We start from the raw sequence: 43,705 nt of genomic DNA on the forward strand, positions 1-43,705 counted from the left end.
TGGCAGCTTCATCGCCCAAAGGTGGGATGCGGCGGCGATAATAATGGCCCATACGGCAAGCGAGAACGTCACCGCCGCTAACTTGATCCCGACTGGCTGCATCATTTCCTCCGTCCCAGCATCCGTGTCCTCCTCGGACATTCTCATGCTAGCAAACACGCAGGTCTGTCCGCTATCGCAAGAAATTGGTACTAGGCAGGCGGCTACAGTGTGAGGATGCCCGCTCGCGCGGGTGACGCTCGTGATTGTTCTTCACCATGGCGAACAGCTTCGGCCTCTCTGCCATCTGGAACATCACCTCGTTCACGATGCGGGAAGGCCGACTGCTTGTTCATCCGAGACGCCCCTCAAACGATGAAATGAAAGTTGTCGTATTGTGCGCCATAATAATCCGGGCCGCTCGTTTCGGTGATGACGGGCTCGGTGTCGAGCACGAGATAGTCGATCTGGCCATAGGCGCTGAGATCGATCACTTGCGGGTTATGAATGCTGTCGGCGGTCACGTTGACCGTGACCAGGAACACGGTATCGCCGTTCAGCCTGCCTTCGATCGTTAAAACGTTGTCATAGTCGGATGTGCCATTTGCCACGCTGAATTGCTCGATCTGGAAGGTGCCGCCATCGGCGGCTTGGATGGGTGTCCAGAATACGCCGCCTGCGAGATAATGGTTGCCGTCGGCTTCCTTATGTACCGTTGCATCGTCACCATCGTGCCAAGCGCCCCAATCGAAGCCTTTGTAACCCGTGGGGAAGTCGTACTTGCCGACATCCTCGAAATTGACGAAGACGTCGCCGCGTTCCGGCAAGTCGACCGCGATATTGAGCAAGCCGAAGTCGGTGGCGCCTTTGCCATCCGATATCTTGAAATTGAATTGGTCGACGAGTTGATCGCCCGGGCCGAGCGCTGCGACCACCGGGTTGGTGTGATCGAGTTCATAGGTATAGTTGCCGTTGGAATAGACGGTCAGCGTGCCGTATTTTCCCTCGATTGTCGTCGTCGTGGCGGGTCCGTCCGGATCGGCCGGCTGCGGAATTCGCTGGCCGTTCACGAAGTTGAGGCGCACCCGATCTCCGTCGGCATCCGTGGAACTGGTGCTGTCCAATATGTTGCCGTCGATCGGGTTGTCGATGTTGAAAATAGGCTGGTATACGTCACCTGCGACCGGCTTATGATTTGCCATTTCTACCTCCCATGTGATGTTGAATTCGACTATGCAACCCTGTCGGGTGCCTGGCAACCCAAATTGCTGGGAACGTCAGAGCAGTTCCTGTCAATCCAATGAATTTTCGGCCGGATTTAGCTTAAACGCCCAAGTAAAGAAGGTTCAGGAGCCAGGGTTTTACGTCTTGTCCTGCACTGTTGCGGCACGGTCGACCATCATGTTTCTCGCCTCTTCAGGCGATCCATCAATTCGGCCGGCATGAAGCTTTCGGTCAGGATAATAATGGCAGGTCATCGATGACGTCGTCATGACGATATACTGCATGAATGGCTCGGCGTGCCAAGGGCAATTTGGAAGGCGGAGCGGGATCACCGACGGCCCGACTTCTGCCGGCCATCAATCAATGCAGGCCGCCGACGCCCAGCAGACTCTCGACGGCTTCATGATCCCTTGTGAGGTTCTCCGGCGTTCCCGACCAGGCCAGCCTGCCTCGTTCGAGAATGACGACCTGATCGGCAAAATCGAGTGCGCTCTGGAGGCGCTGTTCCACAAGCAGAATGGTCATGTCGCCTGACTTGGCGAGTTCGGTAAAGGCCGCCATCAGCTCCTCGCAAATGACCGGTGCCAGCCCCTCCAGCGGTTCGTCGAGCAACAGGACGGACGGGCGGCCGAGAATGGTGCGGGCCGTCGAAAGCATCTGCTGCTCGCCGCCCGAGAGCTGGCTGCCGAGGTTGCGGCGGCGCTCTTTTAGGCGCGGGAACATGGCATAGGCTTCCTCCAGCGCCGTCTTCGGCCGCGCCTTCAGGCCGACGAACAGGTTCTCCTCGACCGTCAGCGTCGGGAAGACGCAGCGTGTCTGCGGCACATAGCCGAGACCCTTATGCGCGCGCGTCGCGCTCGGTGCGGCGGTGATGTCGGCATCGCCAAGGCGGATGTGGCCCTCATATCGCCTGGTCTGTCCGGCAAGCGTCGCCAGAAGCGTTGTCTTGCCCATGCCGTTGCGGCCGAGCAAGGCGAGCCGGGCGCCTGCCGGTATGGAGAAGGAAATGTCTTCGAGCACGCGTGTCGGACCATAGCCGGCCGACAGGTTTTTGACCTCAAGCGACAGGGCCGGCATTGGCATAACTCCCGAGATAGGCCTCGCGCACACGCGCATCCCTAGTGACGTCTTCAGGCAGGCCGTCGAAGATGATGGCGCCTGATGCAAGTACGATGACACGTTTGGCGAAACGGAAGACCAGATCCATGTCGTGTTCGATCATCAGCACGGCGAGATCGGAAGGCAGATCGGCCAGCGCCTGCTCGATGCGGCCGGTATCGCTCTGCGGCACGCCAGCCGCCGGCTCGTCGAGCAGCAGCACCTTCGGCTTCAGCGCCAGCGCCACGGCGATCTCCAGAAGCCGCTGCTGGCCATAGGCGATCTCGCTGACCTTGCGATGCATCAGCGACGACAGCCCGAGCTTTCCCAGGAGATCGTCGACCTCCGCCATGACATCGGACATCCGCAAGAAGTTTCCGAAGACGCGCCCGGTCTTTCCGTCCCGTTGCAGAATGGCAAGTCCCACATGTTCGGCCGGCGTCATGTCGTGGAAAAGCCGCGTGACCTGGAAGGATCGCACCAGACCGCGTCTGACCCGGCCGATCGCATCGACCTTCGTCACCCTCTCGCCGCCGAGGCGGACCTCGCCGGAATCGGGGGCGAGGTTGCCGGTGACGAGATTGACGAAGGTGGTCTTGCCGGCGCCGTTCGGGCCGATCAGCGCGATGCGGTCGCCTGGCGACATCGCCAGCGAGACATCGTTGGTGACGGCAAGACCGCCAAAGGCTTTCCTGAGATTGGCGACTTCGAAGACCGGGCTCATGCGCGCTGCCCCCTGCGGCGGTCCATGAAGGCCGCGGCTGTGCCATAGAGACCTTTCGGCGCGAACAGCACGACGGCAATCAGCAACGCGCCGACCATGGTCAGCCAGTGGAAGGGATTGGCGGCGGAGACATAGTCCTCGAAGAGCATGAAGATGAGAGTGCCGGAGAGCGCGCCGAAGAGAGAGCCGGTGCCGCCGAGCACCAGCATGACCAGCGCTTCTGCCGATTGCGTGAAAGACAGGCTGTCCAGCCCGACGACCTGGGTCGAGATCGCATTCAAGGCGCCGCCGACACCGGCAACCGCGCCTGAGATAACGTACATCCTGATGAGCGCCGCCTTCGGCGAAGCGCCGATGGCGCGGATGCGCAGCGGATCCTGTTTGATGCCGCGGCAGAGCATGCCGAAGGGCGAGCGGACCAGCAATCTGAGCAGCACGAAGACGACAAGCAGCAGCGCCATGCCGAAGAAGAAGGCGGTGTGACCGTAGAGATCGAATTCGAAGAGACCGAAGACCGGGTCCGGCGCGATGCCGGAAAGGCCATCGCTGCCGCCTGTCCAGGACGAAGCCTTATTGGCGAATTCATGGAAGAGATTGATAAGGGCAATCGACAGTACGAGCTGCGGCAGCCCATGCGCCCGCAGGATGATCGCGCCGCTGAGCAGCCCGGCAAGCGCGCCGCCGGCAATGCCGGCCAGCATCATCAGCAGCGGATCATTGATGCCGTAATGCGCCGACAGAATGCCGGCGGCATAGGCGCCGGACCCGAACAAGGCGGCATGGCCGAGCGTGGCGACGCCGCAATAACCGGTCACGAGATCGAGCGACAGAACGAGCAGCGCGATCGTGATCATCCGGGTCAGAAGCGCCAGATTATCGGGAAACGTGAAATAGCCGATTGCGGCGATGGCCGTCATAATCGCTATTGCGGCGAGATCGCGGCCGAGAAATCCGCGCCGGTGCTGGAGACGTTCGTTTTCGTCGTTGAGTGCAAGCGCCATGCTATTTCGCCCTTCCGGCAAGGCCGCGCGGGAAGACGCAGATGATCGCAATCACGGCGAGATAAAAGAAGAATTCCCCGAATTCGGGCATCAGATAGCGTCCTGTCGTATCGATCGCTCCGAGCAGCAGGCAGGCGATCAGCGCGCCCGCAATGGAACCTGCACCGCCGACGGAGACGACGACCAGGAAGGTGACCATGTAACGCAGCGCGTAATAGGGTTCGACCGGCAGCAGTTCGGCGCCGACCACACCGCCGAAAGCGGCAAGTCCGACGGCGACGGCAAAGCTCACGGCATAGATGATCTCGGTGCGCACGCCGAGTGCGGCGGCCATGGCCGCATCGTCGACGGAGGCGCGCAGCTTGACGCCGAAGCTGGTCCTTTCGATCGCAAACCAAAGCGCCAGCGCAACAGCCAGGCCGCAAAGGATGGCGAAAAGCCGGTGAACGGGAATGGTGCGGAAGCCGAGATCGGCCGATCCCTGCAGCGTCGCGGGAAGCGGTATGGTTTTCAGCGTCGGCCCCATCGCGTAATTCGCAATGCCGATGACGCAGAAGGTGATGCCGATCGTCATCAGCACCTGGGTCAGTTCGGGCGCACCGTAGATCCGGCGGTAGAGAAAACGCTCGAGCGGGATTGCGACGAGGATCGTGACGACGATGGCGGCGATGACCGCTGCGGCATAACCGAGGCCGAGATCGCGGGCGGCATAGGAGGCGATGTAGCCGCCGATCATGGCGAAGGCGCCGTGCGCCAGATTGACGACACGCATCAGCCCCATGGTTACGGAAAGGCCGATCGATATGACGAAGAGCACCATGCCATAGGCAAAGGCGTCGACCGCTATGCTGAAGACTGTCTGCATGGAAATACCTTGCTTCGTGCGACGGGCTCGGCCTCGCGCGCCCGTCGCTTGCCGGGATGCCGGATCTTACTTCACCGCCGCCAGGCCGGGATCGCCCTGCTTCTCGAAGGTCTGGATCTCCTTGTTGATGTAGGTCCCGTCATCGGCCTTGGCGACCTCGCGCAGATAGATGTTCTGTGTGATGTGGCGGCTTTCCGGGTCGATCGAAACCGGGCCGCGCGGGCTTACCCAGGCAAGGCCCTTGACCGCATCGACAGCCTTCTCGGCATCCTGCTTGCCGCCCGTCGCCTCGATCATCTTGTAGATGACATACATGCCGTCATAGGCGCTGACTGAGGGGAAGGAGATTTCGGCCTTGTTGCCGATCGCCTTGGAAGCCGCCTCGACGAAAGCCTTGTTCTCGGGAGAGTCGTGCGAGACGGCATAGTGGAAGGTCGTCTGGATGCCGAGTGCGGCGTCACCCAGCGCCGGCAGGTCGGATTCCTGCGTCAGATCTCCAGGCGCAAAGAACTTGATGCCGGCAGTCTTCAGGCCATTCTCGTTATAGGCCTTGACGAAGCCCAGCGTCGTCGGGCCCGACGGCAGGAAGGCGAAGACGCCCTCGGCGCCGGAATCCTTGATGCGCTGCATGATCGGGCTGAAGTCGTTGGTGGCGAGCGGCATGCGGATCGCCTCGACCACCTGGCCTCCGGCCTTTTCGAACCCGGTCTTGAAGGCGTTTTCGGCGTCGATGCCGGGGCCATAGTCGCTGACGACCGAAATCACCTTCTTGACGCCGGCGTCGAAGGCGACCTTGGCGATCGGCGTCGAGGTCTGCCAGGTGGTAAACGAGGTGCGCACGACCAGCGGGCTCTTGGTGACGATCGCCGAGGTAGCGGCATTCATAACGACCATCGGCACATTGCCCTGCTTGAGGATCGGCGTCACCGCCATGGCATCGGGGGTGAAATAGAAGCCGGCGAGATACTGGACTTTTTCCTTGACGATCAGTTCCTGCGCGAGCGCCTTGGATTGGGCCGGATCGGCCTGCGGCACGTCGCGATAGACGATCTCGACCGTGTCGTTGCCGATCTTGCTGCCGTTGACCGCCATATAGGCGTCGATGCCGGCCTTGAAGTTCTTGCCCTGGAGCGCGAACGGACCGGAGAATGGGCCGATGACTCCGACCTTGATGGTGTCGGCATAGGCGCTCGTGCCGATGGCGATTGCCGCAACGGCGGCCAGAAGCAGTTTCTTCATGTCTCTCTCCCTTGTTGGCGCACTCCAGCGCCGCATTTGCTAGCCGCAAAAATTGCGCGTTAGCTTGTCATGCGAAATGGTGATGTAAAATGAAATAAAAGCCGCAATCCATCACCATGCGATTATGATTATGTGCCGGAATATTGATGACCGGCTCTGCCGTCGCCTGGGTCGCACCAGCCTCGGATCTTCATGTCAGAATGGCAATCCCACATAGTTTTCCGCGAGCGCCGTGGAGGCAGCACGGGAATGGGTGAGATAATCGAGCTCAGCCTCCTGGATCTTCTGGTCGAAATCGCCGGTATCGGGAAAACGGTGCATCATCGTCGTCATCCACCAGGAAAACCGCACGGCCTTCCACACGCGGGCCAGCGCGGTCTGCGAATAGGCGTCGATGCCGTGATCCGAACCGTCGCGGTAATGCTGGACGAGCCCGGAGAAGAGGTAATGGACGTCGCTTGCCGCAAGGTTCAGCCCCTTGGCGCCGGTCGGCGGCACGATATGGGCGGCGTCGCCGACAAGGAAGAGCCGGCCGAAGCGCATCGGCTCGGCGACGAAGGAGCGTAAAGGAGCGATCGATTTCTCGAAAGATGGCGCGGTTTTCAGTGCTTCGGCGTGATGCACCGGCAGGCGCCGTCTCAACTCGTCCCAGAAGCGGTCGTCGCTCCAGTCCTCGACCTTCTCGTCGAGCCCGCATTGGATGTAATAGCGGCTGCGCGTGGCCGAGCGCATCGAGCAGAGCGCGAAGCCCCTCGGGTGGTTGGCGTAGATCAGTTCGTGGCTGACGGGCGCCACATCGGCAAGCAGGCCCAGCCAGCCGAAGGGATAGACCTTCTCGAAACGCCTGATCGCCCGTTCGGGAACGGCCTTGCGGCTTGCCCCGTGAAAGCCGTCGCAGCCGGCGACGAAATCGCAATCAATGCGCCTGGCAGCGCCGTCTTTCATATAGGTGACGAAGGGAGAGCGGCCGTCGAAATCATGCGGCGTTACATCGGCGGCATCGTAGATCGACAGGGCGCCGCTTGCTTCGCGCCGCTCCATCAGATCGCGCGTCACCTCGGTCTGCCCGTAGACGGTGACGCGCCGGCCGCCGGTCAATTCATGCAGGTCGATGCGATGGTCGCGTCCGTCGAAGGCGAGCGAGAAGCCGTCGTGCGGCAGGCCTTCGGCATGCAGCCTCGCTCCAGCCCTGGCCGCATCCAGCAGTCCGACCGTGCCCTCTTCGAGAACGCCGGCGCGAACCCGGTCGAGGATGTAATCCTTGCTGACGCGATCAAGAATGACATTGTCGATGCCGGCTTCGGTCAGAAGCTGGCCGAGAAGCAAGCCGGATGGTCCCGAACCGATGATGGCGACCTGGGTTCGCAAAGGCTTCCTCCCTGACATTTTTGCGTTTTGTCAGATTCTGCCGCGCCGGCCGGATCGCCACAATGGACATTCCAGCCTAAAAATTGCACTAATCGAACATTGGCGCGGGAGGGAGCCGATGAGCAGGCACATACCGACCTACGAGCTCTACGGCGAAAACATCGGGCGATCGCCGGAATTCTGGTTGCATTGCGAAACAATTCGCTCCCGCAGCAGCCTGCATCAATGGGAAATCCGCCTCCACCGTCACGAGAGCTTCTTTCAGATATTGTACATCGAAGCCGGTTCGGGCGATGCAATCTTCGGCGAGAAGAGCTATGCCATCCGGCCGCCGGCGGTCATTACGGTTCCGCCCGGGCTCAATCACGGCTTTCGTTTCTCACGCGATATCGACGGTCTCGTCATCACCATATTGCGGTCCCATCTCAGCCATCCGCCCGGCGAGCGGAGCCATCTCGGCGAATGGCTGGCGACGCCGCATCTGACGCCGCTCGATCCCGATCATGCCGAGGCTGCCCATGTGATGCAGACGCTGCGGCGGCTGGGCGACGAATTCGAAAACCGCCGCAGTGGCCGCAACGAGGTCTTGGCAGCCTACGTCGCCCTGGCGCTGCGGCTGACGGCGCGGATTTCCCATGCGGGGAATGCGCGGGAGCTTTCGTCAAACGAAAACGAGCGACGGATGGAGATGCTGGGCGAACTCATTCAGCAGCATTTTCGATCCCATAAGCCCGCATCCTTCTATGCCAGGGAGCTCGGGCTTTCGCCGACGCATCTCACCCGGATCGTCCGGTCGATGACCGGCAGCACGCCGCATGAACTGATCGCCGGCAAGCTTGTCGAGGAGGCGAAGCGTCAGCTGGTCTTTACGCTCGGCAGCGTTCAGGAAATCGGCTTTCGGCTCGGCTTTGCCGATCCCGCCTACTTCTCGCGCTTCTTCCTCAAATATACGGGAGAAACACCGCGGGTCTGGCGCATGAAGGAGAAGAGCCGGCTCAAGGGTGTGTAGCAAGTCTCCAATCCATCACGCCGCCGGCCACCTCCAGTCGCGCACCTCCGGCATGTCCTCGCCGTGTTCCCTGACATAGTCGTGATGCTCGGCAAGCTTGCCGCGGAGGGCGGCGAGGGCTTCACCTGCCTTTTCCTTCAGGCCCGGGACGCGCTCGATGGCTTCGATGGCGAGATGGAAGCGGTCGAGTTCGTTGAGGACGGTCATGTCGAAGGGCGTCGTCGTCGTTCCCTCCTCGATGAAGCCGCGGACATGGATGTTTTCGTGGTTGGTGCGCTTATAGGTCAGGCGGTGGATGAGATAGGGATAGCCGTGATAGGCGAAAATGACCGGCTTATCCGATGTGAAGATCGCGTCGAAGGCCTCGTCGGAAAGGCCGTGCGGATGCTGGTCGCTGGATTGCAGCGCCAGCAGGTCGACGACGTTGACGGTGCGGATCTTCAGCTCGGGGATGGCCTTGCGTAAGAAATCGACGGCGGCGAGCGTCTCCATGGTCGGCACGTCGCCGGCGCAGGCCATGACGAGATCGGGTGAGATCGTGTCTTCCTCGTTGCTCGCCCAGTGCCAGATGCCGATCCCGGCTTCGCAGTGTTTTACCGCCTCGTCCATCGACAGCCATTGCGGCTCCGGCTGCTTGCCGGCGACGATGACGTTGATGCGGTCATAGGTGCGCAGGCAATGATCGCCGACCCAGAGCAGGGTATTGGCATCCGGCGGCAGGTAGATGCGGACGATATCGGCCTTCTTGTTGGCGACGAGATCGACAAAACCGGGGTCCTGATGGCTGAAGCCGTTATGGTCCTGGCGCCAGACATGCGAGGTCAGCAGATAGTTCAGCGATGAGATCGGCTTTCGCCATTCGAGCTCGCGCGTCACCTTCAGCCATTTGGCGTGCTGGTTGAACATGGAATCGATGATGTGGATGAAGGCCTCATAGCAGGAGAAGAGACCGTGGCGGCCGGTCAGGAGGTAGCCTTCCAGCCAGCCCTGGCAGAGATGTTCGGAGAGCACTTCCATGACGCGTCCGTCGCGCGAGAGGTGGATATCATAGGGCTCGATATCCTCCATCCAGACACGGTCGGTGACCTCGAAGACGCTGCCGAGACGGTTCGATTCCGTCTCGTCGGGGCCGAAGATCCGGAAGTTGGCGGTCTCCGCGTTGCGCTTCATCGTGTCGCGCAGGTAGCGGCCGAGGATTTCCGTCGACTGGACCATGGCGCTGCCGCGCTTGCCGATATTAACGGCGTAGTCCCGGATATCGGGAACGACCAATTCCTTGCGCAGCAAGCCGCCATTGGCGTGCGGATTGGCGCCCATGCGGCGTTTGCCGGCGGGTGCCAGCGCCCGGAGCTCCGGTTTCAACCGGCCATCGGCGCCGAACAGATCTTCCGGATCATAGCTGCGCATCCAGTCTTCGAGGATCTTGCGATGGCCCTCATTCTCGCGGCAGTTGGAAACCGGCACCTGGTGGGCGCGCCAGAAGCCTTCCACCTTCTTGCCGTCGACCTCCTTCGGGCCGGTCCAGCCCTTGGGGCTGCGCAGCACGATCATCGGCCAGCGTGGGCAGCCGTCCAGAGCGTTGCCGTTACGAGCCTGCCTCTGAATCTCGCGAATGCGGTCGAAGACCTGCTCCAGCGTCGCGGCCATCTGCTGATGCATGTCGCCCGGTTCATGGCCCTCGACGAAGAAGGGCTGGTAGCCGTAGCCTTCGAAGAGACGGCGGAGATCATCGCCATCGGTCCGGCCGAGAATGGTCGGGTTGGCGATCTTGTAGCCGTTCAGATGCAGGATCGGCAGCACGGCGCCGTCACGAGCGGGATTGAGGAATTTGTTGGAATGCCAACTCGCGGCCAGCGGCCCGGTCTCGGCCTCGCCGTCGCCGACGACGCAGGCGACGATCAGATCGGGATTGTCGAAAGCGGCGCCATAGGCATGAACGAGGGCGTAGCCGAGTTCACCGCCCTCGTGGATGGAACCGGGTGTTTCGGGCGCTGCATGGCTCGGGATGCCGCCGGGGAAGGAGAATTGCCGGAAGAGCTTGCGCATGCCTTCGGCATCCTCGGAAATGTCGGGATAGATCTCGCTGTAGCTGCCTTCAAGATAGGTATTGGCGACCATGCCCGGGCCGCCGTGGCCGGGGCCGCATATATAGATGACGTCGAGGTTGCGGGCGCGGATCATGCGGTTCAGATGTGCATAGATGAAGTTGAGGCCTGGTGTCGTGCCCCAGTGGCCGAGCAGGCGGGGCTTGATGTGTTCCGGTTTCAGCGGCTCGCGCAGCAGCGGATTGGCGAGCAGGTAGATCTGCCCGACCGAGAGATAGTTGGCGGCCCGCCAGTAGCGGTCGGTCAGGGTGAGTTCGGCGTCGGTCAAAGCGGTGGTCGAGACATGCTTTTCCATGGATTTCTTCCGTTCGAAAACCTGTTCAACGTCAATTCTACCGGCCGGCGCCGGGCCTGCCGTTGATCTGGATCAGCCAGTGCCGAGTATGGACAGCGCCTCATCGGCGATGACCTGCTCCTCGTCGGTGGCGATGACATGGGCGGCGATACGGCTTTCCCCCGTGCTGATCGTGAACGCATTGGCGGTATTGGCCTTTTCGTCGATCGCAAGGCCGAGCCAGGAGAGCCGCTTCGCCACGCCGGCGCGAATCTCCGGCTGATGCTCGCCGATGCCGGCGGTGAAGACGATGGCGTCAAGGCCGCTGAGCGTCATAGCCATGCGGCCGGTTTCGCCGGCGATACGCAGCATGAAGAGGTCGATCGCCTGGCGCGCCTCCGGCCGGCCGTCCCTCAACAGATCGCGGGTATCGGCGCTGATGCCTGAGATGCCGAGCAGGCCGGAGCGGTGATAGAGCAGGTCTTCGATTTCTTCGAAGGATTGGTTTCGCTGACCGGCCAGATGCAGAATGACGCCGGGATCGAGTGCGCCCGGGCGCGTCGCCATCGGGATGCCGTCGAGGGTCGAAAAGCCCATGCTGCAATCGCGGCCGACGCCATGATCCAGCGCACAGAGGCTGGCGCCGCTGCCGAGATGGGCGACCACCGCCTTCGCCGCGCCCGGCGCCTTGCGGGTTAGTTCGCCGGCGATGAATTTATAGGACAGGCCATGGAAGCCGTAACGCTTGATGCCTTCGTCGTGCAGCGCACGGGGGATGGCGAAGCGGCGAACGAGATCGTCCTGCGTGGCATGGAAGGCGGTGTCGAAGGAGGCCGTCTGGGCAAGATGCGGTTTCAGATGCCGGAGCGCACGGATGAAGCGCAGCGCCTGCGGTTGATGCAGGGGTGCCAGCGGTGTCAGTGCATCGACGGCATCGATTGCGGCGTCGTCGAGGGCGATCGCCCTGGTGAAACGGTCGCCGCCATGGACGACGCGGTGGCCGGCGGCGCGGGTGGCGGCAACGTCGAAATGATCGGCAAGAAGCGCGAAGGTCTCATCGATGATGTCGTGCAGGTCTTTCGTTGCCTCGGCTCTCAACGGCACGTCGAATGTCAGCGATCCCTTGACAAGGCCGAGCGAGAGCGGTTCGGCGCGGAAATCGATCACGCCTTTGCCGATGCGCCGCGCCTTCTCGCCATCCATCGCGAAGATACCGATCTTGACGGTCGAGGAGCCGGCGTTGAAGGTCAGGAGCAGGTCGGTCGATGACATGTCTTCAGAGACTCCGCATAGTCGGTATTTTGGCCGAACTTAGTGCGGAGGCTGCGGACGGAAAGGCGTTTATCCGCCCTTCACATGCTTTGTCGATGCACAGCCCACGTCATCATCGATCTGCCGGGGCTGGAAGGCGCAATTGCGGCCTCGATTACATTCCTACTCTTCCTCATCAACGCCGGTTTTTTTAGCTGTATCGTCAGGCCGTTGAGGCCAGGCTGGCATTACGATCGCGGATGAAGATGCCCGCCTCGGCGGCGGGCATCGCCTTGCCGAAAAGATAGCCCTGGCCGATGTCGCAGCCGAGCTGCAGCAGGAAGGCGAGTTGGCCGTGCTCCTCGACGCCTTCGGCGGTCGTCTTTATGTTGAGGCTCCTGCCCAGTCCGAGCATGGCGCGGACGATCTTTTCCTGGCGTTCGTCGCCGCGATAGGTGGCGATGAAGCTTTTGTCGATCTTGATCTTGTCGAAACGATAACGGGCGAGCTGGGCCAGACTCGAATAGCCCGTGCCGAAATCGTCGAGCGCGATCTGGATGCCGGCCGCGTGGAGTTCATCAAGGATGACGGCGGCGATGGCGGGATCCTGGATCAGCGCGTTTTCGGTGATCTCCACCTCCAGGCGCTGCGGCGGCAGCCGGCTTGCCGAAAGGACCTTCAGAATGCGCGACGTCAGCAGCCTGTCTTCCATCTGCACCGGCGACACGTTGAAGGACAGCATCACATGATCAGGCCAGGTGAGTGCGTCACTGCAGGCCTGGGCGAGAAGATCCTCGAACAATGCGGTGATCATCCCGTTTTCCTCGGCGATATCGATGAAAACAGGCGGTGGAATATTGACGCCGTCTTCGCCGATCCAGCGCGCCAGGGCCTCGAAGCCGCAGAGCTGACCGGTCTTCAGGTCGATCAGCGGCTGATAGAAGGGTTTGATCGCCTTGTTGGCGATTGCGGCGCGCAGCCTGGTTTCCAGCGCGGCACGTTCCGTGACCTTGTCCTGCATGGCCGGTTCGAAAACCAGATAATGGTTGGGACCGCGTGATTTCGCCTCGTACATGGCGAGGTCGGCGCGATGCGCGGCATCTTCCAGCGGTTCGGCTCCCTCGGCCCAACGGTCGTAGCCGACGCTGGCGCCGACTTCGACGGCAAAGCCGTCGATGTGAATCGGCCGGGTGACGGCCTGGATCAGCAGCCTGGCAAAACGCTCCTCGCGCTGTGCCGTCAGGGCAAAGGCGACGATGATGAATTCGTCGCCGCCGAAGCGATAGACGCAATCGGCATTGCCGAGCGCGCAGATCCGTCTGGCAACCTCGATCAGCAGGATGTCGCCGCCCTTGTGGCCGACGAGGTCATTGACTTTCTTGAAGCCGTCGAGGTCGACCGAGAAGAGCGTGACGTTGCGGTCCCATTCCTCGATCTGGTCCTCATCGTCCTTGACCGGCCGTGAGAGGATCTTGCGCTCGAAGGCGTAGCGGTTCGGCAGCTTGGTCAGATGGTCGTGGGTGGCCGTCCAATCGGCCTTCGCCTGAGCGGCGGCGCGCAGTTCCGTTTCCTTGCGCAGGTCGGCGATGCGCAGCACCGAATAGATGAAGCTCATGGCGCCGGCGATGCCGAGCGCCAGAACGAGTTTGTCGGCGCCATATTCGCCGAAACCGGTCATGAAGAAGACAAGGCTGTCGTCGAGCTGCAGAAGCGCGCCGAGGAGCCAGAGAGTTATCCCAAGCCCGACGATCGACACGCATTGCCTTCCGGCTCTGCTCTGGAAAAACACCGGCATATGGCCTTCTCCATCTCCACCCTATGCCGGACTATCATGAAAGTCTGAAATGTTCGTTGAAACCAGAAGGCGAATTGTTAGAGACCGCAGCCTGTTGCTGCACCGTCGAGAGACGATCGCGCTTCTCGTGAAAGGGGGCGGAAAAGCACGAAGGCGAGCGTGCTGTCGCATGCTCGCCCTTTCTCGTGCTTCAGGCGGTGACGATCAGCAGCGGGACGCTGACGACGAGACCGACCAGAACCGTGATTGTGGCGACGCGCACGAAACGCAGGCGACGCGTGCGCTCCCCACTCCAATCATATGTCATGTCTTCCATCTCCTTGGGATAAGGAAGTAGTCCCGGTGAAGCCGGGTTCAACAGAGATGACGCGATTTGCTTGTGTAAGGCTGGATAAGATGAGGGATGGCTAATGCGCGTCGCATTAAACGGGTTTCATGCGACGCGCTTTAGCTCTTTGTTTTTATGCATGTCGTTATCCCGGAACCGCGGCACACTTCCGGGCGACATGCGTCAATGCTGAAAACGCAGCGACCAGCGCCGCCCGTTGCTGGTCATGCGAACAATGCCGAGCGGCTCGATATCGACGAGCCAGAAGGAGGGCGGCGGTGCTCGAAGCACATGGGCAACCGCTGCCCGAATGACAGCCGCATGGCTGATGGCGATCACATGGCCGCCGAGGGCGGATTCATTGTCCATCCAGCCGGCGACGCGTGTTCCAAGATCGAGAAGGCTCTCGCCTCCGTGCGGGACCGCTTCCGGATCGCTCATCCAGGCCATGAGGTTCTCCGGCTCCTCGGCCTCGATCGCCGCGATCGACTTGCCGGCCCAGCGGCCATGATCGCAGTCGCGAAGCTCCGGGTCTGTCCGGGCTTGAAGGCCGAGCGCCTCGGCAGTCTGGCGGGCGCGCAAAGCCGGGCTGGTGGCAATACGGTCGGCGCGAGGCAGGGCGGCCATCCCGGCCGCTTCTTCCGCGGCCTTGTCTTCCAGCGGTTCGTCGAGCGGGAACAGGCCCTTGCGGCTTGCCGCCGTCGCGCCGTGGCAGATCCAGGTAAGGCGCGTGTTCACGGTCGTTCCGATCTCCGGATAGCGATGGGAATAGCCCATCGCCGCTTCATGAAGTTTCGTTGACAGGCTCTTCGGCGTGCAGGTATAACCGGGCTGTTGCGGGTTTGGAAGCCGGTGGAAATCCGGCGCGGTCGCGCCACTGTGACCAGCGTGTCGAAGCTTCTTCGCGCTGGAAGTCAGACCTTACCGCACAAGCACTCTTTCGACTGAACGCGTCATTCCGGAGGAATACATGTCTGACACCACTTTCGCGCCCGTCGCGGCACCGGCGCCGATCCCGGTAGGAGAGATCCTGCCCTGGGCGATCTTCGGCGGCCTGCTGATGCTGATCGCTATTTATTTCGTCGGCACCGAGGAAGGCGCGATGGCGCTGTTCAACGGCATGTATGTGCACGAATTCGTGCATGACGGCCGTCATCTCCTCGGCTTTCCCTGCCACTAGGGAGATATTGACATGGTTGGAAACCTTCTCCTTCGCGGCATGCTCGCGGGGCTGATCGCTGGCATCCTGGTTTTTGCTTTCGCCCATATCTTCGGCGAGCCGCTGGTCGATGCGGCGATCGCCTTCGAGGAGGCGAGCGCCCAGGCGGCCGGCGAAGCTTCCGAACCTGAAATCGTCAGCCGGGCCACCCAGGCCGGCCTTGGCCTTTTCACCGGCGTCATGGCCTACAGCATTGCCGTCGGCGGGCTTTTCGCGCTCGCCTTTGCTTTCGTGCACGGCCGCGTCAGCAGCCTTTCGGCGCGCGGCACCTCGGCGGTCATTGCGCTTTTCGCCTTCGTGGCAATCGTGCTCGTTCCCGGCATCAAATATCCGGCCAACCCGCCGGCGGTCGGCAATCCCGACACGATCGGCGTCAGGACCGAGCTGTTCTTCCTGATGATCGTCGTCTCGATCGCCGCCCTGATTGCCGCGGTGGCGCTGTCGCGCCGCCTCTCCGAGCGTTTCGGCCTCTGGAACGGCGCGATCATCGCCGGCATCGCTTACCTCGTCTTCGTCGGCCTCGTGCTCTATCTGCTGCCGCCGATGAATGAAGTGCCGGAGAACTTCTCGGCGATGGTGCTCTGGCGTTTCCGCACGACCTCGCTCGGCATGCATGTGATCCTCTGGGCAGCGCTCGGGCTTGGGTTCGGAGCGCTGGCGGAAAAGCGGCTTGCCTTGAAGGGCGGGCAACGGAGCCGGGCGGCAACGGCCTTTCACTGAACACATCGAGGGCGCCGTCTTGCCGGCGCCCTTAGGTTTTCGGGCGACTATGAAAAGCAGCAGAACCATATTCCTCCTGTCGATGGCGTTTGCTGCCGCAGCTTTCTTTTGTGTGCCTGCTGAAAACGCCCTTGCTCATAGCCCCAGCGCCGGCGGCAGCCATGCCGGCCTCGATATTCCTGAAATTTCGCATGGTGAGATGGCGGTGATTTCGGACTATCGCAGCCGGATTATCGGCCTGGCGTCCCGCGCAGTCGATACGAACGAGCCGTTCCGGCGCATTCTGAACTATGCCGAAATCCAGTATTCCTACTGTCTCTGGGGGCGGATGCCAGGCAGCGTGAGCGACGAGCTGAGCCCGTTCAACGAATGCGCCCATGCCTATCTGGCGGCGACCAAGGCGGTCTTACTTTCGATGCGCGAGATGCCGCGGGAGGCCGTTGCGGCTGATGAAATCATTTCCGCGGTCGATGCCGACATGGTGCGGCGCAGCCTGGCGCTCATCACCTGCCGGTTCAGCGGCGAGGCCTTCAACACCGCCGATGTTGTCAAGCCACGCTGGAGCAAAGTGCCGTTTCATGCCGCCAGCATGGCGTCGCTGACGGGAGTTGCTGCCCTGTTCGGTCTTGCCGTCCTTGCGCTTAGACGCGTCTTGCAGCCGAAGGCTCAATCGTCGGAATAGCGCTGCTCGCGCCAGGGATCGCCATACATATGGTAGCCGTTCTTTTCCCAGAAGCCGGCTTCGTCACCCGGCATCAGCTCGATGCGGCGCAGCCATTTGGCGCTTTTCCAGAAATAAAGATGCGGGACGACGAGGCGCATCGGGCCGCCGTGGTCCGGCGTCAGCGGCAGGCCCTCCCATGATGTCGCAAGGATCGCGTCCTCGGCGGCGAAATCGGCAAGCGGCAGATTGGTGGTATAGCCGTCGTAACTCGTCAGCATGATATAACCGGCTTGCGGCTTCGGCATGGCGAGATCGAGCAGATCGCGCGTGGAAACGCCCTTCCATTTGTTGTCGTAGCGCGACCAGGTGGTGACGCAGTGGATATCGCTGACCTTGGTGCTCTGCTCGATCGCCTGGAAGTCGGCCCAGGTGAGGGTGAGCGGCGTTTCGACGAGGCCGCGCACTTCGAGACGCCAGGTATCGGTGGAGATGACGGGCTGCTGGCCGAGATCGAGCACCGGCCAGTTTTTGACGAGATGCTGGCCGGGCGGCAGGCGCTCGGATTCAGGGCGGCCGATACGGCCGGTCAGGAACTTGCCCTCGGCCGCCCAGCGGCGCTTGGAACTGGTGAGCTTGCTGTCGGCCGGCGTCTGGTCGTCGCTCATGAGCGGAGCCTCCTTACGATGCCGCAATAGGGCATTCGCGTCTCCGGGTGTCAAGTTTTGGCAGGCCCTTGGAAATCCTTGTCGGCGTCATTAAACTTGAACTGTCGGGTATGCCTCGCTGGGGAGTGGGGGCGGAAAGGGGAGGAGCCGGATCTGTCTTCGAGATATCGTGCTATAGTGGCGTTGCTGGTGGTGCCGCTGATCATTTTCGCCTTCTTCACCTATGGAAGCGCGATCGCGACGCGCGCCTATATGGGAGAGGCCTCGGCGCAGGCCGGAACGGCGCTGCGCCTTGCCGTCTCGGCGCTCAGCGGTCACCTCAACCGCTACGAGGCGCTGCCGGCGCTGATCGCAGATCACGACGACATCAAGGAACTGGTGAGCGCACCCGACGATGCAGCACTGCGCGACGCGGCCAATCTCTATCTCAGGGAGATCAACGGGCTGCTGAAATCCTCCGACATTTATGTGGTCAAGCCTGATGGAGAGACGATCGCGGCCAGCAATTACGATGGACCTGGAAGCTTCGTCGGGCAGAATTTCAGCTACCGGCCCTATTTCCAGGACGCGATCGAAGGCCGGCAGGCGCGGTTCTATGCGCTCGGCACCACCTCGCTGAAGCGCGGCTATTATTTTGCCGCGCCGATCCGCATCGGCGCGGATATTCGCGGCGTCATCGTCTTCAAGGTCGATATCGACATGATCGAATCTTCCTGGGGCGGCGGCGAATATAAGATCTTCGTCTCCGATCCTGAGGGCATCATCTTCATGTCCGGCAGCCCGGAATGGCTCTACGGCGCAATCCTGCCGCTGACGGCCGACCGCATCGCCCGCACGGAAGCGTCGCGGCGTTATGCCAATGCCAGGCTGACAGCGCTGCCGGTGACGCGCCAGCGCTTCGAGCCGCACGAGCTGATGACGCTCGCCGGCGAGCGCGGATCGAGCGAATATCTGGTTCTCTCGCACTACATGCCGGCCGAAGACTGGACGGTGAACGTGCTGATGGAAACGAGTTCCATCCGCACCCAGGCGCGCACGGCGCTTGCGGCCGTCTTTCTCATCCTCTGCATTGCCGGGCTCGCGGTCGCGGTTCTACGCCAGCGGCGGGCGCGGCTTGCCGAGCGCATGCAGCTGCAGACGGAGGCTCGCAACGAGCTGGAGCGGCGCGTCGAGGAGCGCACGGCCGATCTTGCCCGCGTCAACAGCCGCATCGAGGAGGAAATATCAGAGCGGCGGCTGACCGAGCAGCAGCTTCGCCAGACCCAAGCCGATCTTATCCAGGCCGGGAAGCTCGCCGGTCTCGGGCAGATGTCGGCTGCACTTTCGCACGAGTTCAACCAGCCGCTCGCTGCCGCCAAGACCTATACGGACAGTGCCTCCGTTCTCATCGATCGCGGCCGGACGGAGGAAGCGCGGGACAATATAAGGCGGATCGGCGGGCTGATCGACCGCATGGCTGCGATCAGCCGGCATCTGCGCAATTTCGCCCGCAAACCGAACGAGAAACTCGGCTCGGTGTCTCTCGACGAGGCGATGCATGACACGCTCGAGATCATCGCCTGGCGGCTGAAGGCGGCCGATGCCGAGCTCCGGCTTGATCTGGGGACCCGGCCGCCGGTGGTTCGTGCCGGTTCCGTGCGTCTGCAGCAGGTGCTGGTGAATGTGATTTCCAATGCGGCCGATGCCGTGGAAGGGCTTGATGACAGACGCATCGAGGTTTCGGCCTTCGAGGAGGCCGGCAAGGTGGTGTTGACGGTGCGGGACCATGGGCCGGGCGTGCCGGCGGCGATCGCCGAGCGTATTTTCGATCCCTTCTTCACGACCAAGGGTGTCGGCAAGGGGCTCGGTCTCGGGCTGTCGATCTCCTACAATATCATCAAGGATTTCGGCGGCAGCCTTTCCGCGGTCAATCATCCGGAGGGGGGCGCGGTGTTCCGTATCGAGCTGCAATCGGCAGCAGGGCTGATGCCGGAGGCCGCGGAATGAACGATGCGAAGATCCTGCTGGTCGACGACGAGGAGGAGTTGCGCCGCTCGACGGCGCAGGCGCTGGAACTTTCCGGCTTCAGCGTCGAGACCTTTTCGAACGGCGATCATGTGCTGGAATTGATCGGCTACAGTTTTCCCGGCGTCGTCGTCAGCGATATCCGCATGCCCGGCATGGACGGCATGACGCTGATGCAGAAAATCCGCGAGCTCGACCCTGAAGTGCCGGTCATTCTCGTCACCGGCCACGGCGACGTTCAGCTTGCGGTGAAGGCGATGCGTGAGGGCGCTTATGATTTCATCGAGAAGCCGTTCACGCCGGAGATGCTTGCCGGTGTCATCCGCCGGGCGGTGGAGCGGCGCGGCCTCGTGCTCGAAAACCGGCTGCTGAAAGCGGTCGCCGGCAAGCGCGACGATATCGAGGCGCGGCTGCCGGGACGCACGCAGGTCATGGTGGATCTGCGCTACCGCATCCGGGCGATCGGGGCGAGCGATGCCGATACGCTGATTGTCGGGGAAACGGGGGCCGGCAAGGAGGTGGTGGCGCGCGCGCTGCACGATATCAGCGCCCGGGCGAGCCGGCCGTTCATTGCGATCAATTGCGCGGCGCTGCCGGCCAACCTGATCGAAAGCGAGCTCTTCGGCCATGAGGTGGGCGCCTTTCCCGGCGCGGTGAGGCCGCGCTACGGAAAGTTCGAACATGGGCGCGGCGGCACCATCCTGCTCGACGAAATCGGCTCCATGCCCTTCGACCTGCAGGCGAAGTTCCTGCGGGTGCTGCAGGAGCGGATGATTTCCCGGTTGGGATCGAATGAGACGGTGGCGCTTGACGTGCGCTTTATCGCCACGAGCAAGGTGGACCTGGAGGCGGAGGTGGCGGCGGGGCGCTTCCGCGCCGACCTGTTCTACCGGCTGAACGTTGCGACGCTGCATGTGCCGTCGTTGTCGCAGCGCCGGGCGGATGTTCCGCTGCTCTTTCTGCAGCTGGTGCGGGAAGCGGCCGCCCGCTATGGCCGCGATGAGGCGGCCGTGCCGCCCGAGGTGATCTCCGATATCGCCCAGCGCGACTGGCCGGGCAATGTGCGTGAACTCAGGAATGCCGCCGACCGTCTGGTTCTCGGTCTCGACGACGGCGGGCCTCAGGCCGGGGAGGCGACCGGGCTTGCGGAGCGCGTCGCCGAATTCGAACGGGGCGTCATTGCCAGCGCGCTGGTCGCGCATGGCGGCAGCCTCAAGCCGGTCTATGAGACACTCGGCATTTCCAGGAAGACCCTCTACGAAAAGATGCAGAAATACGGCCTCGACAAGCGGATGCTGACCACCGAAGGCTAATTCTCGGCGGCCGCCGGTCTTCGCGGTGGGTGGAAATCCACCCATTGCACAAGCCGTTTGTTTCCAAATCGACCCATGTTGCATCGCACTATCGCAAAATCGTGTCTCGAAAGCGGCTGCAATGATTGCGGGCCGGTTTTTCCCGGCGGCAAATAGGTCATGCCCGGCGCGGAGGATGTGTCGGCGGGCTTGCTTGTTTCATCAGGGAGGAAACGATGAAAATTCTGAAGGCCATGCTCGGCCTGACCGCGGCTGCCGCAGTCTCTCTTCTCGCCGGCGTCGCTTCGGCGCAGACCTATCCCGAACGCACCATCACCATGGTCGTGCCCTTTGCGGCCGGCGGCCCGACAGACACCGTCGCGCGCCTCGTCGCCGAATCCATGTCGAAGGATCTCGGTCAGCAGATCGTCGTCGAAAATGTCGGCGGCGCCGGCGGCACGCTCGGCGCCGGCCGCGTGGCGAGCGCCGATCCCGACGGCTACACGATCCTGCTGCACCATATCGGCATGGCGACCAGCGCCACGCTCTACCGCAAGCTCGCCTATGACACGCTCGGCGCCTTCGATTATGTCGGCCTCGTCACCGAAGTGCCGATGACGATCGTCGCACGCAAGGACATGGAGCCGGCCGACCTCAAGGGGCTGATCGACTATATCAAGGCCAACAAGGACAAGGTGACGGTCGCCAATGCCGGCATCGGTGCGGCTTCGCATCTCTGCGGCATGATGTTCATGAGCGCCATCCAGACGCCGCTGACCACCGTTCCCTACAAGGGCACCGGCCCTGCCATGACCGACCTGCTCGGCGGCCAGGTCGACGTCATGTGCGACCAGACGACCAACACGACCAAGCAGATCCAGGGCGGCACGATCAAGGCCTATGCGGTGACCTCGCCGAAGCGCCTCGACGTGATGAAGGACATTCCGACGGCAGTCGAAGCCGGCCTGCCGGGCTTCGAAGTCGGGATCTGGCACGGCATCTACACGCCGAAGGGCACGCCGGCCGCGATCAACGAACGCCTGTCGAAGTCGCTGCAGGTCGCACTGAAGGACCCGAATGTCGGCGCCCGCTTCGCCGAACTCGGCACGGCGCCTTCCTCCGACGCCGATGCGACGCCGGCTGCGCTGAAGGCCAAGCTCGAAAGCGAGATCGCCCGCTGGAAGCCGGTGATCGAGGCTGCCGGCGAATATGCCGACTGAGACTTGTCCTCGTCCAGGACATGCCGGATGAGCCCCTCACCCTAACCCCGCGCGCGGGGAGAGGGACTTGCCCCGCGCAACAGCGGCATGGATGAGAGGCCAGCGGCATATCCCCTTCTCCCCGCTTGCGGGGAGAAGGTGCCGGCAGGAGGATGAGGGGCAATCGCCGCAGCAATGGCATCACGTGAACCATCTCCAACTCCAGGAGACACCATGAAATCCATCAGTTTCGATACCACCAATGCGATCTGCGGCGGGCTTTTCGTCGCGACCGGCGCTTTCTTCGCCATCCAGTCGCTCTCGCTCGACCTCGGCACGGCAGTGCGCATGGGGCCTGGTTATTTTCCGCTGGTGCTGGCCGGCGTGCTCGTGCTTCTCGGCGCGATCATCTTCATCCAGGCGCTGCGCGTCGAGGGGGAGCCGATCGGTCTCTTCGCCTGGCGCGGTATGTTCTTTATTCTGCCGGCGCCCGTCTTCTTCGGGCTGACGGTGCGCGGCCTCGGATTTGCGCCGGCGCTGTTCTTCACCGCATTCATCGCCTGCTTCGCGTCGCAAAAGATGAACGTGTTCTTCGCGATCATTCTTTCGCTGCTGCTGACGGTTTTTTCGGTGGCGGTCTTCAGCTATGGGCTCGGCCTGCCGTTCGAGCGCTTCGGCCCCTGGGTCCGGTTCTAGGAGGCGATGATGGATCTTTTCAGCAATCTCGCGCTTGGTTTTGCGACAGCCGGCACTCTTGACAATCTGCTCTTCTGCCTGATCGGCGTGCTGCTCGGCACGCTGATCGGGGTGCTGCCCGGCATCGGCGCCACGGCGACGATCGCCATGCTTCTGCCGATTACCTTCCAGCTCGAACCGGTCTCATCGCTCATCATGCTGGCCGGCATCTATTACGGCGCCCAGTATGGCGGCTCGACGACGGCGATCCTCATCAACATGCCGGGTGAGTCTTCCTCCGCCGTCACCGCAATCGACGGCTATCAGATGGCGCGCAAGGGCAGGGCGGGGGCAGCACTGGCGATCGCCGCGCTCGGTTCGTTCTTCGCCGGCACGGTTTCGACTTTCCTCGTTGCGATTTTCGCGCCGCCGCTCACCGCCATCGCGCTGCAATTCGGCTCGGCGGAATATTTCTCGCTGATGATCGTTGGCCTCGTCTCGTCGATCGCTTTGGCGCATGGTTCGGTGGTCAAAGCCTTGGCGATGGTGGCGCTCGGGCTGCTGCTCGGTCTGGTCGGGACCGACATCTACACCGGCACGCCGCGCTTCACGCTCGGCATCCGCGAATATGCCGATGGGCTGAATTTCGTGGCGCTTGCCGTCGGCGTCTTCGGGGTGGCGGAAATCCTGCGCAACCTCGAGGGTGAATCGACCCGCACGGTGCTGATGGCCAAGGTCTCCGGCCTCTTGCCGTCGCGCCAGGAATTCAAGGAGATGATCGCGCCTGTCTTCCGCGGCACGGCGATCGGCTCGGCGCTCGGCATTCTGCCCGGCGGCGGCGCGATCCTCGCCTCCTTCGCCTCCTATACGGTGGAGAAGCGCCTGTCGAAGACGCCGGAGGAATTCGGCAAGGGCGCCGTCGCCGGTGTGGCAGGCCCGGAATCGGCCAACAATGCCGGGGCGCAGACCTCGTTCATTCCGCTGCTGACGCTCGGCATTCCGGCCAATCCCGTCATGGCGCTGATGATCGGCGCGATGATCATTCAGGGGATCGTGCCGGGACCGAATGTCGCCACCGAGCAGCCGGCGCTGTTCTGGGGCATCATCGCCTCGATGTGGATCGGCAACCTGATGCTCGTCATCCTCAACCTGCCGCTGATCGGGCTCTGGGTGAAGCTGTTGACGGTGCCCTATTACGTGCTTTTCCCGGTCATCATGGCCTTCTGCTCGATCGGGGTCTACAGCGTCAACGCCAACGTCTACGATCTCTATGCCGTCGCCTTCTTCGGGTTCATCGGCTACGTGCTGGCAAAGCTTCGCTGCGAGCCGGCACCGCTGCTGCTCGGTTTCGTGCTCGGGCCGCTGCTCGAGGAGAACCTGCGGCGGGCGATGATCCTGTCGCGCGGCGATCCGATGACCTTCGTCACCCGCCCGATCAGCGCCACGCTTCTGGCGATCGCGCTCGCTGTGCTGATTGTCGTCTTCCTGCCGAGCGTCAAGAAGAAGCGCGAAGAGGTGTTTGTCGAGGAGGCTTGATGGTTGAACTTGCGAGCTGTTTGATGAACAAAGGATGATCTGACGCGGGCGCCGGTGGGCGCCCGTTTCGCTTGACAGGATATCCAGGCCCCAGGAGCATTGTCCGATGAGCATCCCTGCCCGGATCAAGGGCGATCTGCCGTTTCTCACATCCTTGCGCCGCGATCTGCATGCCCATCCCGAACTGGGTTTCGAGGAGGAGCGCACTGCCGGCATCGTCGCGAGACTTCTCGAGGAGGCCGGCATCACGGTGCACCGCGGCCTCGGCGGCACCGGCGTGGTCGGCACGCTGCAGGTCGGCAACGGCGTCCGCCGGATCGGCCTCAGGGCAGATATGGATGCGCTCGCCATGCCTGAGATGGCGGAGCGCCCCTATAAATCGACGGTGCCGGGAAAGATGCATGCCTGTGGCCATGACGGCCATACCACGATGCTGCTCGGTGCCGCGCGGCATCTGGCGGCGACGCGAGGATTCTCCGGCACGGTGCATTTCATCTTCCAGCCGGCTGAAGAGGGCCGCGGCGGCGCGAAGCGCATGGTGGAGGAGGGCCTCTTCCGGCGCTTCCCGTGTGATGCCGTTTATGGGCTGCACAACATGCCGGGGCTATCGGTCGACGAGATCGCCGTGGTCGAGGGGCCGCAGCTTGCTTCTTCCGACAGCTGGCGCATCACCTTTCGCGGCATCGGCACCCACGGCGCCAAACCGCATCTCGGCCGCGATCCGATCACGGCAGCCGGCACCTTCCTGTCGTCGCTGCAGACGATCGTCGGACGGGTGGTCGATCCGCAGCAGCCGGCCGTCGTCAGCGCCTGTTTCCTGCAGGCGGGCGATCCGAAGGCGTTGAACGTCATTCCCGATATCGTGGAGATCGGCGGGACGGCGCGGGCCTATTCGCCCGAGGTGCGCGATCAGCTGGAGCGCGAGATCGGACGGCTGGCGCGCGGCACTGCTGATATGTACGGCATATCAGTCGACTATCATTTCGAGCGGCGGATCCCGCCGGTGATCAATGACGCGGATGCGACTGCCCGGGCGCTTACTGCTGCCGGTACCGTCTTTGGTGAAAAAGTGCGGACAAGCTTTCCGCCGTCGACGGCGGGCGATGACTTCGCATTTTTCGCCCAGAAGGCGCCGGGCTGTTATGTATGGCTCGGCAACGGGCAGGCGGTGGACGGAGCGCTGCATCACAACACCGCCTATGATTTCAATGATGAGGCGCTTGCTTATGGCGCCGCTTATTGGGTGGCGTTGGTGGAGCGGGAGCTGGAGGTTTAGCTGGAACTGCGTTTGCGGCCCCCTCATCCGCCTGCCGGCACCAGCCTGGGCGAGCCACGGGTCTCGCCCAGGCTGGTGCCCGTAGGGCGGATGAGGGGGCCGCACGGCACGTCCGTCGTCAGAAGTCCCCCACGCATTGCCGACCCTACAAAACCTCCAGCACCGGGCTTTCCATCACCTTTCCCGTCACCACATCGGCAATCCCGCGGTCCGTCTGGTGCGGGCCGGCATTGCAGGCAAGCGTTGCGCCGAAGCAGGCCTTGAAGACGCGATAAGGCGGTTTCCAGTCGACGATTTTTTCCATGGCTTTGCGGATGCCGGCGAAGGCCGAAGCGGTGTCCTTCAGCGATGCGCCGGTCACCAGTCCGGAGAGCGGCAGCGGCAGGATCGCTTCGATCTTTCCGTCTTTGGCGACCGCCATGCCGCCGCCGGCCGATATGACGGCGTTGGCGGCGAGCGCCATGTCGCGCGCATTGCCGCCGAAGACGGTGAGGTTGTGACTGTCATGCGAGACGGTGGTGCAGAAGGCGCCGCGCCATTCGCCCCAGCCGGTGAGGAAGCCGATGCGCGGGATGCCGTCGGCCTTGCCGTGGCGATGGGCGACGGCGATCATGGCGCTGCCAGCCGGCGGCACGACGAACCCGTCCCTGACCTCCGTCTCCGCCTCGCCCCATTGCGTGAAGCGCGGGCGGTCGATCGTGGCGACGCGAACGCGCTCGCCTCTCGACGGGATGCGGAAATCATCCGCGGCGAATTGCGGGAGCTTCACCGAATTTTCAAGCGGCGCCGTATCGAGCTGCTTGATATCAATCTGCATGCCGCCGTCGCGAGCGACGACGCGGCCGCTCGAGATGACCAGCCGCGCCCTGAGTTGTTCGAGGTCCTCGAAGAGCACGATGTCGGCGCGCCGGCCAGCGGCGATAAGGCCGAGATCGGAGCGCTTCAGCCGCTCAGCGGCGTTGAAGGTCGCGGCCCTGAGCGCCCATTCCGGCTTCATGCCGTAGCGCACCAGGCGGCGGATGACATCGTCGAGACCGCCGCTTTGGCAGAGTTCGTCGGGAAAGACGTCGTCGGTGCAGAGCGTCACGGTCGGGGGCAGGTGGCCGAGACCGTTCAGCACCGCAACGAATTCCTGCAACAGATGGTCGTGGGAGCCGCGCAGCTCGATCGTCAGGCCGGCGGCAAGTTTGGCGGCGAGGTCGACGCCGGAGGTGAGTTCGTGGTCGGAGGTGACGCCCGCTGCCATGAAGGCGTTGAGATCGGCGCCCTCGAGGCCGCGGGCGTGGCCGCAGACGAGTTTGCCGGCGGCAAGGCCGGCATTGATTATGGTGCTCATGCGCGGATCGCCGTCGATGACACCGCGCATGTTCATGACCTCGGCGACGCCGCCGACGGCGGAGGAACGCAGCATTTCGGCAATGACGGCGGCATCGAAATCGGCGCCGGCAAATTCAAGCCCCGGCGCCGACGGCACGCAGGAGGGGGCGAGCAGGATCATGCGCAGCGGCAGTGAGCGCGCCGCCTCGACAGCCCAGCGCACGCCGTCGAGACCATGGACGTTGCCGAATTCATGCGGGTCCCAGACGATGGTGGTGACGCCGCGCGGCAGCACGGCGCTCGCATATTCGGCCGGTGTCACCATCGAACTTTCGACATGCATGTGCGTGTCGATCAAGCCGGGTGTTGCGATGCTGCCCGCCGCATCGATGATCTCGGCCGCATCGCTCCGGCTTGCCGGGGCATGGACGCTGGCGATCAGCGCGCCGACGAGGCCGATATCGGCGTCCCGGATCAGGCCGGTCACCGCATCGAGCAGCCGGCCGCCGGTAATCAGCATGTCGAAGGGGGCGTCGCCGCGCGCGGCGGCGACGGCGCGCGCACGCAGGGCGGGCTCGTTGAGATCGGCGGGTTCCTGGCGAGGGGGGGCGTTCATTTGCGAGCCTCGTTGACCAGGGCGCCAAGAATGATCGCGCGTGCCTTATCGGCATCGATATCGGCGGCGAATTGCGCATTGAAGGCCGCATGCGTGGCGCGAGTCTCGACGACGGTGCGGCCACGCGTCAAGGCTCCCTGCAGCTCGACGTCGATGCGCGCGGGGCGGAAGCTGACGATGTCAGGGGCGACGAAGGCGACGGCGGCGCAAGGGTCGTAGATCGCCATTCCAGGGCGGCCGCGGCTGGTGCCGATACTGACATAACCGGAGAACATATCGGCGATCAGCTCGGCATTGGCGCCGCCGGCATTGCGCACCGGCTCGGCATCCTCCGGCCGTGCCAGCACCTTGCGGCATAGATCGAGATCGACCATGCGCAGCGGCAAGCCATGGGCGATGACGATCGACAGAGCTTCGGGGTCAGCGAGGGCGTTGAACTCGGCAGACGCCGTATGGTTGCCCGATGTGACGCCGCCGCCCATCCAGACGAGGTCGCTGATACGGGCGGCGAGATCGGGCCGGGCGAGTGCCACGGCGGCGATATTTGTGAGCGGGCCGAGCGCCAGGATGCGGTGCTGCCTCTCGCCTTCCAGCCAGCGGCACAGTGCTGCGAAAGCATCGCTTTCGGCCAGGGCCGATGCCTCCGGCAGGCTCCTGCCGATGGTCGGAATGCCGGTTGCGCCGAGGATCGCCTGCGCGGTTTCGAGCTTGCCGAGAACCGGCATGGCGCGGCCGGTGTGGACGGGGAAGTTCCAGCCGAAGGCAGCGGCGACGCCGGCGGCATTCATCCTTACCTGCGATAGCGGCGCATTGCCGAAGATCAACGATACGCCGTCGATTTCGAATTCCGACTGTGCCACCACCAGAATGGCGGCAATGTCGTCGAAGCCCATGTCGGTGTCGATCCAGACGCCCATGATGTCACCCGAAGCGTTTGAGGTTGGCCGCGCCGGCAACCGGCAGATCGAAGGCCAGCGCGCTGCCGATCTCGTGCGGCGGCAGGCTTGCGTCGATCTCGGCCTTGATCGGCCCAAGCGGCGTATCGAGGAGATATTCGCGGCTGTTGCCGGCAAAGGAGGTGCCGCGCACGGTACCCTGGAACGGACCGGAGCCAAGGTTCACCATGCGCGGACGCCAGGCGAGGCCCGCCGCGGCTTCCGGGACTGGAGCGGAAAGCGCGACCGGGCCGCTCGGCGTCGCAAGCTTTCCATCCTTCAACGCGAAGACATTCTCGAAGCCGACGAAGTCGGCGACGAAGGCGGAGGCGGGCTTGTTGTAAATCTCCTCGGGCGTACCGATCTGCTCGATGCCGCCGTTCAGCATGACGACGATGCGATCGGCGAGCGCCAGGGCCTCCACCTGGTCATGGGTCACGAAGATCATGGTGACGCCGGTCTCCTTCTGCACGCGCTGCAATTCGGCGCGCATTTCCAGGCGAAGCCGGGCGTCGAGATTGGAGAGCGGCTCGTCGAGCAGCAGCACTTTCGGCTCCATCACCATCGAGCGGGCGAGGGCCACGCGCTGCTGCTGGCCGCCGGAGAGTTCGGCCGGCTTACGGCCGGCGAAGGCGGCAAGGCCGACCGATTTGAGGCCGGAGCCGACGCGGGTGTCGAGATCGGCGCCCGAGATGCCTTTGAGACGCAGGCCGAAGGCGACGTTCTCATAGACCGTCAGATGCGGGAAAAGGGCATAGGACTGGAAGACGAGGCCGACGGTGCGCTTGTTGGCGGAGACGCGGGTGATATCGGCGCCGTCGAGGCTGATGCGGCCGGAGGTGGGCGTCAGCAGGCCGGCGATAGCGCGCATCGTCGTCGTCTTGCCGCAGCCGGAAGGGCCGAGAAGGGCGACGAGTTCGCCTTTGCTGATCGTAAGGTCGAGCTCCTTCACCGCGACCGTATCGCCATAGCTGAGCGTCAGCTTGTCGAGTTGAAGATAGGCATCAGACATAACGCGAGAATCCCAGGAAACGTTCGGCGAGGAAGACGATGCCGATGGAAAGAAAGGCGAGAAGGGCGGAGAGCGCCGCAATGGACGGATCGTAGGTGGTTTCCATGTAGCCCAGCATGTCGATCGGCAGCGTCCGGATGCCGGGACCGGAAAGGAAGAGGGAGACAGGCACCTGGTTGAAGCTGGTGACGAAGCCGAGGATGAAGGCGGCCAGAATGCCGCCGCGGATATTCGGCATCACCACGCGGAAGAAGGCGCCGAGCCTGGAGGAGCCGAGCAGTACGGCGGCCTCCTCGATATCCGAGCGCAGATTGTCGAGGCTCGCCGAGACGACGCGCACGGCATAGGGCAGCACCAGGGCCGTATGGGCAAAGAAGAGCGCGAGCGTGATGTTGAAGCCGAAGGGCACGACGAGATAACGCAAGAGCGCCAGGCCGACGATGATGCCGGGCACGATGATCGGCAGCGAGACGATGGTGCGCACGGTTTCGGCCGCCGGTAGCCGGTAGCGCGACAGCGCGTAGGCGGCCGGGATGCCGAGAACAAGGGCTGCGAGCGTTCCGAAGACGGCGAGGAACATCGACATGGCGAAACTGTCGCGGAAACTCTCGACGGTAAACACCTTCATGACCCAGCGCAGCGACAGTCCCTGCGGCGGGAAGGCCAGCGTATCGCCTGCCGACAGCGAAGCGGCGATAATGATCAGGAAGGGGCCGATCAGAAAGACCAGCAGCAGGAAGAGCACGATGGGTGAAAACAGGCGCAGGGTCATCGGCGGCTCCTCGCCGTCGCAAGCCGTTTCAGCAGGATATTGGCGGCAAAGCTCATGATGATCAGAATGAAGGCGATGACGCTTGCCGAGACGAAATCATTGGCAACGGAGACCTGCTGATACAGCAGCGTTTCCAGCATCAGCACCTTGGAGCCGCCAAGCACGGCAGGAGTGATATAGGCGGTCAGCGATCCGGTGAAGACAAGCGTGCCGCCGACGACGAGGCCTTCCCTGGTCAGCGGCAGGATGACCTTCCAGAAGACCTGGAACCAGTTGGCGCCAAGCACGCGGGCAGCTGGAATCGCATCCTTCGGCATGTTTTCGAGCGCACTGATCAAGGAAAGTATCATCAGCGGCAGAAAGAGTTGCAGGAGACCGATGAAGACAGCGGTCTCGGTGAACAGCAGCCGCAGCGGCTCGGCGCTGAGGCCGAGGCCCGTTATCGCCTGGTTGACGATGCCGGTGCGGCCGAGAATGACGATCCAGGCATAGGTGCGCGCCACCGGAGAGATCATCAGCGGCAGGGTGACGAGGCCGATCATGCGACCCTTGCCCTTCGCCGGCAGGTTGACGATGGCGAAGGCCGCGGCATAACCGATGACCGCCGAAACGGCGGTGACTTCGAGACCGAGCCGGAAGCTGCGCAGGAAAACGGTGCGGTTCAGCGTCTCGGAAAAGAAACCGGCATAGGCCGACAATGTCCAGCCGCCGCCGGCAAGGAAGCCCTCCGACAACAGGACCGCGACGGGTAGCAGGAAGACCACGGTCGCAAAGACCGCTGCCGGCAAGGCCAGCGCCAGGGCTTCTGCGCGGTTCTGGAACATGAGGCGCCTTTCGAGCGAACAGAGGATGGTCCCGGCAGAGGGGCCGGGGCCGGTTCTCATGCAGGCCTTACCGGCTGACCTTTTCGTTCCAGCTCTTCAGCCAGCCGGCGCGATTGTCGAGGGCGACGGCCGAAGGGATCAGCTTGAGGCTCCTGGCGGTTTCATCGCCATAGGTGAGATTGTTGGCGGCGGCTTCGGACAGCTTGACCTCGCTGTTGGCGGGGCTGTCGACCAGCTTTTCGGCGAGCTTGGTCTGGATGTCGGTCGAAAGCCAGAAATCCATGAACTGCAAGGCGAGATCCTGGTTCTTCGAACCCTTGGTCAGCACCAGCACGTTCATGCCGCCGGTCTGCCCCTCTTTCGGCGTCGCCCAGGCGACGGGCACGTCGAGCTTGGTGAAGCCCGCCCAGGAGAAACGGCCGATCGGTGCTGCCCAGATCTCCTCCTGCTGCATCAGCTGCACGAGCTGCGAGGATTTTTCGTAGAAGGTGACGATGTCGTCCTTCTTCTCGCCCAGCGCCTCGATCGGTCCCTTCAGATCCGGCGTGTCCTTGCCGAGCGCCTGGCCGAGCATATAGAGCGCCGGCGGGCCCTGGTTTGTGGTGACGTTGGGGAAGGCGACATGGCCGACATATTCCGGCTTCAGGAGATCGGCCCAGGATTCGATCTTCATCTTGTCGGAACGATAGGCGATCGAGGTTGCGTAGAAGGTATAGCCGACGCTCATGCCGTCGCCGTTCGGATCCTTGGCGACGCCGTAAAGCTTGGCGAAATTGGCGAGTTTAGCGGTGTCGATCTTGTCGATCAGGCCGGCACGCGATGCGGCCAGCGCATCGGCCATGGAAACGGCAGCGAGATCGACGACGGGATTGGCCTTGTTGGCCTCCATCTTGGCCAGACGCTCGACGCTGTTGCCGGTCTCGACCACCAGCTTGCAGCCGCATTGGGCTTCGAAGGGATCGTAGACCAGCGCTTTGAAATCATCCTGCGCAAAGGCATAGACGGAAATGGTCAGTGTGCGGTCCGCTGCGGCTGCTCCGAGCGGAGACAGTGCGGCGAGTGCTGCCGAGGCAATGAGCGCTTTTTTCATCTTACATGTTCTCCATCTCTGAGGTTTTTGGTGCCGGGCTCACGGGCCCGGATGATTGGCGGACGATCAGTTGCATGGGGACACGGTCGATCTCGGCGGTCACGAGCATGCCCTGCCGGATGCTGCTTGCTCTTATGGTATCCACCAGCGCCGACACGGCAATTCCGGCAATAGCGTCCATGTCCATGCGAACCGTCGTCAGAGACGGCGTGACAACAGGCGACCAGATGAGATCGTCGAAGCCGGTGACGCTGACGTCGGCGGGAATGTTGACGCCGGCTTGCTGCAACTCCGTCAACGCGCGCAGCGCCTGCAGATCGGAGAGGGCTGCGAAAGCGGTGAATCCCTGCCTCACCCTTTCGGCGAGTCCAAGCGGACAGCCGCTGCCCCCATCCCGCTCCAGCTTGTCGATCCACAGGGTTTCAGCATGCATGCCGGGACGCAGGCCGGAGCGGATGCCGCCGGCGCGGTCGTTCTGGACGCTGGATTCCTGATTGTTGCCGATGATGAGAATGCGGCGATGGCCGAGGCCGGCAAGATGGCCGGCGATTTCGCAGCCGCCCTGCCAATGGTCGGCGGAAACGGTGTTGCCCGGCGTCGAAGGGGTGTCGATGACGGCGATTGGGCAGGCGGCGGAGGAAATGCGGGTGGCGCGGCGGGGAATGATGACCATGCCATCGACGCCGCGCTCGACCAGACGGTTGATCGCCTCGGTCTGGGCGGCGACATCGCCGCGGGAATCGGCGATCAGCACACCGTAACCGGCGGCGGAGCCGGCGAATTCGATCGCCTGGGCGATCTTGGGAAAGAGCGGATTGGCGATATCGGGCAGCACCAGACCGAGAACGCCGCTGCGGCCGGTCCGGAGCGCGCGGCCGGCCTGGCTCGGGACGTAACCGAGCTCGGCCGCATGCTCGCGAATCCTTTCGACCAGTTGGCCTGAGACGCGGCCCTTGCCTGATAGTGCATTGGAGACCGTGGCGACCGAGACGCCGAGCGACGTCGCTATCCTGCTGAGGTTCGGTCCCGAACGCGATGAAGCCATGATCGACGGCGCCTGATTAATCGTTTAATCAAAGCTTTACATCAGCTCTTTTCGCTTGTCGAATCCCAATTCATCTTATCGCGCTTTATCCGCGATACAAATTCGGCCGATATGAAAAAAGCCCCGCGAGACGATCGCGGGGCTGTGTATGTCCGGAGGGCGTAAGGCGGCCGATCAGGTCTTGGCCGGCTTCACCACGACAGTGGTGTTAGCTACGGTGCCCTTGCCGCCGGGGGCATAACCGCCCCCGACCGCGATGTTGAGGGAGACATAGTCCTTGGCCATTTGCTGAACTGCCTGGGCAAGGCTTGCCTGGGCGAGCGAAACCTGGCGCTGCGCGTCGAGAACGTCGAGCAGCGAAGAGGCGCCGTCCTTGTAAGATGCCGTCGACAGCTCGAGGGTTTCTTGCGTGGTCTTCACCTGGGCCTGGAGTGCCGAGACCGTGCGGGCGTCACGCCGGACGGCCGAAAGCGCGTTCTCGACCTGCTCGACGGAGGTCAGCACCGTCGATTTCCAGTTGAGGTAGGCGGTCGCGGCGTCGGACTGTGCAGACTTGACGTTGGCGCGCAGGCGGCCGCCGTCGAAGATCGGCAGGTTGAGGGTCGGACCGAAGGACCAGGGCGTCAGGCCGCCATGGATGCCGCGCTGGTTGATGTAGGACGGCGAGATCGAACCGCTGAGCGAGATGCTCGGATAAAGCTGCGCCTGGGCAACGCCGATATTGGCCGTTGCCGCGGCGAGATCGCGCTCGGCGACGCGAACGTCGGGACGGTTGCGGATCAGGTCTGCCGGGATGCCGGAGTTGATGCCGCCCCGGAACACGGGCTGTCCATGGCCCTTCAGCAATTCGTCGACGAGGGCCGAGGCCGGCAGGCCGAGCAACGTGGCAATGTGATGGGCCGATATGCGGATGTTGGTTTCGAGGCCGGGAATTTCGGCGAGCGTCGACTGTACCAGGCCTTCTGCCTGGACGACGTCAAGGCGTGAGGCGGCGCCGGCTTCAAGCTGGAATTTGGTCAGCTCGTAGGTTTCCTGACGCGACTTCAGGTTGGCCCTCGAAAGCGCCAGGCGCTGCTGATAGTAGCGAACGTCGATATAGCTCGAGACGAGATCCTGCACCAGGGTCAGCTTGGCGACATCAGCGGATGCGTAGGCGGAATCGAGCGAAGCGAGCGCGCTCTCGGTGCTGCGCTTGTAAAGGCCGAAGAGATCGAGCAGCCAGCTCAGCTGGACGTCGCCGGCACTGGTGTTGCGCGTGTCGAACTGCGTGCGCAGCTCGCCCCTCTGGCCGCTGACCGTGTGCGAGCCGCCGACCGTCAGGTTCGGCAGGCCGCCGGCACCGGCGGTGGTGACGTTGGCGGAGGCCGCGTTGATGCGTTCGATCGCCTGCTGGACAGTCAGGTTCTGATCGAGGCCGGCCTTGACATAGCCATTCAGTTTGGGGTCGTTGAAGGCGGTCCACCAGGCTGCGGTAGCAACATCGCCTACACTCTTCGTTCCGCCCTCTCCGAATTTGGCGGGCAGCGGCATCTCAGGAGGAGCATGATCCGGGCCAACAACGCAGCCCGACAATAATAACAGCAATGCCGGTGTGGCGGCAAAACGAAGAGATACCATTCATTTCATCCTGTACTCGAGCAAGTCAATTCTTGTCCGAAGCTTCATGCTTCACTATCGGCCGCCGCGCCTCGTTTACCAAAAACACCATTCCGAAGCAGTCGGGCGCAATGTAGCAATCGGAACAGCATTATCACAGTGCATTTATATCACACTCCTGCCGCATTTTTACCGCGTGTGGCAAAGATGCGTCGAATGACGACGAAGAACGACGGTACGAAGAAAATTCCGAGCATCGTTGCCGCCAGCATGCCGCCGAGAACGCCGATGCCGATGGCGTTCTGTGCCGCCGAACCCGCGCCTGTCGCGATCGCCAGCGGCACGACGCCGAGAATGAAAGCCAGCGAGGTCATGATGATCGGCCTTAGGCGCAATCTCGCTGCCTCGAGCGTCGCTTCGTAGAGGCCCATGCCGCTTTCCATGCGGTCCTTGGCGAACTCGACGATCAGGATCGCGTTCTTCGCCGCCAGCCCGATGGTCGTCAGCAGGCCGACCTTGAAATAGACGTCGTTCGCCTGCCCGAACAAGGTCGCCGCCGTCAGAGCCCCGAGAATGCCGACAGGCACGGCCATGATCACCGAGAAGGGAATCGACCAGCTTTCGTAAAGCGCCGCCAGGCAGAGGAAGACGACCAGAACGGAGATCGCATAGAGCATCGGCGCCTGCGAACCGGAAAGACGCTCCTGATAGGAGATCCCCTGCCAGGCGACCGTATAGCCGCCGCCGAGCTGTTCGGTCAGTGCTTCCATTTCGTTCATCGCATCGCCGGAGGAAACCCCGGGCGCGGAAGCACCATCGAGCGGAATGGCGCTGACGGCGTTGAAGCGGGCAAGCGATGGCGCGCCTTTCACCCACTCCGTCCTGGTAAAGGCGGAGAAAGGCACCATTTCGCCGGCGGTGTTGCGGGCGTACCAATGGTTGAGATCATCCGGCTGCATGCGGAAGGGCGCATCGCCCTGGACATAGACTGGCTTGATCTCGCCGTTCAGCGTGAAGTCGTTGACGTCGCGGCCGGTGAAGATGATCGACAGCATCGAATTGACCGAGGCGATGTCGACGCCCATGGCGCCGATCTTTTCCTGATCGAGCACGATGCGCATCTGCGGCTCGACTTCCTTGTTGCTGCTGCGCAGCGCTACGATCTTGCCTGAGGTATTGCCCATCTGGATCAGTCGCTTGGAGGCCGCCGTCAGGGCGTCGTTGCCGTGGCCGCCGGTATCGACGAGATACATGGAGAAGCCGCTCGATACGCCGAGACCCTGGATCGCCGGGGGCAGGAGCGCGAAGATCTGCGCCTCGCGGATGGCAAAGAAGTTACGCAGCGCGCGGTTGACGACCGACTGGGCGCTCAGATTCGGATCGGTGCGCTTGGAGAAATCCTTGAGCTTGGTGAAGACGATGGCGCTGTTCTGGCCGGAGCCGTTGAAGCCGAAACCAAGCGCGCCGAACACCGATTCGACAGCATCCTTTTCATTCTGGCGATAGTAATTTTCGACTTTCTCGACGACCGCCTGGGTCTGCTGCGTTGTCGAACCCGGCGGCGTGGTGACGATGGTCAGCAGCACGCCCTGGTCTTCCTGCGGCAGGAAGGAGCTCGGCAGGCGGGTGAAGAGATAGGCGCAGCCGGCGCCGACGAGCAGGAAGACCAGCATGACCCGGATCGGCCGTTTCAGGAGATAGCCGATTGTCCTGATATAACCGTTGGTCGAGCGCGTGAAGTTGCGGTTGAACCAGTCGCCGACGCGGTGCTTCCGGTGTTCGCCGACCGGCTTCAGCATCGTGGCGCAAAGGGCCGGCGTCAGCACGAGGGCGACGAGGGCCGACAGCAGCATGGCCGAGACGATGGTAATCGAGAACTGGCGATAGATGATGCCCGTCGAGCCGCCGAAGAAGGCCATCGGGATAAAGACGGCGGTGAGGACGAGCGCAATACCGACAATGGCGCCGGTGATCTCGCCCATCGATTTTTCCGTCGCCTCGAGCGGCGAAAGCTTCTCTTCGGACATGATGCGCTCGACGTTTTCGACGACGACGATGGCGTCGTCGACGAGAAGGCCGATCGCCAGCACCATGGCAAACATCGTCAAGGTGTTGATCGAGTAGCCGGTGACCGCCAGCACCCCGAAAGTGCCGAGCAGCACCACGGGAACGGCAATCGTCGGGATCAGCGTCGCCCGCAGGTTCTGCAGGAAGATGAGGAGGACGACGAAGACGAGCACAATTGCTTCGATCAGCGTGTGCACGACCTTTTCGATCGACAGCTCGACGAAGGGCGTAGTGTCGTAGGGATAGGTGATCTCCACACCCGCCGGCAGGCCGCGGCCGATGACCTCGAGAGCGGAGCGGACGCGGGCTGCGGTATCGATGGCGTTGGCGCCGATCGCCAGGTTGACGGCAAAACCGGTCGACGGCTGGCCGTTATACCGCGAGCCGCCGCCGTAGCTTTCCTGGCCGATTTCGATGCGCGAGACGTCGCTCAGGCGTACCGTCGCGCCGTCCTTTTCGACCTTGAGGATGATGTGCTCGAAATCGGCGACGGTGGTCAGCTGGCTTTGGGCAGTGATGGTGACGTTGATCTGCTGGCCGGGGGTCGCCGGCTGGGCGCCGAGCGAACCGACCGAGACCTGGGTGTTCTGCGCCTGGATGGCCGACGTAACGTCGCTCGGCGTCAATTGGTATTTCAAGAGCTTGAACGGATCGAGCCAGACACGCATGGCGTAACCCGAACCGAAGACGTTGATGCTGCCCACACCTTCCAGGCGCTGGATCTGATCCTCGATCGAGGTCGACAGGATGTTGCCGAGGTCGACCGAGTTGCGCTTGCCGTCCGTCGAAACAAGCGAGCCGACGAGAAGAATGCTCGAAGTCGAGCGGGTGACGCTGATGCCGGCATCGATGACGTCGCTTGGGAGCTGCGACTGGACCAGCTGCAGCTTGTTCTGTACCTGCACCTGGGCGATATCAGGGTCGGCGCTCGTTCCGAAGGTGAGCTGGATGCTGGCCGAACCGGTCGACGACGTCGAGGTCATGTAAGTCAGATCGTCGAGGCCCGTCATGCCGTCCTCGATGATCGTCGTCACCGATTTCTCGACGGTCTCGGCACTCGCACCCCGATAGGTGGCGTTGATGCGGACCGTCGTCGGGGCGATGTCGGGATATTGCGAGATCGACAGGGTGAAGATCGCCAGCAGGCCAGCGAGCATGATGGTGATCGCAATGACCCAGGCGAAAATCGGACGTCGGATGAAAAACTTGGCCATCGGTAGTTCCTGTGCGGCTGAGACGGTGACGATGCGGGCTCGAAGCGACTATTTCGCTGCGGGCTTCTGTGCGTCACCGGCCGCGGGCTGCTCGGCAGCCACGACCACGCCGTTGTCGGTGATCTTCATCGGAACCGGCTTCACCGGCATGCCTGACGTGATCGATTGCAGGCCGCTGACGATCAGCTGATCGCCGTCCTTGATGCCTTCGGTCACGAGCCAGGAATTATTGGAGGGCGAGCTGTTTTCGAAAGCGCGGGTTTCGACCTTGCCGTCGGCGGAAACGAACTGTGCCGTCAGCCGGCCGTTGGCGTCACGGCTCGTCGCCAGCTGCGGCAGCGCATAACCCTCCTCTGAACCGAGCTCGACGGTTGCCCGGACATACATGCCGGGCAGCACGATACGGTCGGGATTGGGAAAGAGCACACGGATGATGAAGGTGCCTGTGGTCTCGCTGACCACCTGCTTGGACATGTCGAGCTTGCCCTGCTGATTGTATTCCTTGCCGTCTTCGAGGATCAGGTGGAAGACGACGTTGGCTGCCCCTTTGATGTCGCCGGCGGCCATCGCATCGCGCAGCTTCAAGAGGTTGGTGCTCGATTCGGTCAGCGAGATATAGATCGGATCGAGCTGGCGGATCGTCGTCAGCGCCGTCGTCTGGTTGGCCGAGACGACGTTGCCGACATTATAGGCCGTCTGGTCGATAATGCCGTCGAAGGGGGCGATGATCCTGGTATGGTCGAGGTCGATCTGCGCGGCGGACAGTGCGGCCTTCGCCGACTCGACTTCGGCCTTGGCCTGCAGCAGCGTCGTCTTGGCCGTTTCGAATTCGATCTGGGTGGCGCCGCTGCCGACCAGGCGCTGGTAGCGGTCGAGATTGCTTTCGGCGCTCGGCACACTCGCTTGCGCCTTGGAGATTGCCGCCTTGGCCTGCTCGACGGCGGCGATATAGGGCGCATCCTCGATCTGGTAGAGAAGGTCGCCTTTCTTGATCTCGCCGCCTTCCTTAAAGGCGATCTCGCGGATGAGACCGCTCACCTGCGGCCGGATATCGGCCGTCTGGAAGGTCTCGGCGCGGCCGGGAAGGATCGTGGTGATCGGGAAACTGCCCTTTTTCAGCGTGATCACGCCGACCGGCGAGGCCTGCTGGGCCGCGCCGGCACCCGCATTGCCGGCAGGCTTGCCGGTGTTGTCGCTGCAGGCTGCGAGCAAGGCGCCGAACATCAGCGCCGAGGAGATGAGGAGGGCACGCCGTATCATTCTGAATTCCCTGTACGGTGGCAATGGCCGTTCGATCCACGGGCTCGGCTCCGCCGAGCGCAGGCTTAGAGAAGCGTCAGGATTGGTTCGGCTTCAAATGCCATCATCCGAATTTAAGAAAAGCTTTACGAAGTGACGTAAGTCAGCAATCGTCACTTAGCAAGCGTTATTTTGCAGTGCGGCATCGACGAAATCCACGATGTCCTCGGCGCGGCGCACCAGCGTTTCCTTGTCGTCGCGGACGATCAGGATGGGGTGCAGCACGCAGGCCAGCACGTCTGCGACGGTGCGTGCCGCGCTTTTCGGATCGCGGCAATGGTAGCGGTTCTCCGCCATGCCCTCGCGGATGATCCCGCCGAGCTTCTCTTCGATACGGGCGCGATAGCGGTTGCCGGCCTCGAGTTTGGCTTCGACCGTCGAAAGCACCATTTCGAAGATGTAAGGGTTTTTCTGGATGTCCTGCAGATGGCCTTCCAGCAGGCGCAGGACGAATCGGAGCAATTGCTCTTTTGGCGGCAGGTCCTGGTCGAAGGCTGCGAAACGCTCGGTGGCATTGTCGAGATGGCGTCCCGCGATCGCATCGATCAGCGCGACCTTGGAACGGAAATGCTTGAAGACATTGGCCGGAGACATGTGGAGCGCGCCGGCGATGTCGGCGATCGACACCGCGACATAGCCGCGCTCGCGAAACAGCATCTCCGCCATGGAGAGGATATCCTCCCGCGTTTCCTCGGCCTTGCGTCTCGGCCTTCTTGCCATCCGTCCCCCGCCGGGCCGGGCCCGATCCTTTTTGGCCGATGTTAACGCGATTGCACGAAATGCCGCAAGCCGGTGATCGGCCGGCGGCGTGCACGCGCCGCCATATCAGGGGAAGTGCGGGGCGAGGTTCTGCCGGATGCGGGCAAGCGGCGTCTCGCCGCTGTCGTCGGGGACGAAGCGCTCGCCGGTGATCGCCTCATAGGCCCTGATATAGACGGCCGAGGTCTGTTCGATCAGTTCGGTGGGGATCTCGGGGATCTCCTCCTTATACGGGTCGCAACGTTCCGCCACCCAGGCGCGGACGAAATCCTTGTCGAAACTATCGGGGCGTTTTCCGGCGGCAAAACTTGCCGGATAGCTTTCGGCAAGCCAGTAGCGGCTGCTGTCGGGCGTGTGGATCTCGTCGGCGAGGATGATGTTGCCGTCGCTGTCGGTGCCGAATTCATATTTGGTGTCGACGAGGATCAGGCCGCGTTTGGCTGCCATCTCCTGGCCGCGGGCAAAGAGCGCGAGCGCGTATCGCGAAAGGGTTTCCCACTGCTGCCTGGTCAGCAGGCCGCGCGTGACGATTTCGGCAGGCGTCAGCGGTTCGTCATGGCCGCCGTCGAATTCCTTGCTGGTCGGGGTGATGACGGGTTCGGGCAGGATCTGGTTGTCGCGCATGCCGTCGGGCAGGCGCATGCCGTACATCTCGCGCTCACCCTTCTTATAGAGTGTCAGGATCGAGGTGCCGGTGGTGCCGGCGAGATAACCGCGCACGACGATTTCGACCGGCAGAATGTCGAGCCGCTTGCCGATGACGACATTAGCATCGGGATAATCGATGACGTGGTTCGGGCAGATATCCTTCGTCGCCTCGAACCAGTAGCGCGCCGTCTGCGTCAGCACCTGGCCCTTATAGGGAATGCAGGTGAGGATGCGGTCGAAAGCGCTCAGCCGGTCGGTGCTGATGATGATGCGGCGTCCGTCCGGAAGATCGTAATTCTCGCGCACCTTGCCGCGATAATAGTTCGGCAGTTCCGGGAAATGGGCTTCGGAGAGGATTCGCACGGCGCTCGACTGTCCTTGTGATTGGGTGAAGGCTTCCTGCTCTACTGCATAATTTCTTAAATCGGAATCGATTTAAGAAATTATGCAGCACTCAAAAGTGCTACAGCGTCCTTTGCGCGTCTGAAAGACGCGCGGCGCTGTAGTCATTGCCGGGAAGTCAAGGTGGCCCCACTATCGCATCACAGCCAGAACAGAGCCAGGAGAAACAAAGCGAGGCCGTAGCTTGTGACGGCAAGCGGCCAGCCGGTGCGCAGGAAGTCACTGAAGCGGTAGCCGCCGATGCCCATTGCCAGCGTATTGTTGTGATGGCCGAAGGGCGTCAGGAAATCCAGTGAGGCGCCGGCGGCGACGGCGATCAGATAGGCGTCCGGGGTATGGCTGCCGGCTTTCGCAAATTCCAGTGCGATCGGGGCCAGGACGATTGCGACCGTCGCATTGTTGACGAAGGGCGTCAGCGCCATGGCGAGGAAGAGGATGAGAGCGATGCCGAAGAGCGGACGGGTGATCGGCACGACGAGGCTCAGCCAGCCGGCAATGGTTTCGGCTGCCCCGGTGGTTGCCACTGCCTGACCGATCGGAATCATCGCCGCCAGCATGATAATGATCGGCCAGTTGAGGTCGGCCATCGCCTGGCGGATGTTCAGATGATTGAGCAAAGCGAGCACGAGCACGACGCCGGCAAAGGCGACGTCGGGACGCAGGCCGGCCGCGGATGCGGCGATGCCGCAGGCAAACAGCGCGAAAGGCCGCCAGGAGAGCGAGGCCGGTTCGCTCGAAGCAGCCGAAGCGAGCGGTAGGCACTCGCTTTCTTCAAGCGCTTCGGCGATCGCCATGCGCGGCCCTTCGAGCGTCAATATATCGCCGATCGACAGCTGCAGGTCGAGAAAACGGCCCTCGATGCGCGGCGCACGCATGGAAAGAGCGGTGACGGCGACGCCGCGGCTGTGAAAGATTTCGAGCGAGCGGATGCGCGAACCGACCAGCGTGCTTTCCGGCATGACGACGGCTTCGACACGGGAAAAATCCGGCTGCAGGCTATGCGGATTGATATCGGCGATCAGCGCCTGGGCGGTGGCAAGGCCGGCAAAGACGTTATCGCCGCCTTCGGCGAGCAGCATGTCGCCGGCTTCGATCACCGACTGATCGAGCGGACCGAAGACGAAATTCTCGCCGCGGATCAGCGCATGGGGCTTAATGCCGAAATGCGAGGGACAATCGGAAAGCCGGACGCCGATCAGCGGCGACCCGTCAGGGACGCGGCGCTCGACGACGATGCGGCGCTTGGCCGGTGAGATCGTCGCCGGCGCCTCGTCGGGCTCTGGAAACAGCCGCTGCACGCGAAAGGCGATGAGCAGAATGCCGGCGATTGCGACTGGCAGCCCGACATAAGCGAAATCGAAGAAGCGAAAGCCGGCTCCGGTCGCCTTGGCGAGCGCATCGCTGACGAGGAGGTTCGCCGGTGTGCCGATCAGCGAAACGAGGCCGCCGAGCAGGGCTGCAAACGCGACCGGCATGACGAGTTGGCGGCGGGGGATCGTCAGCGCCGCGCCGAGCCGCAGCGCCACCGGCAGGGTGATCGCAAAGGCGCCGATATTGTTCATGAAGATAGAGATGAAACCGGCAAGCGAAGAGGTGCCTGCTATGACCTGGAAGCCCGAGGGGCCTGCGGCCGCGAGACGGGCCGCGAGATTGTCGAAGAGCCTGGCGCGCGCCAGCACCTGGACGATCAGCAGGATCTCGACGACCGTGACGACGACGGGACTGGCAAAGCCCGTGAAGATCTGGTCGGCGGGATAAAGCCCGAGCGCATAGCCGGCGAGCAGACCGGCGATCGAGACCACCTCGATGCGGAAGCGATCGAGTGAGAAGAGAACGAGCATCGCCAGCAGAAGGATCAGCAGGGATGCTTGCTCGAACGTCATGCGCGGGTCCGGTGTTTCATCGACGAGGCGGACTGTAATCGTTCCTCATGCGCTGTACAGAGGTTCCTTCAGGCAAAGATTGAACAATTCTCAAATCTCGCGTCAAGCCGATGGAGTCCATCGGCTGGCCGCGTTCCGCTTCAGAACGGGGGTTGCGAAAACGCCGACGGTGCGCGCGATCCATTGCGGTCCGGCGGCTACCAGGCTTTCGCGCCAGCGATCCGATTGCAGCATCGCCGCACCGATGGCGACGGGTTCGATGCCGCAGCCCATCAGCAGGTGAAGGCCGGCTGTGATCGAGGCGCCGCTGGATATGACGTCATCGATCAGAGCGACGCGCCGTCCGGTCAGCAGCGGCAGCATGCGCGGATCGATATAGAGGCGTTTCTGTTGCGTCGGCGTGGTGATCGAGGACAGGGCGACGGACAGTTCGTCGCGGTACCAGAATTTGCGCGAGGTGCCGAGTGGAACATACCTGTTGTGACCGAGCTTCTGCGCCACCGCGGCGGCAAGCGTCAGGCCGAGTGTCGGCAGGCCGGCGACGACATCGATGGACATCGGCCTGATCTTTTCGGCGAGGCTTTCGGCGAGCGCATCGAGCACGGCGAAGCTCGCCTGGTTGACGATCAGCGAGGCGAGGGCATGTTCGCCATCATCAAGCACGCGGATCGGCAGGCGAAGCTGGCGGCCGTCGTCCAGCACGGCGACATAGAAGG

The 43,705-nt window shown here is 62.8% G+C and carries 37 protein-coding genes and 1 riboswitch (1 of these 38 cut by a window edge); of the genes, 10 read left to right on the top strand and 27 right to left on the bottom strand.

The window, feature by feature from the left end:
• Nucleotides 1-347: 347 nt before the first annotated feature.
• The 8 genes from QMO80_RS17175 to pobA all read right to left on the bottom strand — a co-directional run bounded on the left by QMO80_RS17175 (nt 348) and on the right by pobA (nt 7,498).
• Nucleotides 348-1,199, bottom strand: a complete 852-nt coding sequence (locus tag QMO80_RS17175) for a VCBS domain-containing protein (RefSeq protein ID WP_283200210.1) — start codon at nt 1,197-1,199, stop codon at nt 348-350.
• Between the two features lie 141 nt (nt 1,200-1,340).
• Nucleotides 1,341-1,487 (bottom strand): hypothetical protein, encoded by a 147-nt coding sequence (locus QMO80_RS17180; protein WP_283197604.1) that lies wholly within the window; start codon nt 1,485-1,487, stop codon nt 1,341-1,343.
• A 76-nt stretch (nt 1,488-1,563) separates the two neighbouring features.
• Nucleotides 1,564-2,280, bottom strand: a complete 717-nt coding sequence (locus QMO80_RS17185) for an ABC transporter ATP-binding protein (RefSeq protein WP_283197605.1) — start codon at nt 2,278-2,280, stop codon at nt 1,564-1,566.
• On the bottom strand, nt 2,261-3,025 hold the full coding sequence (locus QMO80_RS17190; RefSeq protein WP_283197606.1) for an ABC transporter ATP-binding protein: 765 nt from the start codon (nt 3,023-3,025) through the stop codon (nt 2,261-2,263). Before QMO80_RS17190 ends, QMO80_RS17185 begins: the two co-directional genes overlap by 20 nt.
• Nucleotides 3,022-4,026 carry a branched-chain amino acid ABC transporter permease gene (locus QMO80_RS17195; protein ID WP_283197607.1) on the bottom strand — a complete coding sequence of 335 codons (1,005 nt, stop codon included), beginning with the start codon at nt 4,024-4,026 and terminating at the stop codon, nt 3,022-3,024. The genes QMO80_RS17190 and QMO80_RS17195 overlap by 4 nt, the downstream gene beginning before the upstream one ends.
• A 1-nt stretch (nt 4,027) precedes the next feature.
• Nucleotides 4,028-4,891, bottom strand: a complete 864-nt coding sequence (locus QMO80_RS17200; protein WP_283197608.1) for a branched-chain amino acid ABC transporter permease — start codon at nt 4,889-4,891, stop codon at nt 4,028-4,030.
• Between the two features lie 66 nt (nt 4,892-4,957).
• Nucleotides 4,958-6,130 (bottom strand): ABC transporter substrate-binding protein, encoded by a 1,173-nt coding sequence (locus QMO80_RS17205; protein WP_283197609.1) that lies wholly within the window; start codon nt 6,128-6,130, stop codon nt 4,958-4,960.
• 195 nt (nt 6,131-6,325) lie between these two features.
• On the bottom strand, nt 6,326-7,498 hold the full coding sequence (pobA, locus tag QMO80_RS17210; RefSeq protein WP_283197610.1) for a 4-hydroxybenzoate 3-monooxygenase: 1,173 nt from the start codon (nt 7,496-7,498) through the stop codon (nt 6,326-6,328).
• A 118-nt stretch (nt 7,499-7,616) separates the two neighbouring features.
• Between pobA and QMO80_RS17215 the strand changes: the two genes are divergently transcribed.
• Nucleotides 7,617-8,507: a helix-turn-helix domain-containing protein gene (locus QMO80_RS17215; RefSeq protein WP_283197611.1), complete on the top strand. Its 891-nt coding sequence runs from the start codon at nt 7,617-7,619 to the stop codon at nt 8,505-8,507.
• Between the two features lie 15 nt (nt 8,508-8,522).
• Here the strand turns inward: QMO80_RS17215 and QMO80_RS17220 are convergent, their stop codons facing one another.
• The 4 genes from QMO80_RS17220 to QMO80_RS17235 all read right to left on the bottom strand — a co-directional run bounded on the left by QMO80_RS17220 (nt 8,523) and on the right by QMO80_RS17235 (nt 14,998).
• A complete protein-coding gene (locus QMO80_RS17220) occupies nt 8,523-10,907 on the bottom strand; it encodes a phosphoketolase (RefSeq protein WP_283197612.1) in 2,385 nt (794 codons plus the stop codon).
• 72 nt (nt 10,908-10,979) lie between these two features.
• Nucleotides 10,980-12,158: an acetate/propionate family kinase gene (locus tag QMO80_RS17225; RefSeq protein ID WP_283197613.1), complete on the bottom strand. Its 1,179-nt coding sequence runs from the start codon at nt 12,156-12,158 to the stop codon at nt 10,980-10,982.
• A gap of 202 nt (nt 12,159-12,360) precedes the next feature.
• Nucleotides 12,361-13,932, bottom strand: coding sequence for a bifunctional diguanylate cyclase/phosphodiesterase (locus QMO80_RS17230; protein ID WP_283197614.1), 1,572 nt, complete (start codon nt 13,930-13,932; stop codon nt 12,361-12,363).
• A gap of 511 nt (nt 13,933-14,443) precedes the next feature.
• Nucleotides 14,444-14,998 carry a histidine phosphatase family protein gene (locus tag QMO80_RS17235; RefSeq protein WP_283200211.1) on the bottom strand — a complete coding sequence of 185 codons (555 nt, stop codon included), beginning with the start codon at nt 14,996-14,998 and terminating at the stop codon, nt 14,444-14,446.
• A 106-nt stretch (nt 14,999-15,104) separates the two neighbouring features.
• A riboswitch (cobalamin riboswitch) is annotated at nt 15,105-15,180 on the top strand.
• Nucleotides 15,181-15,230: 50 nt separating this feature from the next.
• On the opposite strand from QMO80_RS17235, the gene QMO80_RS17240 reads away from it, so the two are divergent.
• From QMO80_RS17240 to QMO80_RS17250, 3 genes are read left to right on the top strand one after another with little or no spacing between them, the layout of a single operon-like run.
• Nucleotides 15,231-15,440 carry a CbtB domain-containing protein gene (locus QMO80_RS17240; RefSeq protein ID WP_065692515.1) on the top strand — a complete coding sequence of 70 codons (210 nt, stop codon included), beginning with the start codon at nt 15,231-15,233 and terminating at the stop codon, nt 15,438-15,440.
• Between the two features lie 12 nt (nt 15,441-15,452).
• Nucleotides 15,453-16,199: a CbtA family protein gene (locus QMO80_RS17245; RefSeq protein WP_283197615.1), complete on the top strand. Its 747-nt coding sequence runs from the start codon at nt 15,453-15,455 to the stop codon at nt 16,197-16,199.
• Nucleotides 16,200-16,248: 49 nt separating this feature from the next.
• A complete protein-coding gene (locus QMO80_RS17250; protein WP_283197616.1) occupies nt 16,249-16,881 on the top strand; it encodes a hypothetical protein in 633 nt (210 codons plus the stop codon).
• Here QMO80_RS17250 and QMO80_RS17255 read toward each other — a convergent pair.
• A complete protein-coding gene (locus QMO80_RS17255) occupies nt 16,866-17,528 on the bottom strand; it encodes a sulfite oxidase-like oxidoreductase (RefSeq protein ID WP_283197617.1) in 663 nt (220 codons plus the stop codon). The genes QMO80_RS17250 and QMO80_RS17255 overlap by 16 nt on opposite strands.
• Before the next feature lie 177 nt (nt 17,529-17,705).
• Between QMO80_RS17255 and QMO80_RS17260 the strand changes: the two genes are divergently transcribed.
• From QMO80_RS17260 to QMO80_RS17285, 6 genes are all read left to right on the top strand, one after another.
• On the top strand, nt 17,706-19,514 hold the full coding sequence (locus tag QMO80_RS17260; RefSeq protein ID WP_369685917.1) for an ATP-binding protein: 1,809 nt from the start codon (nt 17,706-17,708) through the stop codon (nt 19,512-19,514).
• A complete protein-coding gene (locus QMO80_RS17265; protein ID WP_283197618.1) occupies nt 19,511-20,845 on the top strand; it encodes a sigma-54 dependent transcriptional regulator in 1,335 nt (444 codons plus the stop codon). The genes QMO80_RS17260 and QMO80_RS17265 overlap by 4 nt, the downstream gene beginning before the upstream one ends.
• Before the next feature lie 215 nt (nt 20,846-21,060).
• Nucleotides 21,061-22,044, top strand: coding sequence for a tripartite tricarboxylate transporter substrate-binding protein (locus QMO80_RS17270; RefSeq protein ID WP_283197619.1), 984 nt, complete (start codon nt 21,061-21,063; stop codon nt 22,042-22,044).
• A gap of 213 nt (nt 22,045-22,257) precedes the next feature.
• On the top strand, nt 22,258-22,719 hold the full coding sequence (locus tag QMO80_RS17275; RefSeq protein ID WP_283197620.1) for a tripartite tricarboxylate transporter TctB family protein: 462 nt from the start codon (nt 22,258-22,260) through the stop codon (nt 22,717-22,719).
• Between the two features lie 9 nt (nt 22,720-22,728).
• Nucleotides 22,729-24,234: a tripartite tricarboxylate transporter permease gene (locus QMO80_RS17280; RefSeq protein ID WP_283200213.1), complete on the top strand. Its 1,506-nt coding sequence runs from the start codon at nt 22,729-22,731 to the stop codon at nt 24,232-24,234.
• 106 nt (nt 24,235-24,340) lie between these two features.
• Nucleotides 24,341-25,510 (top strand): M20 aminoacylase family protein, encoded by a 1,170-nt coding sequence (locus QMO80_RS17285; protein ID WP_283197621.1) that lies wholly within the window; start codon nt 24,341-24,343, stop codon nt 25,508-25,510.
• Between the two features lie 145 nt (nt 25,511-25,655).
• On the opposite strand, the gene QMO80_RS17290 is transcribed toward QMO80_RS17285, so the two are convergent.
• From QMO80_RS17290 to QMO80_RS17355, 14 genes are all read right to left on the bottom strand, one after another.
• Nucleotides 25,656-27,443 (bottom strand): adenine deaminase, encoded by a 1,788-nt coding sequence (locus QMO80_RS17290; RefSeq protein WP_283197622.1) that lies wholly within the window; start codon nt 27,441-27,443, stop codon nt 25,656-25,658.
• The gene (locus tag QMO80_RS17295; RefSeq protein ID WP_283197623.1) at nt 27,440-28,360 is read right to left on the bottom strand and encodes a nucleoside hydrolase; all 921 of its coding nucleotides are present in this window, start codon (nt 28,358-28,360) and stop codon (nt 27,440-27,442) included. Before QMO80_RS17295 ends, QMO80_RS17290 begins: the two co-directional genes overlap by 4 nt.
• 4 nt (nt 28,361-28,364) lie before the next feature.
• Nucleotides 28,365-29,390, bottom strand: coding sequence for an ABC transporter ATP-binding protein (locus QMO80_RS17300; protein WP_283197624.1), 1,026 nt, complete (start codon nt 29,388-29,390; stop codon nt 28,365-28,367).
• Complete coding sequence (locus QMO80_RS17305) at nt 29,383-30,162, bottom strand: ABC transporter permease (protein WP_283197625.1); 780 nt, start codon at nt 30,160-30,162, stop codon at nt 29,383-29,385. Before QMO80_RS17305 ends, QMO80_RS17300 begins: the two co-directional genes overlap by 8 nt.
• Nucleotides 30,159-30,986: an ABC transporter permease gene (locus tag QMO80_RS17310; protein WP_283197626.1), complete on the bottom strand. Its 828-nt coding sequence runs from the start codon at nt 30,984-30,986 to the stop codon at nt 30,159-30,161. Before QMO80_RS17310 ends, QMO80_RS17305 begins: the two co-directional genes overlap by 4 nt.
• Nucleotides 30,987-31,053: 67 nt before the next feature.
• A complete protein-coding gene (locus QMO80_RS17315; protein WP_283197627.1) occupies nt 31,054-32,076 on the bottom strand; it encodes an ABC transporter substrate-binding protein in 1,023 nt (340 codons plus the stop codon).
• Nucleotide 32,077: 1 nt separating this feature from the next.
• Complete coding sequence (locus QMO80_RS17320; RefSeq protein WP_283197628.1) at nt 32,078-33,121, bottom strand: LacI family DNA-binding transcriptional regulator; 1,044 nt, start codon at nt 33,119-33,121, stop codon at nt 32,078-32,080.
• Nucleotides 33,122-33,295: 174 nt separating this feature from the next.
• On the bottom strand, nt 33,296-34,738 hold the full coding sequence (locus QMO80_RS17325; protein WP_283197629.1) for an efflux transporter outer membrane subunit: 1,443 nt from the start codon (nt 34,736-34,738) through the stop codon (nt 33,296-33,298).
• A gap of 149 nt (nt 34,739-34,887) precedes the next feature.
• The gene (locus QMO80_RS17330; protein ID WP_283197630.1) at nt 34,888-37,998 is read right to left on the bottom strand and encodes an efflux RND transporter permease subunit; all 3,111 of its coding nucleotides are present in this window, start codon (nt 37,996-37,998) and stop codon (nt 34,888-34,890) included.
• A 48-nt stretch (nt 37,999-38,046) separates the two neighbouring features.
• Nucleotides 38,047-39,258: an efflux RND transporter periplasmic adaptor subunit gene (locus QMO80_RS17335; protein WP_283197631.1), complete on the bottom strand. Its 1,212-nt coding sequence runs from the start codon at nt 39,256-39,258 to the stop codon at nt 38,047-38,049.
• A gap of 156 nt (nt 39,259-39,414) precedes the next feature.
• Nucleotides 39,415-40,017: a TetR family transcriptional regulator gene (locus tag QMO80_RS17340; protein ID WP_283197632.1), complete on the bottom strand. Its 603-nt coding sequence runs from the start codon at nt 40,015-40,017 to the stop codon at nt 39,415-39,417.
• Between the two features lie 105 nt (nt 40,018-40,122).
• Complete coding sequence (locus QMO80_RS17345) at nt 40,123-41,067, bottom strand: phosphoribosylaminoimidazolesuccinocarboxamide synthase (RefSeq protein WP_283197633.1); 945 nt, start codon at nt 41,065-41,067, stop codon at nt 40,123-40,125.
• A gap of 179 nt (nt 41,068-41,246) precedes the next feature.
• Nucleotides 41,247-42,989 carry an SLC13 family permease gene (locus QMO80_RS17350; protein ID WP_283197634.1) on the bottom strand — a complete coding sequence of 581 codons (1,743 nt, stop codon included), beginning with the start codon at nt 42,987-42,989 and terminating at the stop codon, nt 41,247-41,249.
• A gap of 102 nt (nt 42,990-43,091) precedes the next feature.
• A protein-coding gene (locus QMO80_RS17355; RefSeq protein WP_283197635.1) for a phosphoribosyltransferase crosses the window boundary here: on the bottom strand, nt 43,092-43,705 show its 3' portion. Its footprint extends 70 nt past the window's final position; 614 of the gene's 684 nt are visible here — the last part of the coding sequence; the start codon falls outside the window, past its right edge; it ends in the stop codon at nt 43,092-43,094.

Source organism: Rhizobium sp. BT03, assembly GCF_030053155.1.
Classification (GTDB): Bacteria; Pseudomonadota; Alphaproteobacteria; order Rhizobiales; family Rhizobiaceae; genus Rhizobium.

Coding starts and splice junctions, on each gene's coding strand:
- QMO80_RS17350 (WP_283197634.1), bottom strand. CDS start 42,989: ATGACGTTCGAGCAAGCATCCCTGCTGATCCTTCTGCTGGCGATGCTC.
- QMO80_RS17180 (WP_283197604.1), bottom strand. CDS start 1,487: ATGCAGTATATCGTCATGACGACGTCATCGATGACCTGCCATTATTAT.
- QMO80_RS17320 (WP_283197628.1), bottom strand. CDS start 33,121: ATGGCTTCATCGCGTTCGGGACCGAACCTCAGCAGGATAGCGACGTCG.
- QMO80_RS17265 (WP_283197618.1), top strand. CDS start 19,511: ATGAACGATGCGAAGATCCTGCTGGTCGACGACGAGGAGGAGTTGCGC.
- QMO80_RS17325 (WP_283197629.1), bottom strand. CDS start 34,738: ATGGTATCTCTTCGTTTTGCCGCCACACCGGCATTGCTGTTATTATTG.
- QMO80_RS17200 (WP_283197608.1), bottom strand. CDS start 4,891: ATGCAGACAGTCTTCAGCATAGCGGTCGACGCCTTTGCCTATGGCATG.
- QMO80_RS17225 (WP_283197613.1), bottom strand. CDS start 12,158: ATGTCATCGACCGACCTGCTCCTGACCTTCAACGCCGGCTCCTCGACC.
- QMO80_RS17215 (WP_283197611.1), top strand. CDS start 7,617: ATGAGCAGGCACATACCGACCTACGAGCTCTACGGCGAAAACATCGGG.
- QMO80_RS17195 (WP_283197607.1), bottom strand. CDS start 4,026: ATGGCGCTTGCACTCAACGACGAAAACGAACGTCTCCAGCACCGGCGC.
- QMO80_RS17230 (WP_283197614.1), bottom strand. CDS start 13,932: ATGCCGGTGTTTTTCCAGAGCAGAGCCGGAAGGCAATGCGTGTCGATC.
- QMO80_RS17305 (WP_283197625.1), bottom strand. CDS start 30,162: ATGACCCTGCGCCTGTTTTCACCCATCGTGCTCTTCCTGCTGCTGGTC.
- QMO80_RS17185 (WP_283197605.1), bottom strand. CDS start 2,280: ATGCCGGCCCTGTCGCTTGAGGTCAAAAACCTGTCGGCCGGCTATGGT.
- QMO80_RS17295 (WP_283197623.1), bottom strand. CDS start 28,360: ATGGGCGTCTGGATCGACACCGACATGGGCTTCGACGACATTGCCGCC.
- QMO80_RS17255 (WP_283197617.1), bottom strand. CDS start 17,528: ATGAGCGACGACCAGACGCCGGCCGACAGCAAGCTCACCAGTTCCAAG.
- QMO80_RS17205 (WP_283197609.1), bottom strand. CDS start 6,130: ATGAAGAAACTGCTTCTGGCCGCCGTTGCGGCAATCGCCATCGGCACG.
- QMO80_RS17340 (WP_283197632.1), bottom strand. CDS start 40,017: ATGGCAAGAAGGCCGAGACGCAAGGCCGAGGAAACGCGGGAGGATATC.
- QMO80_RS17270 (WP_283197619.1), top strand. CDS start 21,061: ATGAAAATTCTGAAGGCCATGCTCGGCCTGACCGCGGCTGCCGCAGTC.
- QMO80_RS17240 (WP_065692515.1), top strand. CDS start 15,231: ATGTCTGACACCACTTTCGCGCCCGTCGCGGCACCGGCGCCGATCCCG.
- QMO80_RS17290 (WP_283197622.1), bottom strand. CDS start 27,443: ATGAACGCCCCCCCTCGCCAGGAACCCGCCGATCTCAACGAGCCCGCC.
- QMO80_RS17300 (WP_283197624.1), bottom strand. CDS start 29,390: ATGTCTGATGCCTATCTTCAACTCGACAAGCTGACGCTCAGCTATGGC.
- QMO80_RS17275 (WP_283197620.1), top strand. CDS start 22,258: ATGAAATCCATCAGTTTCGATACCACCAATGCGATCTGCGGCGGGCTT.
- QMO80_RS17280 (WP_283200213.1), top strand. CDS start 22,729: ATGGATCTTTTCAGCAATCTCGCGCTTGGTTTTGCGACAGCCGGCACT.
- QMO80_RS17245 (WP_283197615.1), top strand. CDS start 15,453: ATGGTTGGAAACCTTCTCCTTCGCGGCATGCTCGCGGGGCTGATCGCT.
- QMO80_RS17310 (WP_283197626.1), bottom strand. CDS start 30,986: ATGTTCCAGAACCGCGCAGAAGCCCTGGCGCTGGCCTTGCCGGCAGCG.
- QMO80_RS17220 (WP_283197612.1), bottom strand. CDS start 10,907: ATGGAAAAGCATGTCTCGACCACCGCTTTGACCGACGCCGAACTCACC.
- QMO80_RS17330 (WP_283197630.1), bottom strand. CDS start 37,998: ATGGCCAAGTTTTTCATCCGACGTCCGATTTTCGCCTGGGTCATTGCG.
- QMO80_RS17315 (WP_283197627.1), bottom strand. CDS start 32,076: ATGAAAAAAGCGCTCATTGCCTCGGCAGCACTCGCCGCACTGTCTCCG.
- QMO80_RS17285 (WP_283197621.1), top strand. CDS start 24,341: ATGAGCATCCCTGCCCGGATCAAGGGCGATCTGCCGTTTCTCACATCC.
- QMO80_RS17190 (WP_283197606.1), bottom strand. CDS start 3,025: ATGAGCCCGGTCTTCGAAGTCGCCAATCTCAGGAAAGCCTTTGGCGGT.
- QMO80_RS17250 (WP_283197616.1), top strand. CDS start 16,249: ATGAAAAGCAGCAGAACCATATTCCTCCTGTCGATGGCGTTTGCTGCC.
- QMO80_RS17335 (WP_283197631.1), bottom strand. CDS start 39,258: ATGATACGGCGTGCCCTCCTCATCTCCTCGGCGCTGATGTTCGGCGCC.